The 51,169-nt window shown below is 46.3% G+C and carries 39 protein-coding genes and 1 pseudogene (1 of these 40 running past the window's edge); 13 read left to right on the top strand and 27 right to left on the bottom strand.

Annotation, left to right across the window (positions count from 1 at the left end; translation table 11 throughout):
* Window positions 1-333 precede the first annotated feature (333 nt).
* Window positions 334-426: pseudogene (locus ELS82_RS26925) on the top strand (VOC family protein); the annotation flags it as partial.
* Here the strand turns inward: ELS82_RS26925 and lhgD are convergent.
* Window positions 421-1,638, bottom strand: coding sequence for an L-2-hydroxyglutarate dehydrogenase (gene lhgD / locus ELS82_RS12265; RefSeq protein WP_134835725.1), 1,218 nt, complete (start codon window positions 1,636-1,638; stop codon window positions 421-423). The pseudogene ELS82_RS26925 and the gene lhgD sit on opposite strands and share 6 nt — an antisense overlap.
* A 215-nt stretch (window positions 1,639-1,853) precedes the next feature.
* Between lhgD and ELS82_RS12260 the strand changes: the two genes are divergently transcribed.
* From ELS82_RS12260 to ELS82_RS12250, 3 genes are all read left to right on the top strand, one after another.
* Entirely contained in the window at window positions 1,854-2,813 is a 960-nt protein-coding gene (locus tag ELS82_RS12260; RefSeq protein WP_134835724.1) for an L-threonylcarbamoyladenylate synthase, read from the top strand.
* 253 nt (window positions 2,814-3,066) lie between these two features.
* Entirely contained in the window at window positions 3,067-3,819 is a 753-nt protein-coding gene (locus ELS82_RS12255; protein ID WP_134835723.1) for a 1-acylglycerol-3-phosphate O-acyltransferase, read from the top strand.
* Between the two features lie 187 nt (window positions 3,820-4,006).
* Window positions 4,007-5,323: an MBL fold metallo-hydrolase RNA specificity domain-containing protein gene (locus ELS82_RS12250; RefSeq protein WP_134835722.1), complete on the top strand. Its 1,317-nt coding sequence runs from the start codon at window positions 4,007-4,009 to the stop codon at window positions 5,321-5,323.
* A 67-nt stretch (window positions 5,324-5,390) separates the two neighbouring features.
* On the opposite strand, the gene ELS82_RS12245 is transcribed toward ELS82_RS12250, so the two are convergent.
* Complete coding sequence (locus ELS82_RS12245) at window positions 5,391-6,251, bottom strand: MBL fold metallo-hydrolase (RefSeq protein ID WP_134835721.1); 861 nt, start codon at window positions 6,249-6,251, stop codon at window positions 5,391-5,393.
* A 110-nt stretch (window positions 6,252-6,361) separates the two neighbouring features.
* On the opposite strand from ELS82_RS12245, the gene ELS82_RS12240 reads away from it, so the two are divergent.
* The 4 genes from ELS82_RS12240 (at window position 6,362) to ELS82_RS12225 (ending at window position 10,189) form a co-directional block, all read left to right on the top strand.
* The gene (locus tag ELS82_RS12240) at window positions 6,362-7,255 is read left to right on the top strand and encodes a LysR family transcriptional regulator (RefSeq protein ID WP_134835720.1); all 894 of its coding nucleotides are present in this window, start codon (window positions 6,362-6,364) and stop codon (window positions 7,253-7,255) included.
* A gap of 164 nt (window positions 7,256-7,419) precedes the next feature.
* Window positions 7,420-8,694, top strand: a complete 1,275-nt coding sequence (locus ELS82_RS12235) for a hemolysin family protein (RefSeq protein ID WP_134835719.1) — start codon at window positions 7,420-7,422, stop codon at window positions 8,692-8,694.
* Between the two features lie 77 nt (window positions 8,695-8,771).
* The gene (locus tag ELS82_RS12230; protein WP_134835718.1) at window positions 8,772-9,497 is read left to right on the top strand and encodes a DUF3581 domain-containing protein; all 726 of its coding nucleotides are present in this window, start codon (window positions 8,772-8,774) and stop codon (window positions 9,495-9,497) included.
* 155 nt (window positions 9,498-9,652) lie between these two features.
* Window positions 9,653-10,189 carry a hypothetical protein gene (locus ELS82_RS12225; RefSeq protein ID WP_134835717.1) on the top strand — a complete coding sequence of 179 codons (537 nt, stop codon included), beginning with the start codon at window positions 9,653-9,655 and terminating at the stop codon, window positions 10,187-10,189.
* 14 nt (window positions 10,190-10,203) lie between these two features.
* Here the strand turns inward: ELS82_RS12225 and ELS82_RS12220 are convergent, their stop codons facing one another.
* Entirely contained in the window at window positions 10,204-11,181 is a 978-nt protein-coding gene (locus ELS82_RS12220; RefSeq protein WP_134835716.1) for an ion channel, read from the bottom strand.
* Window positions 11,182-11,280: 99 nt separating this feature from the next.
* A complete protein-coding gene (locus tag ELS82_RS12215; RefSeq protein WP_134835715.1) occupies window positions 11,281-12,168 on the bottom strand; it encodes a LysR substrate-binding domain-containing protein in 888 nt (295 codons plus the stop codon).
* Between the two features lie 104 nt (window positions 12,169-12,272).
* Here ELS82_RS12215 and ELS82_RS12210 point away from each other — a divergent pair, with 104 nt between their 5' ends.
* Window positions 12,273-13,523 (top strand): D-amino acid dehydrogenase, encoded by a 1,251-nt coding sequence (locus ELS82_RS12210; RefSeq protein ID WP_134835714.1) that lies wholly within the window; start codon window positions 12,273-12,275, stop codon window positions 13,521-13,523.
* A 292-nt stretch (window positions 13,524-13,815) separates the two neighbouring features.
* Window positions 13,816-15,354 carry an alanine/glycine:cation symporter family protein gene (locus ELS82_RS12205; RefSeq protein WP_134835713.1) on the top strand — a complete coding sequence of 513 codons (1,539 nt, stop codon included), beginning with the start codon at window positions 13,816-13,818 and terminating at the stop codon, window positions 15,352-15,354.
* A gap of 130 nt (window positions 15,355-15,484) precedes the next feature.
* Here ELS82_RS12205 and ELS82_RS12200 read toward each other — a convergent pair whose 3' ends face one another.
* From ELS82_RS12200 to guaB, 5 genes are all read right to left on the bottom strand, one after another.
* Entirely contained in the window at window positions 15,485-16,078 is a 594-nt protein-coding gene (locus ELS82_RS12200) for an acetate uptake transporter (protein ID WP_053440589.1), read from the bottom strand.
* 291 nt (window positions 16,079-16,369) lie between these two features.
* Complete coding sequence (locus ELS82_RS12195) at window positions 16,370-18,073, bottom strand: glycoside hydrolase family 19 protein (RefSeq protein WP_134835712.1); 1,704 nt, start codon at window positions 18,071-18,073, stop codon at window positions 16,370-16,372.
* Between the two features lie 211 nt (window positions 18,074-18,284).
* Complete coding sequence (locus tag ELS82_RS12190; protein ID WP_134835711.1) at window positions 18,285-19,811, bottom strand: Na+/H+ antiporter NhaC family protein; 1,527 nt, start codon at window positions 19,809-19,811, stop codon at window positions 18,285-18,287.
* A 154-nt stretch (window positions 19,812-19,965) separates the two neighbouring features.
* The gene (gene guaA, locus ELS82_RS12185) at window positions 19,966-21,519 is read right to left on the bottom strand and encodes a glutamine-hydrolyzing GMP synthase (RefSeq protein ID WP_134835710.1); all 1,554 of its coding nucleotides are present in this window, start codon (window positions 21,517-21,519) and stop codon (window positions 19,966-19,968) included.
* Window positions 21,520-21,634: 115 nt separating this feature from the next.
* Window positions 21,635-23,098, bottom strand: coding sequence for an IMP dehydrogenase (guaB, locus tag ELS82_RS12180; protein ID WP_053440592.1), 1,464 nt, complete (start codon window positions 23,096-23,098; stop codon window positions 21,635-21,637).
* A gap of 232 nt (window positions 23,099-23,330) precedes the next feature.
* On the opposite strand from guaB, the gene xseA reads away from it, so the two are divergent.
* Window positions 23,331-24,662, top strand: a complete 1,332-nt coding sequence (xseA, locus tag ELS82_RS12175; RefSeq protein ID WP_134835709.1) for an exodeoxyribonuclease VII large subunit — start codon at window positions 23,331-23,333, stop codon at window positions 24,660-24,662.
* Here the strand turns inward: xseA and ELS82_RS12170 are convergent.
* The 14 genes from ELS82_RS12170 to ELS82_RS12105 all read right to left on the bottom strand — a co-directional run bounded on the left by ELS82_RS12170 (window position 24,655) and on the right by ELS82_RS12105 (window position 38,641).
* Entirely contained in the window at window positions 24,655-24,876 is a 222-nt protein-coding gene (locus ELS82_RS12170; RefSeq protein WP_053440594.1) for a zinc ribbon domain-containing protein, read from the bottom strand. The genes xseA and ELS82_RS12170 overlap by 8 nt on opposite strands.
* Window positions 24,877-24,911: 35 nt before the next feature.
* On the bottom strand, window positions 24,912-25,940 hold the full coding sequence (locus ELS82_RS12165; RefSeq protein WP_134835708.1) for a sensor domain-containing diguanylate cyclase: 1,029 nt from the start codon (window positions 25,938-25,940) through the stop codon (window positions 24,912-24,914).
* A 311-nt stretch (window positions 25,941-26,251) separates the two neighbouring features.
* Window positions 26,252-27,121, bottom strand: a complete 870-nt coding sequence (locus ELS82_RS12160; protein ID WP_134835707.1) for an alanyl-tRNA editing protein — start codon at window positions 27,119-27,121, stop codon at window positions 26,252-26,254.
* Window positions 27,122-27,204: 83 nt separating this feature from the next.
* Window positions 27,205-28,692, bottom strand: coding sequence for a ribosome biogenesis GTPase Der (gene der, locus ELS82_RS12155; RefSeq protein WP_004413108.1), 1,488 nt, complete (start codon window positions 28,690-28,692; stop codon window positions 27,205-27,207).
* Window positions 28,693-28,860: 168 nt separating this feature from the next.
* Window positions 28,861-30,021: an outer membrane protein assembly factor BamB gene (gene bamB / locus ELS82_RS12150; protein ID WP_134835706.1), complete on the bottom strand. Its 1,161-nt coding sequence runs from the start codon at window positions 30,019-30,021 to the stop codon at window positions 28,861-28,863.
* A gap of 9 nt (window positions 30,022-30,030) precedes the next feature.
* The gene (locus tag ELS82_RS12145; RefSeq protein WP_053440598.1) at window positions 30,031-30,645 is read right to left on the bottom strand and encodes a YfgM family protein; all 615 of its coding nucleotides are present in this window, start codon (window positions 30,643-30,645) and stop codon (window positions 30,031-30,033) included.
* A gap of 66 nt (window positions 30,646-30,711) precedes the next feature.
* The gene (gene hisS, locus ELS82_RS12140) at window positions 30,712-31,980 is read right to left on the bottom strand and encodes a histidine--tRNA ligase (RefSeq protein WP_053440697.1); all 1,269 of its coding nucleotides are present in this window, start codon (window positions 31,978-31,980) and stop codon (window positions 30,712-30,714) included.
* Between the two features lie 46 nt (window positions 31,981-32,026).
* On the bottom strand, window positions 32,027-33,145 hold the full coding sequence (gene ispG, locus ELS82_RS12135; protein ID WP_134835705.1) for a flavodoxin-dependent (E)-4-hydroxy-3-methylbut-2-enyl-diphosphate synthase: 1,119 nt from the start codon (window positions 33,143-33,145) through the stop codon (window positions 32,027-32,029).
* An 8-nt stretch (window positions 33,146-33,153) separates the two neighbouring features.
* The gene (rodZ, locus tag ELS82_RS12130) at window positions 33,154-34,125 is read right to left on the bottom strand and encodes a cytoskeleton protein RodZ (RefSeq protein WP_134835704.1); all 972 of its coding nucleotides are present in this window, start codon (window positions 34,123-34,125) and stop codon (window positions 33,154-33,156) included.
* Window positions 34,126-34,444: 319 nt separating this feature from the next.
* Complete coding sequence (rlmN, locus tag ELS82_RS12125; protein ID WP_134835703.1) at window positions 34,445-35,569, bottom strand: dual-specificity RNA methyltransferase RlmN; 1,125 nt, start codon at window positions 35,567-35,569, stop codon at window positions 34,445-34,447.
* Window positions 35,570-35,738: 169 nt separating this feature from the next.
* On the bottom strand, window positions 35,739-36,170 hold the full coding sequence (gene csdE / locus ELS82_RS12120) for a cysteine desulfurase sulfur acceptor subunit CsdE (protein WP_134835702.1): 432 nt from the start codon (window positions 36,168-36,170) through the stop codon (window positions 35,739-35,741).
* A gap of 20 nt (window positions 36,171-36,190) precedes the next feature.
* Entirely contained in the window at window positions 36,191-37,000 is an 810-nt protein-coding gene (gene tcdA, locus ELS82_RS12115) for a tRNA cyclic N6-threonylcarbamoyladenosine(37) synthase TcdA (protein WP_134835701.1), read from the bottom strand.
* Window positions 37,001-37,077: 77 nt separating this feature from the next.
* Entirely contained in the window at window positions 37,078-38,181 is a 1,104-nt protein-coding gene (gene mltA / locus ELS82_RS12110) for a murein transglycosylase A (RefSeq protein WP_134835700.1), read from the bottom strand.
* A gap of 79 nt (window positions 38,182-38,260) precedes the next feature.
* A complete protein-coding gene (locus ELS82_RS12105; protein WP_134835699.1) occupies window positions 38,261-38,641 on the bottom strand; it encodes a DUF2850 domain-containing protein in 381 nt (126 codons plus the stop codon).
* Window positions 38,642-38,881: 240 nt separating this feature from the next.
* Here ELS82_RS12105 and argA point away from each other — a divergent pair, with 240 nt between their 5' ends.
* Complete coding sequence (gene argA, locus ELS82_RS12100; protein ID WP_134835698.1) at window positions 38,882-40,219, top strand: amino-acid N-acetyltransferase; 1,338 nt, start codon at window positions 38,882-38,884, stop codon at window positions 40,217-40,219.
* Window positions 40,220-40,448: 229 nt separating this feature from the next.
* Window positions 40,449-40,625 (top strand): hypothetical protein, encoded by a 177-nt coding sequence (locus ELS82_RS26300; protein WP_053440607.1) that lies wholly within the window; start codon window positions 40,449-40,451, stop codon window positions 40,623-40,625.
* A 24-nt stretch (window positions 40,626-40,649) separates the two neighbouring features.
* Here ELS82_RS26300 and recD read toward each other — a convergent pair whose 3' ends face one another.
* The 4 genes from recD to ELS82_RS12080 form a co-directional block, all read right to left on the bottom strand.
* Window positions 40,650-42,773: an exodeoxyribonuclease V subunit alpha gene (gene recD, locus ELS82_RS12095; protein ID WP_134835697.1), complete on the bottom strand. Its 2,124-nt coding sequence runs from the start codon at window positions 42,771-42,773 to the stop codon at window positions 40,650-40,652.
* A complete protein-coding gene (gene recB, locus ELS82_RS12090; RefSeq protein WP_134835696.1) occupies window positions 42,773-46,408 on the bottom strand; it encodes an exodeoxyribonuclease V subunit beta in 3,636 nt (1,211 codons plus the stop codon). The genes recD and recB overlap by 1 nt, the downstream gene beginning before the upstream one ends.
* A 297-nt stretch (window positions 46,409-46,705) precedes the next feature.
* Window positions 46,706-50,170 carry an exodeoxyribonuclease V subunit gamma gene (gene recC, locus ELS82_RS12085; protein ID WP_134835695.1) on the bottom strand — a complete coding sequence of 1,155 codons (3,465 nt, stop codon included), beginning with the start codon at window positions 50,168-50,170 and terminating at the stop codon, window positions 46,706-46,708.
* A gap of 94 nt (window positions 50,171-50,264) precedes the next feature.
* On the bottom strand, window positions 50,265-51,169 hold the 3' portion of the coding sequence (locus ELS82_RS12080; RefSeq protein WP_134835694.1) for a TDT family transporter. Its footprint extends 64 nt past the window's final position; the window shows 905 of its 969 coding nt (coding positions 65-969); its start codon lies beyond the right edge, outside the window — the gene reads right to left on this strand; its stop codon occupies window positions 50,265-50,267.

The following is a 51,169-nucleotide window of genomic DNA, read 5'->3' as shown; positions in this document are numbered from 1 at the left end:
GTATTACTCGCTGCAAAACAGCGAAAACCTGAACGATGGACTGGTGATATCAGGAACTGTAAGCCAGTTGGCGAAGTCCACCTAAATCCAGAAAGAGAAGCTGCTTAATAAGCGAGCAAATGATGGCAACTATCTTGAAAAACACCGCCTTCTTATTTGTCTTTATTGGTTCGCCACTAATCAATATCCATGGACGGTACAATAAGCGCACATCGTTCTAGATTTGTCAGCCCCCTAAGCTTTGTTTTGCTGGTAGCATGTGCGGCACGAGCTTATATAGCGGTTAAACAGCTGAGTAACTACCTTGAGTAACACAATATTACGACCAATGACTTTTTCGAGCGATACGGCGCACAAGGCTTTGGCCGCTCTATCTATATTGAAGATCCTGAAGGGAATGTGGTTGAGCTAAAACCGCAGCTATAGATTTTGTTTGTCTGCGATCTTATCGCAAATATAGCCACCAATCGGGATAGCAGAAGTCGCGGCTGGCGAGGGCGCATTACAGACATGTAAAGAACGCGGGCTTTCGGCAAACAAAAAGTCATGCACTAAGCTGCCATCTTTAAGCACAGCTTGCGCCCTTATACCTGCGGGATACGGCTGCAAATCTTCAATCTCTATCTGTGGGCAGTATTTGTTAACCAGCTTGAGGTAGCCCGCTTTCGACCACGAGTTTTTAAACTCCACCAGCCCGGTTTTAAAATGCTTAGCCGTAACCTTCCAAAAACCGGTAAAGCTCAGCATCTCTAGGGTATCTTTGAGATCAAAGTTAAATCGCCCATACCCTTCTCGCTTGAAGCCTTGCACTGCGTTCGGCCCAACGGTGACGCTACCATCAATCATTCGAGTTAAATGCACACCCAAGAACGGTAAATCTGGATCAGGGATTGGGTAGATAAGGTGTTTCACCACTTGGTTATGCTTGGCAGGCAGTTGGAAGTATTCACCGCGATAAGGAATGATTTGAAAGTCGGTTTCAAGCCCCATCATCTTAGTGATTCTATCGGCCATCAAACCAGAACATGACACCAAGAAGCGTCCGCTTAAAATGGTCGATTGCGATTGACTTTGAACCTTCACTTCAACGCGATCTGCATGTTCACTAATACCAATCACTTCGCTACTTAGCTGTATCTCGCCGCCCGCTTGTTGGAACTCCTGCGCCATGGCTTGGGTCACTTTACGATAGTCGACAATACTGGTGGCAGAGACTGCAATCGCGCCGAGCCCAGTGATGTTCGGCTCCCTGCGCTTTAACTCTTGCTGAACAATCAACTCGACATCAATTTGGTTGTCTTGGCAGCGTTTGAATAGTGCATTCATACGCTCGACTTCTTGGGGTGTGGTTGCAACTAATAGCTTGCCGCAATTCTCAACCGCAATAGAATGCTTGCGGCAAAACTCGATGGTCGCCGCAACGCCCGCTTTACAAAACTCAGCTTTTAAACTGCCAGGTGCGTAATAGACTCCAGCGTGAATCACGCCACTGTTATGCCCTGTTTGGTGAGACGATAAGCTTTGCTCTTTCTCAAGCAGCAAAATCGAGCTATTTGGATGACGTTGCTGTAACTGCCAAGCCGTCGACACGCCAACAATCCCGCCGCCAACAACAATATAATCGTAAGTCTGCTTCAATTTCTTGTCCCTTTTGGCTCAATTAAGCGTATCGGCTAGCAAGCTTTCACGCGTAGAGAAACTTTCTTGGCCACTAAATAGTTGAAAGTAGTCGTTATATAGCGAAATATTATCAATCGATACAATTCATGTTCAATTAAACATCGAAACTTTGTGAAACATGGTTAAAATAGCCGGCTCAGATTTTTATCCATCGGTTCTTTGAGGAAGAGACATTGAAGACGCAACACCTTTCAGCAAGCAATAGTAAAGATATTGAACAAGCCAAAGAGATCCTCGCTTCTGGCGAACTTGTTGCGATTCCGACCGAGACCGTTTATGGCCTTGCTGCCGATGCTTCAAACCCTGAAGCAGTGAAAAAGATCTTTGCTGCCAAAGGCCGCCCAGCCAATCACCCGCTGATCGTGCACATCGGCAGTGTGGAGCAATTGACTGACTGGGCAACAGATATTCCTCAAGAAGCTTATACGATTGCCAGCGCTTACTGGCCGGGCCCTGTTACGTTACTACTCAACAAAGCAGAGCAAGCAACGCCAGTGGTAACCGGTGGTCTAGACACCATTGGTATTCGCATGCCAGCGCACGATGTGTTTGCATCGCTATTATCTTCAGGTATGGCGGTGGCGGCTCCATCAGCAAACCCATACAAAAAGCTAAGCCCCACTTCCGCCGAGCATGTGATGAACTCGCTAGGTGGCAAGATTGCTGCGGTACTTGAAGGTGGCGATTGTGTTCACGGCCTAGAGTCGACCATTATCGACCTGACTCAAAAGCCATTTCGAGTTCTTCGCACAGGCCCAGTGACGGCTACACAACTAGCTGAAACTTTAGGTGAAGAAGTTCTTGCGCCTAAAGCTCACGCGGTTGCAGTGCCTGGTAATGTCACTAGCCATTATCAACCGAACACTAAAGTTCGCTTGGTTGATCTTAGCGATATTGAATCAGCAAACGGCAATAACATCGCTTGTTTACACTATTCAGCAATTGAAGCCTCACTGGGCTTTAAATCTAAGCTAATGCCACAAGATGTTGCGCAGTACTCGCATGATCTTTACCGCGCGCTTGATGAAGCCGATAAATGGGGCTGTGATGAAATCTGGGTCGAGCGCCCACCAGTAAGCGAAGAGTGGTTTGCGGTTCATGACCGCTTGAATCGAGCTCAATCTAAGCTGTAATCATTCTAAGCCCAGTTCATGCTGGGCTTTTTATTTTATCATCACTAGCAAACTCCCCTTAGCTTTGACTCAGCGAACAAGTGTTCACCTTTTTCTTTTTAAAAGAATGAGTTAAATACGATATCTGGCTATTTTTCGATCCCACTTCACACCTTTTCATCGTCTAACTAAACCTCACGCCAAAAATGTTGCAATTTAGTTAACTAGACCTAAGACTCTAAATTCACCGATAGGTTTAATCGAGGAGTGTGTTGTGCTGACTATTATTCGTCTTATCTTGGCTGGGATCTTTGTGGTGTTTACCACCCTATTTGCTTTGCTGTACTGCCTGTTTAGCCCAAGAAATCCCAAGCACGTTTACTTCTTTTGTCGCTGGTTTAATCAACTGCATAAACTGGTCGGTATTGAACTTATCCAGCGTGGATTGGAGCATGCGCCGACGCCAAACAATAGCGTGTATATCTCTAACCATCAGAGCGTCTATGACTTTGTCACCTCACCGGGAATGTTACGACCGCGCACGGTTTCATTGGGTAAAAAAGAGCTGATTTGGGTACCGTTTTTCGGTCAACTGTATTGGATTACCGGCAACATCTTGATTGATCGCCAAGATAAGTCCAAAGCGCGCGACACGATTAAACAAGTCGCCGAAGCGATCCACCAGCGAGATCTATCAGTTTGGGCTTATCCTGAAGGAACGCGCAGTAAAGGGCGTGGGCTATTGCCATTTAAGACGGGCGCTTTTCGTATGGCGATTGAAGCGGGTGTGCCAATTACGCCAATGGTAGTCAGTACCACCCACAATAAGATCAACTTGAATCGCCGTAACAATGGCGTTGTGATTACTGAAATGCTTGAACCTATTGATGTCACGGGCTATACCATCAATGATGCGCGCGCCTTGGCCGATCATTGTCATCAATTAATGGCACAAAAGATTTCTGAGCTTGATGCAGAAGTCGCGCAACTTGAAGCGCAAAAGCAGCCAACACAAGCGCCTCAGTAGATAACTCTGCTCTCAGTAGACAACTCAGCACTCAGTAGGAAAGCAATAGCGAATCACTCGCAGATAACCTACTGAGAAATCGATAAATTACTTTGAAAACTGCTAAGCCCTCGCATTTCTCGTTCAGCGACTTGTCGTAAAATAGCTTTGTCGGCACTGTCGTAGCGAAATTTTGCGAGGGGGTTACATGGAAATCATTCATCATGGTGGCAAGCACACCATCACCGGCTCTTGCCATGAGTTAAGAGATGAACATCAAGCGATTCTCATCGACTGTGGCTTATTCCAAGGTGCCGATGCTCGCCCGCTTGAGGTTGAATTTACTACCTCACATATCAACGCCTTAGTCATTACCCACGCGCACATTGACCATATAGGTCGCCTGCCTTGGTTGCTGGCGACTGGGTTCAATCAGCCTATCTATTGCAGTGAAGCCACTGCTGAGCTTATTCCGTTAATGCTCGAAGACAGCTTAAAACTTCAACTTGGGTTAAAACCCAAACAGGCGCAGCGGGTACTCAATAAGATCCGTAAGTTGCTTAAGCCGCAGCCATATAATCAGTGGATTGAGCTAGAGCCCGTATTACCAAACTCAATGGCAATCCGTTTCCAACCTGCAGGGCACATACTAGGTTCTGCCTACATTGAAGTGCGTTTAGCCAATCAAGAGGTAGTGGTTTTTTCTGGAGATTTAGGTCCGAGTAACACGCCTTTATTGCCCGACCCATTACCTCCTGAGCGAGCGGATTACCTGCTGATTGAAACCACCTATGGTGACAAACCGCATGATGATATTGCCACTCGCTCTAAGCGGCTAAAAGCGATCATTGATCGCTCACTTGAAGATGGTGGCACTATATTAATTCCCGCCTTTAGCGTCGGGCGAACTCAAGAGCTGCTGTTTGATATTGAACAACTGATTCATGATCACCAAATCGACATTTCAATTCCGATCATTTTGGACTCACCAATGGCGCAGCGCGTGACCCGCTCTTATCGACGTTTCAAACAACTTTGGGGACAAGAAGCTAAGCAGCGCCTTAAGATGCACCGCCACCCGCTGGCTTTTGAGCAATGCATTACGGTAGAAGATTACCGCACACACCAAAGGTTGGTTAATCGGCTGCAATCCACAAGGGAGGCGGCGATAGTGGTTGCCGCATCTGGTATGTGCCAAGGTGGCCGAATCATGGATTATCTTAAAGCGTTGTTACCCGATGAGCGCACCGATGTCTTACTTGCGGGTTATCAAGCAGAAGGAACGTTAGGAAGAGCAATTCAGTCTGGCGCAATGGCGGTAGAGATTGATCAACAAGAAGTCGAAGTAAATGCGCAGATTCATACCATGTCTGGTTACTCTGCTCATGCAGACAAAGACGATTTACTTCGCTTTGTTCAAGGTATTGAACCTAAGCCAAAAACGGTGCATTTGATTCATGGTGAGCCAAATACTCAGGACACCTTCGCTAGCACGCTGAAACAGCTCGGTTACCATGTCGTTTAGTTAGGCTAATCTGCTTGCGAGTGAGCTTGGCAGATTTACCAAGCTCGCCCTATCAAGTTAGTTTCGCTCACCAAGTCGTCTCTTTTTTATGTACTTGCGCGCCAAGCTCTAAACTAAAATTGGAACCCAATTTCGGGTAGTGCTTTACCATCGAATCAATCAGCTCAGCACTGTTGGCACTGCTCTGTTTTGCCTGCTCAAAACGCTCAATCCATTTATAGGTATAACGGATAGTGCTGGCATCGAGCTTGCCTTGAACCGTCATATGGCCCGGCACGACAAATTTCGGCTTAAGCGCGAGCATCTCTTGCAGTTGCGCCATCCAAGCATCCACTTCTTGGCTTGATTGCGTATCGGCCATCCACACATGCATACCTTCGACAATACCAACATTACCTAAAATAGCTTTTTCACTCGGAACCCAAAGATAAGGTCGATGAGCAAGCACACCATCTAGACCGCGTATCTCGACCACTTCACCATCCACTTTGATCTCTTTGGCATCAATAGCCGTTGGCAGTTGCGGGTTAGTCGGTGCGTTTAAGCCCATCTTCGGCCCCCAAAAGCTCACTTTCTTTTCGAGCTTTTTGGCAATCGCCTCACGTACCGCAGGCGTAGTGACAACATTGGCTTCAGGAAAGATTTCCAGCAGTTGCTCTGCGCCAAAGTAGTAGTCTGGATCGGCTTGGCTGATAAAAATGGTTTTCAAAGGTTTGCCCGCATCCAATATTTTAGCTGCGATACGCAGTGCATCCGCTTTGGTAAAGCCGGTATCAATAAGTAATGTTTCCGTTTCACCAATTACTAAGGTCGAGGTGACGTTAAAACTGTTGTCGTCCGCGTTGTAGACCTCAAAGTTTAAATCGGCACTTGCTATTGAAGAGTATGTCGCGGCTAGCAGTAAGCTAAGGGTAGTAAAGGCTTTCATAATCGCTCCTGATTTGATGTTGTTTTGTTCAGTGGCAATCATGTTAGCGACTGGTTTTATTTCGAAATAGAGCCTATTCTTTGCATCATTATTTCTTAAACCGAGCAGATATGGATAAGTTAACCGCAGCAAAAGTGATGCTGGATGTGGCGCAAACTGAAAGCTTTACCGCGACGGCAGACAGGCTCGATATGTCTCGGCCGATGGTGACCCGATACGTTGAAGCAGCAGAAAGCTGGCTTGGTTCGCGACTACTTCAGCGCACCACACGCAAGGTGTCATTAACCAGCGCGGGGGAACAATTATTACCGAAGCTGCAATCATGGGTCGATGAGGCGCAGAAAATGGAAGAGAGCTTGATGCCCACGCATGCCATTAGTGGCCTTGTTCGGGTCTCTGTCAGTATGTCTTTTGGCTTTTCACAGTTAATGCCAGCGCTAGAGAAATTTCGTCAGCAATACCCAGCGGTTAAGTTAGATATCGATGCACAAGACAGAGCCGTTGATATGGTAGCCGAGCGTATTGATTTGGCGATTCGTACCACCAACGATCCTAATCCTGCTTTGATCGGGCGACCATTTTCCGTCTGTCACTCAAAACTGGTTGCCTCACCTGAGTATTTGTCTGCCCACCCAGAGAGCCAAGCGCCGCAAGATCTAATCCATCACCAATGCCTTGGCTACAAGAACTTTGGTCGTCATATCTGGCAGCTAACTCAGAACGGAGAAAGGCAAGATATCGAGGTAAATTGCGATATCACCGCCAATGAAGCCACCGTATTACTGCATGGCTCATTAGCCAATATGGGCATCTCAATGCAGCCTGATTACCTTGCCGACGAATGGCTCAAGCAAGGCAAATTGGTTTGGGTACTGCCAGAGTGGCAATTGATGTCGCTGCAAATGTATCTGCTTTATCCGTCGCGCAAGCATCTCTCTATGCCAGTTCGAGCCTTGATTGATTTCTTATTGGATTATTTTGATCACGCCTCTAACGGTTCATGATCAATACAACCTGCCCGCCATTTTTATGGTTGGGCAGCCAATTTTCTCCCATAACATTTGCTAATCGTCACCTTAAAAACAATTAGGTCTGGTGGTTAAATAATCGATATCTTTTCCCCTGAGCTATGGCTATGCTGAGAAGGTGTATATCACTGGAACAATTAATGGACATTTTCATACTGGTGGGGCTTATCACCCTAAACGGCATTTTTGCCATGTCAGAACTTGCGCTTGTCGCAGCTAAGTCGAGCCGTCTTAAAAAGCTCGCTGAAACTCAATCTTCCGCTCAACTCGCTCTCGAATTAAAAAATAATCCGACTCGCTTTTTATCTACTATCCAAATCGGCATCACCGCGATTGGTATCCTTAGTGGTATTTTCGGTGAAGCAACGCTATCAGGCCCATTCGCTCAGTGGCTAATCCAACAAGGCTTCGAAGCTGATCTCGCCTCTATTGTCGCAACGGCAAGTGTGGTGGTTATCATTACCTACTTTGCGATTGTGGTCGGTGAGCTAGTACCTAAGCGCTTTGCCCAACGTAACGCCGAACGTATTGCTGTGATTGTTGCCTACCCGATTCATTGGCTGGCAATCCTAACCACTCCGTTTGTGGTGCTACTGAGCGTCTCAACCGATGCGCTGTTAAAGCTGTTTCGTCAGCATGGTGATGATAACGATCAGGTTACTGAAGAAGATATCTTTGCGGTCATGACCGAGGGCTCTGAGTCAGGCGCGATAGAGCCGCAAGAACAAGAGATGATCCAAAACATCCTCTATCTTAACGACCGCTTAGTGACATCACTGATGACGCCTCGTTGCGATATGGACTTTCTGGATGTTGAACAGCCAATTGAGCAAATCCTCAAACGTATTCGTCAGACTCAGCACTCGGTTTGGCCTGTCTGTCATGGCGGTTTAGATAAGATCATCGGCACGATCTCATCGAAAGTATTGCTCGACCAATATGAAGCGTTGTCGACCACTAAAATAGTTAAACTGGTCAGAAAGCCGCGCTATTTCCCTGAATCGATGAAAGGCTTACCGCTGTTGAATCAGATGCAGAGAAACAACTGTGAGATGGCGTTTATTGTCGATGAATATGGCGATATTCAAGGTATTGTTACTCACTACGATATTTTGAAATCGGTCGCAGGTGAACTTGGTCTGGCACCGCAACATGTATGGGCAAGACAGCGTCAAGATGGCAGTTGGTGGATGGATGCATTAATCCCTCTTAATGAGCTTAAACGCCGCCTAGATATTGTTTCAATTGAAGGTGAAGAGAGTGAAGGCTTCCAAACCTTAAATGGTTACATCACTTGGAAAGCGGGCAAAGTGCCGCTGTGTGGCGAAGTGATTGTCTGCGATGAGTGGCAGTTTGAAGTATTGGCTGTAACCTCGAGTCGAATCTTGCAGGTTAAAGTTTCGTCAATTCTTTAGTGATTCATCTGGATAGACCATTTAATAGCATAGCTTCATGTATACTGCGCGGCAGTTATAGCCACATGAATAAAAGTATGTTTCTTACACCTTATTTTTCACAAGATAACAATCAGTTCCAGTTCACTCGCCAACAAGCAAGTCACTTTGCTAAAAAGGTAGCGGGAGACTTTAACCCTATCCACGATGAAGATAGCAAACGCTTCTGTGTGCCAGGTGATCTACTTTTTGCTGTTCTACTAAGCAAAGAAGGCATCAGCCAAAAAATGCGTTTTGATTTCTCGGGTATGGTGAGCGATAGCGTATCTCTATCAGTTGAAAATAAGTGTGCTAAAGAAAGTGCGTTAGTCGATGCTAATGCGAAAGAGTACTTACACATGTCGCGTGAAGGCGAAGTCAGCAACAACCCAGCGTTCATTGAACACGTCGTAACAAGCTACGTTCAGTTCTCTGGTATGAACTTCCCACACATCATGGTTCCGCTAATGGAAGAGCAGCAGATGATGATCAACTGCCAGCGCCCATTAGTGATCTACGAAAGCATGGAAGTGGAGTTCTCTCGTTTAGACCTAACCCATCCTGAAGTCGTGTTTGCTGGAGCAACATTCGACGTAGAAGGTAAGCGTGGTCTTGTAACGCTAAACTTCGACTTCAAAGAGAATGGCGAGATCGTCGGTAAAGGCTTAAAGCGCATGGTAGCAAGCGGTCTAAAACCTTACGACCAAGCGGCTGTTGATGATTTAGTCGAGCGCTTCAACGCTCGTAAAGATGCTTTCTTAGCGGAATTTGCTACTGCAGCATAATAAAATTTAGGTTACCAGATCGCTGATTTGGTAACCTTTTTCTTATCTAATCCTTGATACTGCGCCAACTGGTTCAAACTATTTAGCGTAACTTCTAGCTCCACTGCCTCTTCTCCGCTAGCCTCTGTGATATCTCCATCTTCCAATAAAGTATCATGACCGCGAGCACTCTCTACGCTGCACCTATTTTGCAGTTTACCCAAACCGACACATCATCCATATTGACGCCATTCCCATCAGAGCAAAACAGCCAATGGTCAGCGACAATTGAGTTATTGAAGCAGCAAATCGAGCAACTGCCGCACTTAGCTGGTGACGTTATTCTTGAGTTTACTAATCAGGCCACCACTTCGGTCAGCTCAGTGATTATTTTGTACCGTGGGTTGGTGTTTGTTGTCGCGGTTGGCTGTAAAGCGAGTGACTATCAGCCTGAGGTGTTGGCTGCGCTACACCAACAGGCAAACGAGTTAAAACAACATCACTTAGCCAGTGAGCGTAAGTTTATTATTCCGGTCAGTATTGAGACTCACGCCTCCCCGCAAGGCGACGCGATTGTTGTCTCGGAAGATTTAGTCGCACAAACCATGTGTGACAATGGCCAGCACTTGGCGGCGCTGATTGAGCACTTTTCTAACCAATACAAAGACGATCAAATCATTCTCTCTGATTGGTTGGCCAGCGGCTTTAAATAACCCGCAACCTTAACTCAGCGGGTCATTTTCTTAACAAAGACCACCACAAACAGCGCCATGGTAAAGCTGCCTAAGAACGCTTCGCAGGCAGCGATAAACCTCGCTAACCCTACGGGGGATATATCTCCGTAGCCCAAGGTGGTGAAAGTCACGACACTGAAATAGAGCGAGTTAAGAAACTCTAACGCGTAAAACTTCCAACCACTCACTCCCTCATAAATCGGGTGTGCGCCAGTGGTGTCTAAAAAGAAGTAAGCCAGCGCGCAGACCAAAATTAAAAAAATCGAAAAGCCGACCACACGAATTGGGTCTTCCCCATAGCCACAAAATACGTCCACCAGCTTTGAGATCCCGCGCTTAATACTAAACAGCGGCATTTGATAACGGCGGAAACGCATTTCTCGTTTAAAGAAATCGCCGGCCATTTCAAACAAACCTTGCTTCTCGCATTGTTTGCGGATGTTTCGACACACCTCTTCCGCTTCTTGGCAATACATCACCGATTCTTTGCATTTATGACCCCGAATCGCACGTCTCGCTGCCCTTTCTTGCTTGAGGTCACCTCCCCACTCAATGTTCTCCAACTTAGCGCGAGAGAGCGAAGCGCCAAGCAAATTGCAATTATCTAACTTGGCGCAATGTAAGTTCGCACCAATTAGCTTGGCTTTCATTAAAGATGAGCCACGTAAATCTAAGCCAAAAAAATGAGCATCGGTTAAATTTGCTCGATAGAAGTCTACGTCTCGACATAGATAACCTTTTTTACTGCCGCGGTTTACTAAATTGAGATCTTCTAGATTTGTTCTTGCCAACTGAAATCCGTCTAAAGGTTTACCTGCTGCGGCCCATTGCTCAACCTTGTCTTTTATATCATCTTTGCTTTTATCGACTTTTGGATCATGCCAGTAACAGAGTCCTGACTCACCACTAGGTTGATCGCAGCACCAGCCATCAGGGTTTTGATAGCTGCATCGGCCTTGATGAGATTCCATAATGCGCTGCCCCTACATTCGCTTGATTTGATTAAGGCAGAATCAAGCTCACTACTAAGTGTAGTGGGTGCATATGGGCACGCCATTGATATTTACAAATTAATCAATAACAACTTGTTCTCTCAACCAATTTTTAAATAAGCGCGTATAAGGGTTATCGGTATGGGTTAAAACAAAGTAGCCTGCATTGGCCGAGATGGCCGCAAACGGGGCCACTAAGCGCCCTTCTTTTAGCTCATTACTCAGTAGTGCAGTTCGGGCAAGCGCAATACCCACCCCAGCCTCTGCCGCAGACATCGCCATATCGGTACGATTAAAGAAATGGCCTTGGTTAGTCTCAAAACTCAACCGTTGCTGCTTAGCCCAATAGTGCCATTCATGATCTTTCGCCGCGCTGGCCCATGGCATCACATCATGCAGCAGCACGACCTCTCTCCAACTGGCGTTGTCTAATTGCACTGGATGAGATTGTTGATAGCTGGGGCTCATTACCGGTATCAAAGACTCAGCCATCAGCAACTCTGCAGTTTGGTACTTGTAAGGTATCGGCCCATAGTCAATCGCGATATCAAAGTTGCGGTTGTCACTATCAACCAACGCCCCTTCAGCAAAGGTATGTATTTGCACATCAGGGTAGAGTTTGTGGAATTTATCCAAGCGAGGGACAAGCCATTTAAAAGCAAAAGATGGCGTCAGTTTTAATCGGATCTGCTTGCGCTCAGACACATGAGTCAGCTGGAAAACATTCTCTTCAATTGCCGCTAAGTGATGACTGGTTGATTCGACTAGCTTACTGCCCTGCTCTGTCAATCGTATGCCGCGAGCATGACGCTCAAATACCGAAAAACCAAGCTTATCTTCTATCTGTTGCAACTGCTGACTTACCGCCCCAACGGTTAAGCTCAGCTCTTTCGCGGCGCTGGTTAAGCTTTGGTGACGGGCGACGATACAGACTAGGTTCACCCCTTGCAGAATGGCTGATTTCATAACGAGCCTTTAAAAAAACTAAAACCTAACATCAATTCTTATCGATTGTTAAACGAATGTAAATTACCGATGCTAAGCAAAATTTAATAGTGTGAGAATCAAACGTGAAAGTCGTTGTTTTAGGAAGTGGTGTCGTAGGGCTAACCAGCGCATGGTATTTATCTCAAGCGGGGTTTGAAGTAACGGTTATCGACAGACAAGCCAGATCCGCCGAAGAGACAAGCTTTGCCAATGCAGGTCAAATCTCCTATGGCTACTCTTCCCCATGGGCAGCGCCCGGTATTCCGACCAAAGCAATAAAGTGGCTCTTTGAGCAACATGCTCCGCTAAAAATTAAGCCAAACCTAAGTCCAGAATTAGTCGGTTGGGCAACCAGAATGCTCGCGAATTGCCAACTTGATAAATACCGAATCAATAAGGCACGAATGCTGACCATCGCCAATCGCAGTCGAGAGTGTTTAGCAGAGTTAAATCACAAGCATCAATTGAACTACCAAGGCAAGACCCAAGGCACGCTGCAAATATTTCGCAAACAGACTCAGCTTACGGCGCTCAAAAAAGATATCGCCCTGCTAGAAGAAAGCGATACCCGCTACCAATTAATGTCGCCTGAAGAATGTTTAACTCAAGAGCCTGGGTTATCAAACATGCAAGGCAATCTTGTCGGCGGACTCTATTTGCCCGATGACGAAACGGGCGACTGCTACCTGTTTTGCCAACAATTGCAAAGTATGGCTGAACAAGCAGGCGTGCAATTTATGTTTAATACCGAGGTTGAGCAGTTACTCACTGACAATAAACGTGTTTGTGGCGTTAAAACATCACAAGGCATCATTGAAGCCGATAGCTATGTCATGGCTCTGGGAAGCTACTCTAAGCACCTTCTGCAGCCTCTTGGTATCGATATTCCCGTTTATCCGGTTAAAGGCTACTCATTAACCCTGCCGGTTGTTGACGAGGCCCATGCCCCTCACTCCACGATTATGGACGAAACGTATAAAGTCGCAGTGACTCGATTTGATCAGCGTATTCGAGTCGCAGGCACCGCCGAGCTCGCGGGGTTTGATCCTAGCTTGCCAGACAAGAGGTTAGCGACACTCAATCATGTTGTCCGTCAGCTCTTCCCTAAGGGCGTCGATTTCAGCCAAGCTGACTACTGGAGTGGCTTTCGTCCAATGACGCCAGATGGCACACCGATCATAGGACAAACCTCGTTTTCTAATCTGTATACCAATACGGGCCATGGCACGCTCGGTTGGACCATGGCTTGTGGTTCAGCCAACATTCTGACCGAGATCATTGCTACTCAAGGTCATAAGTCATTTTCTGAGCTGAGTGTCGAACGCTATCAATAGCCACTCACGATACAATTCACTCATATATCTCTCATAAACAAAATATATACAAATACGTCATTTGTGGTTTTTATGAATATAAAACACCACAAATGGCACTCAATACATCAGATACTCAGTCAACTCTCGCCTTTAAGAACTCTTACTCTAGTTTTTTAACAATTTTTTAGCACTTTGTGTTTCAGATCACGCTCAATAACATCAAAAGACAAGTAAATTAACAATTAAATTACAAGCAGGGTAATATCCTACTCAGAAAACAACCATTACAAAACAAACAGGGAAACTTCTTATGCAGTCAATTGTTGATTTTTTGAATGGAATCATCTGGAGCCCGGTATTGATTTACCTTTGCTTGGGCGCAGGTCTGTTCTACTCAGTCATGACACGATTTGTTCAAATCCGTCACTTCACTGAAATGTGGCGTCTACTTCTATCAGGTAAAAGCTCATCAAAGGGTATTTCATCGTTCCAGGCATTAGCGGTATCGCTATCTGGTCGTGTAGGTACAGGTAACATCGCAGGTGTTGCAGCGGCGATCGGTTTCGGTGGTCCAGGTGCAGTATTCTGGATGTGGGTGGTAGCCTTCTTCGGCGCGGCGACGGCATACGCAGAATCAACGCTGGCGCAGATTTACAAAGAAGAAGACAACGGCGAGTTCCGTGGCGGCCCTGCTTACTACATTGAAAAAGCAATGGGTCAAAAGTGGTACGCATGGATCTTTGCTATCGCGACTATCTTTGCTTGTGGTTTCTTACTACCGGGCGTTCAATCAAACAGTATTGGTAACGCAGTAGAAGCGGCATTCGGTTCTGGCGCAATGATTGAGACTGCAATCGGTACATTCAGCTTCGCTAAAATCCTAACAGGTACAATCATTGCTGTGATTCTTGCGTTCATCATCTTTGGTGGCGTTAAGCGTATCGCAAACTTCACTCAGATTGTTGTTCCTTTCATGGCGCTTGCTTACATCGTAACAGCGTTCATCATCGTCCTACTAAACATCGGTGAAGTGCCACGCGTATTCGCAATGATCGTTGGCGACGCATTCACTCCGATGGCGGGTGTTGGTGCTGCAATCGGTTGGGGTGTTAAACGTGGTGTTTACTCTAACGAAGCAGGTCAAGGTACAGGTCCTCACGCAGCGGCAGCAGCAAGTGTTGATCACCCAGCGCAGCAAGGTCTGGTACAGTCATTCTCTATCTACATTGATACGCTACTAGTATGTTCAGCAACCGCATTTATGATCATCATCACTGGTGCATACAACGTTCATGGCGCTGAAGGTTTCCTAGTGCAGAACGTAGCGGCTGATATCGCAGCAAATGGTCCAGTCTTTACGCAGATGGCTATCGAAAGTGCGCTACCGGGCATTGGTAAGCCGTTCATCGCTGTTGCGCTGTTCTTCTTCGCATTCACTACCATTCTTGCGTACTACTACATCGCAGAGACAAATATTGCGTATATCCGTCGTACCTTCAAAGTTAACGGCCTAATGTTCCTACTAAAAGTCGCATTAATCGCAGTTGTGTTCTACGGTACAGTTAAGACCGCAAACCTTGCATGGGCAATGGGTGATGTGGGTGTAGGCCTAATGGCGTGGCTAAACATCGTCGGCATCTTGATTATCTTCTTCATGTCTAAGCCAGCACTAAAAGCGCTGCATGATTACGAAGAGCAACAAAGAAAAGGTGTCACTGAGTACACATTTAACCCAGTGAAACTTGGTATCAAAGGCGCTGACTACTGGGAAGAGAAGTACCGTCGTAAGACAGGTAAAGAGCCAGAATCAGAACTAGATTCTAAACCGGTTGAACAACCTTCAACCTAATAGCGATAAGCTATAGATAAAAAGCAGTGGTAAGAAAAAGGGGTTAGCAAATGCTAACCCCTTTCGTATTAAGGTTCCCAATATCAGTTGTCGTACTTCAGGCGATTCGACAACTAAATTTTAAATTCAATTAAGCGGCAACTTGCTCTAGTTCAACTTGAGCTGATTTCTTCTCACCGATTGGCAGGATTGTACGGCCGTATTCGTTGTTAAGAACTTGAGCCATCGCAAAGTAGATTGCGCTTGCGCCACAGAAGATACCTTCTAGACCAGCGATTGTGCCAATCAGGTGGCTACCAGTGAAGTCACGTGCCGCAAGTAGGAAGAATAGGATCGTTAGTGAACCAAATACCACTTGTTTCGCTACTGGGTAGCATAGAGAGCCAACGAACATAAAGCCTGTGAAGATGCCCCATAGCGCAAGGTACCAACCCATGAAGCTTGCTGGGCTTGCTGGTAGACCCATGTAAGGCATCACGATCAAACCAACCAGTGTTAGCCAAAATAGACCGTATGAAGTGAACGCTGTAGTACCAAACGTATCACCACGTTTGAAACACATCATGCCAACAAGTACTTGGCTAAGACCACCATAAAAGATACCCATTGCTAGAATCATAGAATCCATTGGGAAAAAGCCTGCGTTGTGGATGTTTAGCAGGATGGTCGTCATACCGAAACCCATTAGGCCCAGTGGAGCCGGGTTTGCCAGTTTTGTTGACATTTTGCGCACCTTTAAAAAAAGTTAATAAAATTTACGCGCAGATTTTAGTGGCGTGAATGAAAAAAGATAGATCAAGGATTTGCAATCTAAGATTTCGTAAATCGCATGGTTAACTATAAAGAGTTACTTATCATTCAGACACTGAATGCACCGACCATTTGCCCCTAGCTCTACAGGCACAAAAACCCATACGGCAGAAACAAAAAAGCCGCTTAAGAACGATGAATGTCTTAAGCGGCAGATGAGTTACCGCAGGGCTACGCCGATATTAAATCAGACTTAGCTGCTGTATTACTGACAGGAGATTTCATCCCAGAACCAGTTCGATTGAACAGGTGATTCCCACACTCCTGGACCATTTTTGGCAATAAAGCACTTACCGTTATAAGTCACTTTATCACCATCTGCAGCCTGAGTTACCCCTGGCTCCCATTGAATAAAGCTATCTGGAACCGGTGTTGGGTCTGGCGTTGGTTCAGGATCCGGTGTTGGAGTTGGGTCCGGCGTCGGATCTGGTGTTGGATCAGGAGTAGGCTCAGGCGCTGGTTCAGTCGGCGTACCTGAGACTAATTCCCACGGTCCACCAAGAGCAGGGTCATCACCTTGAGTCCACCACTTCGCTTGATACGTCGCGCCTTTATATGTCACTTGATCACCCGAGTTATAGACCTTATTTGCGTCCCAATCTGTGCCTGTTCCCGGACCTGTGCCTGGGTCAACTGGATCAAGCTTGTCAACGATACGTACTTCAGGCCAGCTTGAGTGAGAACCATAGAAGTTGGTCACACACTTCTCGTAATCACCCGGAACCAAAGCTGAGTAAGCCGTTTGGAAACCCACCAGCTCACACTCAAATGAGTAACCTCCCGGACGGTCAGCATAGTACTTCCAGTTACCATCCCAGTTGGTGTAAAGCACATCTGTTGCGCCATTTAGGTTTAAACTACCGTAAGGTGTTTGCTGCCAACAGGTATTCTTCTCGTCCGCATCAAGTGGGATTTGATAGTGCGAAGATAACCCTTCCCAGTAACGAATGCGGTTGACTGGCTGACCCTTATCTTTGTTTTGCTCACCACACTCGATACCACCGTTGATAATATTGATTGTGGTACCAAAGCCGTAACCAATGCCAGCATCAATTTCACGCTGAGAAGGTGACCATGTTTTGTCGATCACATGCAACATAGCTGGTTTAGGTGCCTGCGGCGTTAAGAAGAACCAGATAGCAGACGCAAGGTTTAACCATGAGTCCGCAACTAAACCTGGGTTATTAAGCAAGACTGACGCGTCGCCATCAAACATGACCTCAGAGAATGCACCGTAGTTAAAGTGGTAAGAGAGCTGTTTTGCACCACGGCCAAAATAGCCTTGTCCCGCCGCACATGGCCACTTTTTATTCTGCCAATCATTCTGGCCACAACCTGTGGTGTAACCTTCTTGCCCTTCTGACCAGCCCATTTCACGCACGTGTACTAACGCTTGTTGCCACTCTTCCAGTCCTAGTGGGTTGTCCGAGGTATTATCTATCGCGATATGACCACCGGTCTCTTGAGCAAAGTGCGCAAACGCAGTGACAATAGAGCGCTTACAGATCGCATCAGAATCGCGGCCATCAGTATATTCAGCACAGAACGCAGGGAATTTACCAATCGCTCTTAAGAAACGTGTGTAGGTGTACTCTGGCGCCGCCATACCGGTTAGAAAATCCCACTCTGAACGAGGAAATACTCGCTCTGCTCGCTGGACGTTTTCAGGGTTTGTTGCAAGGCCAGAATCGATCGCCTCAACAACGCTGTTTGGGGCCGTACGCAGTGCTTGAGACCAGATTTGATACATAGGGTCAGCAGTTTTCTGACTTTCTACCGCCTGAACATCAGACCGAGCAATCACGTACCCTGTCGGGTTTTGTGGATCGGGTTGTATGTTCATCGTCGCCCAACTGGACGACGTGGCCGCTAACGAAAGTGCAGCGGTTAAGACGCTTACCTTTTTCATGGTACATTTCCTTGTGTTTTCAGCTGACAAAAGGTTAGGAAATACCGAAAAAATAAGCACGATGAATAACTTAAAGTTACGTCAAGATGCGACGCAATTTGAGCTTACAACAGAAGGAGTAACAAAGCTGAAAGTGCGAAATGAGGCGTGCCTCCAAAAATAAGGGCAGCGAAATCACTACCCTTATCTTGTCCAATTTTTGCTTACACGATTAGCTTTCTAGTGGCTTTAATGATTGCCCGCGACCAAAGCGAGTACGGCTAATCAGAAGATACAAAAACAGCTGCCCCGCCAATGCAAACAGCAATACCACTGGCGTTTCAATGATCCCTGCCACGACAAAGCTTGATAGTGCAATGGCTCCGTTGAGCAAAGCGTACGGCAGTTGGGTTTTAAAGTGTTCATATTGATTACACGCAGCCCCAGTAGAAGAGAGAATGGTGGTTTCAGAGATCGGTGAACAGTGGTCGCCAAACAAGCCTCCAGAGAGCACGGCACCAATACACACCAGCATTGGCGCATCAATCGCAACGCTAGTAGGAATAACAAGTGGCATCATAATCGCGAAGGTTCCCCATGAAGAGCCGGTCGCAAAAGAAATGATCGCAGCCAATAAGAACGCGACCGCTGGCAACAACCAAGTAGGGAACCCTGCTTGAGCCTGCTCTGCAATGTAAGCTGCAGCGCCTAACTCTTTACCAACTGAGCTTAACGCCCAAGCTAATACAAGGATCACCGCCACTGACATCATGCCCGACATGCCTTTTAAATAGACTTGAATACTGTCGGCCACTTTTCTCACCCCATAAAGCGCCATCAAGCTAACTAACGTGGCTGCTGCGAATAGATAAGCGGTCGACAGCGCAGCACGGAACGTGGAACCCGCCACTTTTTCAAATGGGAAACCTTGCGGAACTAACATGCTACATAACACTACTAGCATGACCAACAAAGGCGCCCAAACAAACGAAGCTTTAGCATTGTCATGTGAAAATGCTTGATGGATATCGGCTTGCTCGTGAATGGCAGTGTTTCCTTGTTGAGCGTTCCTTTCCGCCTGCGCCATTGGTCCAAAATCGCATTTTAAAATCGAGATTATTGGCACAATCGCAATCGCTAAAAATGCATAAAACTGATATGGGATAGCACCAATAAATGCATCCCAATCACTCATCGCGACATCAAGTTGCGAGAACTCTTTTTGAATCAGACCCATGATGTAAACGCCCCAACCAATAAAAGGGATAAGAATCGCAACAGGTGATGAGGTTGAGTCGATGATAAACGCTAGCTTCTGGCGTGAAAGTTTCAGCTTATCAAACAGAGGGCGAAAAACAGGACCAACGATAAGCGGTGTGCCAAGGTCTGAGAAGAAGATAACAATCCCGCCAAACCACGCAGAAAGCTGAGACTGGCATTTGCTCTTAACCCAGGTGGTAACACGCTCGGCAAAGGCTACGCCCCCACCCGACTTTTCCATTAAAGCGACGAAACCGCCGATAAATACCAGCAGTAATATCACCCCTGCATTGTAACTATCTGTCAGTTGCGGAAGTAAATAGCTTTTCATTAGCGCACCGAATGATTCGAGCGGGCCGCTATCAATAAAGGTTTTTTCGAGCATTGCGACGCCAGTCATGACACCGGCAAACAAGCCAATGACAACATTTCGAGTCGTTAGTGCGAGGGTTAAAGTGACCAGAATGGGCAATAAAGAGGTGAATTCAGCTTGTTCCATCAGCAAATACCAAACAACATAATTAGATATTAAAAATGAATATACATTCAAATTATCGCATTGTATATGCTTTATTAAATATTCGTTGCTAAATGGTAGAGATAAAAAAACCAGCCCGAAGGCTGGTCCTACTATTGGTTATTAATCGCGAAGATTATTCCCACTCGATCGTTGCTGGTGGCTTACCAGAGATGTCGTAAACAACTCGTGAAATGCCGTCAACTTCGTTGATAATGCGGTTAGATACCTTACCTAGGAAATCGTACGGTAGGTGCGCCCAATGCGCAGTCATGAAATCGATAGTTTCTACAGCACGTAGAGAAACAACCCAGTCGTACTTACGGCCATCGCCCATTACACCTACAGAGCGTACTGGTAGGAATACCGTGAACGCTTGAGATACTTTGTTGTAAAGATCCGCAGCGTGTAGCTCTTCAATGAAGATTGCGTCAGCGCGGCGTAGCAAGTCACAGTACTCTTTCTTGATTTCGCCAAGAACGCGAACACCTAAACCTGGACCCGGGAATGGGTGGCGGTAAAGCATGTTGTAAGGTAGACCTAGCTCTAGACCAATCTTACGTACTTCATCTTTGAACAGCTCACGTAGTGGCTCAACAAGACCCATCTCCATATCGTCTGGCAGACCGCCAACGTTATGGTGAGATTTAATTACGTGTGCTTTGCCTGTCTTAGATGCCGCTGATTCGATAACGTCTGGGTAGATAGTACCTTGAGCTAGCCATTTCGCATTTTTCAGCTTCTTCGACTCTTCATCAAATACGTCTACGAATACGTGACCGATAGTCTTACGCTTCTCTTCTGGATCAGATTTGCCTTCAAGTGCTTTTAGGAAGCGATCTTCAGCATCAACTTTAATGATGTTTAGGCCGAACTTGTCGCCAAACATATCCATTACTTGCTGACCTTCGTTAAGACGAAGCAGACCGTTATCAACGAATACACATGTTAGCTTGTCGCCGATTGCGCGGTGAACCAGCATAGCAACAACCGATGAATCAACACCACCAGATAGACCTAGGATAACTTCGTCGTCACCTACTTGCTCTTTAATACGAGCAACAGCATCTTCGATGATTGACTCTGAAGTCCAAAGACGTTCACAACCACATACGCCAAGAACAAAGTTCTCTAGCATTTGTAGGCCACCTTTAGTGTGTGTTACTTCTGGGTGGAACTGAACGCCGTAGTATTTCTTCTCTTCGTTCGCCATCGCAGCGTAAGGACATGTGTCTGTCTCGCCAACTTTCACGAAGTCTGCTGGAATTTCTACAACTTTGTCACCGTGGCTCATCCATACGTCTTGAGTTGCTTCAAGATCTTTAAACAGTGCAGATTCACCAGAAACTTTTACTTGTGCGTAGCCAAATTCACGTTCAGTAGAACCTGCTACTTTACCACCTAGCTGCTCTGCCATAGTTTGCATGCCGTAACATACACCTAGTACAGGAACACCTGAGTCAAATACATATTGAGGCGCACGTGGAGAGTTTTCTTCCGTTACGCTTTCTGGGCCACCAGATAGGATGATACCGTCTGGATTGAATTCACGAATATCCGCTTCTTCAACATCCCAGCTCCAAAGTTCACAGTAAACGCCGATTTCACGTACGCGGCGAGCTACTAGTTGAGTGTACTGAGAACCGAAGTCCAAGATCAGAATACGTTGGTCATGAATATTTTTAGTCATTTTGAGCAGTCTTATAAGCTAAGTGATTAAAACGGAGGCGAGTGTACTCGCCTCTTCTTAATGCTTCAAGGAAAAAAGCAAACGTTTACGTCGGGTGTATAACTCTCTAGCGAGATTAACCTAGACGGTAGTTTGGTGCTTCCTTGGTAATTTGAACGTCATGGACATGAGACTCTTTCATGCCTGCACCTGAGATACGTACGAATTCAGCTTTAGTACGCATATCTTCAACAGTTGCAGAACCTGTTAGACCCATGCTCGAACGTAGACCACCCATTTGTTGGTGAACGATCTCTTTTAGGCGACCTTTGTATGCGATACGGCCTTCGATGCCTTCTGGTACTAGCTTGTCTGCTGCGTTGTCAGACTGGAAGTAACGGTCAGAAGAACCTTGAGACATAGCGCCAAGTGAACCCATGCCACGGTAAGCTTTGTATGAACGGCCGTTGTATAGGATAACTTCACCAGGTGCTTCTTCTGTACCCGCGAACATAGAACCAACCATTACACATGATGCGCCTGCTACGATAGCTTTACAGATATCACCAGAGAAACGGATACCGCCATCTGCGATAACTGGAATACCGTGCTGGTTTGCTACTTCTGCAGCATCTGCAATCGCAGTTACTTGAGGAACACCTACACCTGTTACGATGCGAGTTGTACAGATAGAACCAGGGCCGATACCTACTTTAACTGCACTTACACCTGCGTCGATAAGTGCTTTAGCACCAGCACCTGTCGCTACATTGCCGCCGATGATGTCTAGATCTGGGTATGCAGCGCGAGTTTCGCGGATACGGTTTAGAACACCTTCCGAGTGACCGTGTGAAGAGTCGATAAGTAGAACGTCAACACCCGCTTCAACGAGAGCAGCAACACGCTCTTCGTTACCTGCGCCAGCGCCAACTGCGGCACCTACGCGTAGACGACCTTGTGCATCTTTACATGCGTTAGGCTTACGCTCTGCTTTGTGGAAATCTTTTGCGGTAATCATACCGGTTAGTTGGAACTCGTCGTTCACTACCAGTACTTTCTCTACGCGCGCTTTGTGCATTTTCTCTTGAACTTCTTCACGAGTTGCACCTTCTTTTACTGCTGCTAGGCGCTCTTTAGGCGTCATCACAACATCTACTTTCTTAGAAAGGTCAGTTACAAAGCGAACGTCACGGCCAGTGATAATACCAACAAGCTCGTTAGTATCCGTTACCACTGGGAAACCTGCAAAACCATGCTTTTCTGTTAGGGCAACAACATCAGCAATAGTTGCATCAGGGCTTACTGTTACAGGGTGAGAAACCACACCTGCTTCGTAAATCTTAACCTGGTGAACCATCTGAGCTTGCTGCTCAATAGACATGTTCTTGTGAATAAAGCCAATGCCACCCTCTTGCGCTAGCGCAATCGCTAGACGAGCTTCAGTAACGGTGTCCATAGACGCCGAAATCATTGGGATGTTTAGGGTGATGTTCTTGGTCAGCTGAGTGCGAAGATCAGCTGTGTTTGGGAGAACGGTGGAGTGTGCTGGCACAAGTAGTACGTCATCGAATGTCAGCGCTTCTTTGGCAATTCTTAGCATTTGCAATATCTCACAATTAGAGGAGTAAAAAGAACAATCCGGTCTCATCGTTTCGCATAATGAGGGCAGTAAGTTTTGCGAACTTAACTACATTTGGATTAGATATTGCGGACGGATTATACGGCCTACGTAATCGCTTGACCACAAATTTTTTAATTTTTTTCTTGCATTAACCCCCTTGATATGTATTATATTGCCGCTAATTTCCATATTCACGTCCGCGAGATTAGCCTTGTCATCTCTGACCAATCAAAACATCTTCACCGTTTCTCGTCTTAATGCAGAAGTGCGCCTATTACTTGAAAATGAAATGGGGATTGTTTGGTTAGTTGGCGAGATTTCAAACTTCTCTGCTCCTGTCTCTGGTCACTGGTACCTCACTCTTAAAGACTCTCGTGCTCAAGTTAAATGTGCCATGTTCCGTGGTAACAACCGCCGCGTTACGTTTAAGCCACAAAACGGCAATCAAGTCTTGGTTAAAGCTCGTTTATCACTGTATGAACCGCGTGGTGACTACCAGCTAATCATCGAGAGCATGCAGCCAGAAGGTGACGGCCGACTTCAGCAGCAATTTGAAGAGCTGAAGATGAAATTGGCGGGTGAAGGTCTATTTGCTCAAACCAGTAAAAAGCCACTGCCTGAACACCCAAAGCGTGTTGGTGTGATCACCTCTAAGACTGGCGCTGCACTTTACGACATTTTAGACGTATTGAAACGCCGCGATCCTTCGCTACCGGTAGTGCTTTATCCGACTATGGTTCAGGGTGAAGAAGCTGCAATCCAGATTGCTCAAGCAATTGGCTGCGCTAACAGCCGCAATGAGTGTGATGTATTGATCGTCGGCCGTGGTGGCGGCTCACTGGAAGATTTGTGGTGCTTTAATAACGAGATATTGGCCCGAACAATTGCAGCTAGTCAGATCCCGATTATCAGTGCTGTCGGTCATGAAGTGGATGTGACTATCGCTGACTTTGTCGCTGATATGCGCGCGCCGACGCCATCTGCAGCTGCCGAACTGGTTAGCCGAGATAATAGCCATAAAGATCAAGCGCTACTGAGCCGTCAAAATAAGCTCATCAGCGCAATGCGTTATTTCCTAAGCGAACAAAAGCGTCATAACGCCCTACTCCAGCATCGCTTAGAGCGTCAACACCCAAGTTACCAACTGCAACGCCAAAGCCAACAGCTCGATGAACTTGAGGTTCGCGTGCATCGTTCAATGGAACGTTACCTATCTCAGCGTAGCCAAAAGGTTGAACGCCAACAGCATCGTTTAGAGCTTAACTCACCAGTTAAACGCCTGTCAGAGCAAAAATCGAGTCTGCAACGATTGGAACAAAAACTGCTCGATGCAATGGATAGGCGCCTACTGAATACACGTCATCAATTGGCATTAGCGGCAGAGAAGTTAGATACCGTCAGTCCATTGGCAACCTTAAAGCGCGGCTACAGCATTTCGCAAACGGAACAAGGTAAAGTTCTGACTAAGACATCAGATATAAAAACAGGCGACACCTTGGTCACCCGTTTATCTGATGGAGAAATCCGCTCAACCGTTAACTAGGTTGAAATTCAAAGCGCACTTTTGACTTTGATTTAAGCTCATTGCAGGCGTTGCAAAAGTAGTTTGCCGCTCCACATGCTTGCAGCTTCTCTAACTCCGCATCGCAGTCAGGGCAAAAGCCTACCTTTTTAAAGTTTTCATCGCAAGCTTGGCAATAATATTCGCCAGTCCAGCTCAATTCATCATGACAAATTGGGCAACTATTCTCATTCATAACGGCTTCTTTACTGTGTCTGTATCACGCCCACTTTAACTTTCTTGGGCAAAGTTACTATGATCTTTATCAAGCGCGCCGAGATGCTTTACTTTATACATTGCATAATCCGCTCGCTTTATCAGTCGCTGCAATGAGGTCATTCGTGTCATTTCACACGCAGCCATGCCAACACTTACACGAATTGTCACTCCATCGACTGGAGAGATATTTTGTAATCGTTGATTGAACTCTGCCGCCAAGAGGGAAAAAGTTTCTGGATCGTCAGACCAAGAAAATGCGACAAACTCATCGCCACCATAACGGCCGCCGAGACTACTGTGCTCAAATGTCTGATTAAACACCTCACCAACAGCGGCCAGTACTTTATCCCCGACCTCATGACCATTGCGATCGTTGATCTGTTTGAACTTATCAATATCAGCAAAGAAACATGCGATGTATTTTAGTTCAGTGTTTAAACAATCATTGGCTTGCTGGAGTAGAGCCCTACGGTTCAAGCACCCCGTTAAGCTATCGTAACGAGCATGGTAGTAAAGTTGATCCTCTAACTGGTACTTCTCCCATGCAACGGCATAGAGTGACGCCAACATTTCGAGTACTTCAAGTTCATGAGGTTCAGGCAATGACGGAGCCGCACTGTATATGGCGAATGTCCCCATGACCGCTTCTTTACTGGATAAAATAGGCACAGACCAACAGGCATGTAAATCTGCCTCTTCTGTCAGTGAGGTGAATGGTGCCCAATTGGGATGGGTATTGATATTGTCGACGACAACATTTTGCTTTAGGTAGGCAGCTGCGCCACAAGACCCTATTTGGGGACCAATAGCGACGCCTTCAATTGCCTCATTATAGAACTCGGGCAAGCTTGGGGCTGACTCTAAGTAAAGTCTACAACTGTTGGCATCAAGCCTTAGTATCGAAGCTTTTCTTTCACCAAACCAGCATTCAGAGAGCTCAACCACGCGTCGATTGAGCTCTGTTCTTCCCATTCCTAATGCAAGCTTAGTGAGTAACTTGTTGACTTCTCTGTGAGCAGTAAGAAGCTTAAGGTAACTCATATGACTGATCTTTAATATATTTCGTTTTTATGGGAAAACAGTAGCATAAAAGCTCTATTTATAACCCGATCCCAACCTCATTTATAACTAATTAGAATAAAACTCTGGAAACGATCTAAGCTATAGTAAAGATCAAACTCTGATCATCGGCTAAATCCAAAGTGATCAGCGATCTGCCCCAAAAAGAACATTTATATAACCACACACCGAAAGCATAAGTTACATATTCTGCATTTGGATTTTTAAAAGCATAAAAAACCAAATGAAATTAAAAGCAAACCATTATCAGAATATTATAAAAACGATCGAACTCACAATGACGGTTTTACATGGGTGTGCATTTCAATATTACTCGCATCCACTTGAACCAGTTTCACCTCAATCACAGCATAATCGTTTAAAGAGCTCGCATGACTGCCACCGCAAGGAATAACAGCGATTGCGCCCTCTTTTAAGTCACACGACCAGTATCGAGAGTCCGTCAATGCATCGCCATGACACTCAACCAAGATGTCAGAATCTAACTTTAGCCATTCGATCAATTGTGCGTTCACTAGGGTCTCTATTTGACCTAAGTTCTCTAGCAGGTCACCACTGTTTAAACCGCGCTTACGTAGCGTCTTACCCAGTCGATAAGTATCTAGACATTTATCCTCTGTGACAAAGCTTGTTACCTGCGCATAGCTATTAAAGTCGTAGTTACCGTGCGGATCTTTTCTGTCTGCATCTTTACGCCAATAACCATGCTCAGTAAGTACCTTATTTAACGCGAGGTATGAAAGGTGTCCTGCACTATGTCCACGGCTCAATGATTGCTGGTAAGACTTATCCACCGATAAAGAGACTGTCTGACCAAGCTCTAGTTCCACAGACTCCTTGGCTAAACAATGAACGACAACAAAGCTCCAGCCCGGCTCATCACGCTTTACAGGGATTGTCTGACCGACATAAAGTTCACCGCTTGCAAGCTCAACGGCGCCCACTTGGCAATCAAGTACATTGTGGCTATCCAATGTACCTCTATCCGCAGGATGATCTGGCCAAATATGACTAATGGGATGAAAAGGCGTGGTGTCCGTCACCACATATAGATAATCGCTACCCTGCTGGGTTAGCTGAACAACAGCATCAAGCTGCCAAGTGTTGTGACAAAATTGGGTGATAGTCGGTTTAATTTGCATTTCTTGTCCTATAAAAAAAGCGCCTTAGTAAACTAGGCGCTTTTTATCAATAAACTCTTTCCTGTGTACTCCGACTCAGGTAATTAGTTCTTACGATTTTTCATCATGCTCATTAGGCGCTTACGTTTACGCTCCTGAGACATAGTCATCTTATTCGTTTTACCCTCAAACGGGTTATCGCTGCTCTGGAACTGAATACGAATAGGTGTACCCATGATCTCTAGAGACTTACGGTAGTAGTTCATCAGGTAACGTTTGTATGAATCTGGTAGTTCATTAACTTGGTTACCGTGAATAACTACGATTGGTGGGTTATAACCACCCGCGTGCGCGTACTTAAGCTTAACGCGGCGACCACGAACCAATGGTGGCTGGTGATCGTCAGTTGCCATTTTCATAATACGAGTCAGTACTGATGTACCTACACGAGTTGTCGCTGACTTGTAAGCTTCTTGCACAGATTCAAACAGGTGACCAACACCAGTGCCGTGCAGCGCAGAAATAAAGTGGATGCGCGCGAAGTCAACGAAACCTAGACGGCGGTCTAGCTCTTTCTTCACGTGCTCTTTCACGTCAGTATCAAGACCATCCCACTTGTTCACTGCAAGAACAATTGAACGACCTGCATTTAGCGCAAAACCTAGTAGGCTAAGGTCTTGGTCTGAAATGTTTTCACGTGCGTCAATCACCAATAGAACAACGTTCGCATCTTCAACCGCTTTTAGCGTTTTAACCACTGAGAACTTCTCAACAGTTTCATTGATACGCTTACGACGACGAACACCCGCCGTATCGATCAGTACGTATTCACGACCATCACGTTCCATTGGAATGTAGATAGAGTCACGTGTTGTACCCGGCATATCGTAAACAACCACGCGCTCTTCACCGAGAATACGGTTAGTTAGTGTCGATTTACCTACGTTTGGTCGGCCGATAATAGCCAGTTTGATTGGCTGATCTTGTAGGCGCTTAAACTCTTCCTCGGCTTCTTCTTCGGTGTAGTCTAGCTTCTCTTCATCAAGATCTTCAAACTCAGTTAGGTCTTCGATTTCGCCTTTCGCTTCTTCGGCCATTTTTTCTGCAAATGGGTTAAGTGCGCGGTCAATCAAAGCGCCAACACCACGGCCGTGAGCCGCAGCAATTTGGTACATATTTTCAACACCAAGTTGCCAGAAGTCAGCGGATGCTGCATCAGCATCAATACCGTCAACCTTGTTTACAACCAGCATTGAAGGCTTTTCAATCTTACGAAGGTGGTTAGAAATAGCGATGTCAGATGGTGTTAAGCCAGCACGGCCATCAACCATAAATAGCACAACATCTGCTTCATCAATCGCCGCTAGCGATTGCTCAGCCATTTTGGTTTCTACACCTTCTTCTGTGCCATCAATACCGCCGGTATCGATAACAATGAATTCATGTTCACCAAGCTTCGCTTGGCCATATTTACGGTCACGAGTTAAGCCAGGGAAATCCGCAACCAACGCGTCGCGTGTACGAGTCAATCGGTTAAATAACGTTGACTTACCAACGTTAGGACGCCCTACCAGAGCAACAACAGGTACCATAATAACCTCTACAATATTCTTTTCTTTATGTAGTTATAGGTAACAACTCAGCAGAGTCCACTTTATGAGCACTTTACCTATAACCACATGTAACTTTGGGGTTCTAAAACAAACAAACGGCTCCCAACTGTTACCAGCGAGGAGCCGAATGTGAATTGTATCACGAAACTATTCGCTGATCGTTAGTTTCTTTACATCGCCATTGCGAGTCATTAAGACGTAACCACCAGGGATTGTGATTGGTGCAACCGCAAAGCCACTGCTGTCTACTTCTTGCTGAGCAACGAACTCACCGCTGCTGCGATCAATCCAATGCAGATAACCTTCACTGTCACCCACAACCACATACTGGTTGATAATGGTCGGTGCTGTCAGTAAACGGTTCTCTAGTTGATCGTTATTCCATAGCTCAGTACCACTACGCGCATCAAATGCCACTAAGTGATCTTGCTCAGTTACGATATACAGGCGGCTACCATCACTAGCGATATCTGTCGCCGAGGAGAACGCACGTTTCCAGACTGGTTTACCTGAACGTAAGTCGATAGCCGTTAACTGACCGTTGTAGCCGATGATGTATAGGTTACTGCCTAAAATCAGCGGTGAAGCATCTACATCAACAAGGCGATCAATTTCAGTCGCGCCTTGAGGCATGCCGATAGGCTGTTGCCAAATAAGCTGGCCACGCTCAACAATCGCTGCTGCTAAACGACCATTTGCCGTGCCCCAGAAGACACCACCAGAAGCCGTTACCGGAGTACTGTTACCACGCAGCGTTAGGTTCGGCACTTCAGTGCTAATCGTCCACTTACTTTCACCAGTTACCTGATCAAGCGCAATCAGCATTCCACTGTTGGTGTGAACAATAACAAAGTTGTTGTCTGTTGCAGGAGAAGTCAGTACCTCACCATCAACTTCAGCCGTCCAGTTTTGCTCACCAGTCTCTTCGTTGAACGCTAACACTCGACCATTTTCGCTACCAATGAAGATTTGGCCATACGCAGCCACAATTCCACCTGATAAACGTGCAGAAACATCAGATTCAACATCTGTTTCCCACAGGGTCTTACCCGTTTCTGGGTCTAGCGCTTTAACCACACCATCACGGCTAGCAACAAAGACTTTGCCATAAGCGTATTCAGGCGTGAGCTTAGAGTAATATTGACCAACACCATTACCTACCGACGCTTTCCACTCTGTACTTGGTGTGAATTCACTTTGTACAACAGGAACAGGCGCCATGATAACGGTGTCTTCCTCACTCGCACAACCAGCAAGGATACCAGCGAACATCGCCGCAGTGAGCGCTTTCTTCAGCATATTCTTCATGCTATGCCCTTACTTGGCTAGATCGTCCAGTTTCATCTGTAATGCTTGGCTTGCGTCGCCAGATTGCTGCGCTTCTGTGTAAGCGGCATACGCGGCTTGCTCATCGCCTTTACGCAGTAAGATGTCACCTTTAAGCTCTGCTACTCGGCCAGCCCAGCTTTCATCAGTGATGTTTGCTAGCTCAGCAACCGCTGCATCAAACTCACCCTGCTCTGCTTTAACGCGAGCTAGGCGGTAATTAACAACTGATGATACTGCCGTATCTTTGGTTGCAGACTTTGCCCACTCTAGTTGTGCAATCGCTTCATCAAAGTTACCCGCTTCAACTTGAACTTTCGCTAGTTGAAGAGCAGCTAGAGTTGCGTATTCCGTTTCTTTGTTGCCATCAATAAAGGCTTGAATGTCACCTTCAGCAGATGCGCCTTTTTCAGCAAGAGCTTGCACTGCTTTTGTGTAGCTTTCTGACGCAGCTTCTTGAGCAGCAGTCACAGAGTCTTGGTAGTAACGCCATCCGAACAGGCCGCCAAGACCAACAACAGCACCCAAAATGACTGCTTTGCCGTTCTCTTTCCACCAATCTTTGATCGCTTCTACTTGTTGTTCTTCAGTATCGTAGAGTTCCACTTCCTGTCCTCATACATCTCAAAAAAGTAGCGATAAACATCGCTACTTCGAAAATTGATAAATTAATTAAACTAGCTCAGATAGCTTAGCGATAACGTCTGCTTGGCTGTAAGTCTCTTGCGTACCGCCAATCAGGTCTTTCAATACTACTGTGTTATCAGCCACTTCGTTCTCACCAAGAACCAGCGCTACCGCTGCCCCCACTTTATCAGCACGCTTAAACTGCTTCTTAAAGTTACCGCCACCAAAGTGGTTCATTACACGTAGACCTGAAACTTGCTCGCGTAGAGACTCAGCTAGCTTCATGCCCGCCATCATAGTGCCTTCACCAGCTGTAACCATGTAAACATCAACGCTACGACGAACTTCTGTTAGCTCAAGAGTTTCTAGCATTAGCACTAGACGCTCTAGACCCATTGCGAAGCCAACTGCTGGCGTTGCTTTACCGCCCAGCTGTTCAACTAGACCATCGTAACGGCCACCGCCACATACAGTGCCTTGAGCACCTAAGCTTTCAGTGATCCACTCGAATACAGTGCGGTTGTAGTAATCCAAACCACGAACTAAACGCTCGTTAACTGTGTATTCGATACCTGCAGCGTCAAGAAGTTCACAAAGACCAGCAAAATGTTCTTTCGACTCTTCACCTAAGTAGTCAGACAGGCGTGGTGCATCACCAAGGATTGCTTGAACATCTGGGTTCTTCGTATCCAGTACACGCAGTGGGTTAGTGTGCATACGACGCTTACAGTCGTCATCTAAAATATCGATGTGCTGCTCTAAGAATGCGATCAGTGCAGTACGGTAGTTCGCGCGATCCTCTAGAGAACCGATAGAGTTAAGCTCTAGACGAACGTGCTTATCGATGCCTAGCTCACGCCATAGACGTGCTGTCATCATAATAAGTTCTGCATCAACATCAGGGCCATCTAGACCAAACACTTCCACACCACATTGGTGGAATTGACGGTAACGACCTTTTTGTGGACGCTCGTGACGGAACATTGGACCCATGTACCATAGACGCTGCTCGTCACGGTTGATAAGGCTGTTTTCAATACAAGAACGTACACAACCTGCTGTACCTTCTGGGCGTAGCGTTAGGCTATCACCATTACGGTCTTCAAAGGTGTACATTTCTTTTTCAACCACGTCGGTCACTTCACCGATAGCGCGACTGAATAAATGTGTCATCTCAACGATTGGCATGCGCACTTCGTTGTAACCGTATGCGCTAACTACGTTCTTCACTGTGTTTTCAAGTTTTTGCCACAGTGGTGATTGAGTTGGAAGGCAGTCGTTCATGCCTCGAATTGCTTGGATTTTCTTTGCCACAGTCATTTACCGTAAAATAGGTACCGTAATTTACATTACGTTGAGATTAATCTTGTTGTTTGATATCGATGCGATTCGCTTCGTCGAGTACCGACGCCTTAGCACGAATCTTCGCTTCTAGTTGATTGACTAGATCTTCGTTATCAAATCGCTCTTTCTGACGCTTACCGTCTTCGTAGAAAGCACTCTTCTTATTACTACCCGCTAAACCTAGGTGAGACACTTCAGCTTCACCTGGGCCATTGACGACACAACCGATGATCGATACGTCCATTGGCGTAATCACATCTTCTAAGCGCTGCTCAAGTGCGTTTACCGTGCCAATCACATCAAACTCTTGACGAGAACAGCTCGGGCAGGCAATAAAGTTAATGCCGCGAGAGCGAATACGTAGTGACTTCAGAATATCGAAACCGACTTTGATCTCTTCAACAGGATCGGCTGCCAACGAAATACGTAGCGTATCACCAATGCCTTCCGCTAGAAGCATACCAAGGCCAACTGATGACTTAACTGCACCTGCGCGAGCACCACCCGCTTCGGTAATACCTAAATGCAGTGGCTGATCAATCTTCTGAGCCAGCAGACGATATGAATCGACAGCTAAGAAGACATCCGACGCTTTTACACTGACTTTGAACTGGTCAAAGTTCAGGCGGTCAAGAATGTCGACATGACGCATTGCTGATTCAACGAGTGCTGCTGGTGTTGGTTCGCCATATTTCATCTGGATATCTTTTTCCAGAGAACCGCCATTCACACCGATTCGGATCGGAATGTTTTTGTCACGAGCGCAGTCAACGACGGAACGAATACGATCTTCGTTACCAATGTTGCCAGGGTTAATACGCAGACAATCAACACCATACTCTGCGACTTTCAGCGCAATACGGTAGTCAAAATGGATATCCGCTACGAGTGGGATATTCACCTGCTGTTTAATCTGTTTGAACGCTTCTGCCGCGTCCATTGTAGGAACAGACACGCGAACGATATCTGCACCGACATTTTCCAGCGCTTTGATTTGAGCAACAGTCGCCGCAACGTCTGTTGTTCTGGTGTTTGTCATTGACTGCACCGCAATTGGGGCGCCATCACCAATAGGCACATCGCCCACGTAAATACGCGTCGATGGGCGACGTTTGATCGGAGATTCGTATTGCATAGTAATTTCTAAGGTAAGTTGAATCTTGCTACTTTGCCTGAAGTATACCCAGAAAGGTCGACAGGTTCACTCGCTAATGTCATTGAAACGTTTTCAGGCGCACCTAAAATTACGCTATATGGCATATTTCCGGTCAGATCTAAGCTTTGACCCGCTTTTTTCACACCAGTAGAGAGGGTTTTTCCGGTAGCATCTTTGACTTGAATCCAGCAATCATCACTGAATGACATCGTCAGCAGGTTTTTAACCACTTCCGCTTGTTGCTGGTTAGATTCTGGTTGTTGTTGCTCAGCCACTTGTTGTGGTTGAACTTCGTCTGTCGTCGTAGTTTGTTCAGCAGGAGCTTCTACTGGCTCAGCGATGATTTCGGTACTCGAGGTCTTATCGGCTGTTTGCTCTGCTTCTGCTTCGATAATCTGTTCAATATTGCTATCGGTCGCTTTTACCGGAGACTCTGGCGCTTCAAGCGTAGTAAAATCGAGTTCCGGTTCACTTTCTTGTAGCTGCTCAATTTTGAGTTCTTGTTCAGTGTCGCTCGTCAGATCAACTAGACTGGTTTCTTGATTTTGCCACCACCAAACCGATGAGATACCCGCGATTACCGCGAAAATGCCCCATGTCAGCGTCATGATACGACTATCGTGCTTTTCACGGTTGGTCTTACGCGAGAAGCTTTTCATTTTTTGTTCTTCTGGCTGCGTCTCTTCACAACCATCAAGTGCACACAGTACTACAGACTCTTCAATACCAACAGCACGCGCGTATGAACGTAGATAACCGCGAGTAAACGTCGCAACCTGGTCTGAGGCAAAGTTGTTCGCTTCGATATTTTCAATAATGGAAATGCGTAAACGCAGGCGATCCGCAATTTGCTTTTGGCTAAGACCAAGCTCTTCACGTTTATTTTTTAGAATCGTTCCCGCTTCTACTCTTTCTGCATTTTCTTCGTTGTTCATTGGTGCTTGTTGTTCAGCAGTCATGATTTAATCATTCTCTTCAAGTTAGAATCTGTTTCTCACGCCTTAGTTATTCATTTTTGTTGTGCGTCGAACAAACTCAAAAATTAGTGGGAGGACACAGCCTCGCAGGTCAATACTCTCGCTTCACTCAATAGACAGGGAATTACCCTAAAGCGTTAACCCTTAATTCTAATAGATATCTTAGACGAAACAACATAGACAAAGTGCATAATTTACAAGCAGCTCAAGGTTTTTCGATAATTTGACAAAGATATCGCTACAGGATGTAACGAAAAAGCCAGAGCTAGGCTCTGGCTTTAGGAAAATATTGAACGCGTTATTAAACTGCTTTCACTTCAATTGTATCGCCTTTTGCGGCTTTATTGATGGCCGTACGCTTAGTTCGGTCAATCACATCACCAACTAACTGACCACAAGCGGCATCAATATCATCACCACGAGTCTTACGAACCGTCACAGTGTGCTCATATTGCATCAGCGTCTTCTGGAAACGGTCAATACGAGAGTTACTTGGTTTCTTGTAAGGTGAACCTGGGTACGGGTTAAACGGAATCAGGTTGATCTTACACGGCGTATCTTTCATCAGCTCAGCCAGTTCGCGCGCGTGGTCCATGTCATCGTTAACATGGTCAAGTAACACGTACTCTACTGTCACTTTACCGCGGTTTGCGTTTGAAGATGCTATGTAGCGACGTACTGACGCAAGGAAATCTTGGATATCCCAACGGTCGTTGATTGGCATGATTTGGCTACGCAACTCGTCGTTTGGCGCGTGTAGAGAGATAGCCAGTGCCACGTCAATTTTGCCTGTCATCTGGTCAAGGCCAGATACAACACCTGAAGTCGATACTGTTACACGGCGCTTCGATAGGCCAAAACCTAAATCATCTAACATAAGTTCTAATGCTGGGATCAGGTTTTTCATGTTCAGCAGTGGTTCACCCATACCCATCATTACCACGTTGGTAATTGGGCGGCGACCTGTCTCTTTTTCTAAGCCGATTTCACGTGCCGCACGCCAAACCTGACCGATAATTTCAGACACTTTAAGGTTACGGTTGAAACCCTGTTGAGCCGTTGAACAGAACTTACACTCTAGAGCACAGCCAACCTGAGAAGAAACACATAGCGTCGCACGGTCATCTTCTGGGATGTATACCGTCTCAACGTCTTGATCGCCAACTTTCATCGCCCATTTAATAGTGCCGTCAGAAGAGTGCTGAGCTTCAGCAACAATTGGCGCTTTAATCTCACAACGATGAAGCAGTTTCTCACGTAGCTTCTTGTTAATGTTGGTCATGTTATCGAAGTTATCGACACCGAAATGGTAGATCCACTTCATTACCTGATCTGCACGGAATGCTTTTTCACCGAGCTCCTCAGCAAAAAACTTACGCATACCTTGACGATCAAAGTCGAGTAGATTGATTTTTTCAGTGGTCATGTGGCCTCTCAAACGACGGAACATTAATTAAGGGCGCGAATTGTACAGCCTTTACGCAGTGACAACAAGCGTTGTAAAAGCCTGTATTTAGTAAGGCGTTAATATCTTTGTGGTTAAAGTTTGTACAAAAACAAACAACCCACCAAATTGGTGGGTTGTTATAAGGAAATTATGCCTGAGCGACGTGCTGTATCTGTTCAACAATCGCTTTCAAGCCATTGCCACGCGAGGGGCTTAAATGGGCAATCAAACCGAGCTGTTCAAAGTAGCCATCGATATCAAACGCTTGAATCTCTGCTGCGGACTTACCGTCGTATGCGGCCATCACCAAAGCAATCAAACCACGTACAATGCGAGCATCAGAATCAGCGCAGAAATACCACGTGCCATCCACTTGCTGACTAACCAGCCAAACGAGGCTTTCGCAGCCAGATACGGTGACTTGCTCGGACTTCAATTCTTCAGGCATTTGAGGCAGCTTTTTACCCCATTGGATAACCTGACGATAGCGGTCTTCCCAGCCTTTGAAACCTTGCATCACGGCCACAATATCATCAGCTTTGATATCTGCGCCGAATGGAGATAACGGAAACGGTGACATAGAACTTTCCTCGCTGGTAACTATTTGGCGTGCTTAAGCAGCAGTTTTTCGACAATGCGCGACACAGCTACAAAACCAAACGTCGCAGTCACAACCGTCGCGGCGCCAAAGCCACTGGCACAATCCATACGCTTTGGTCCTTCTGCGGTAGATTTAACCCCACATACTGAACCATCAGGTTGAGGATACTTAAGTTGCTCAGTCGAAAAGACACAATCAATACCAAACTTACGTGCAGGGTTAGTTGGGAAATTGTGGTGACGTCGTAGTGTATCTTTGATTTTTTTCGCCAGTGGATCTTGGATGGTCTTCGTTAGATCCGCCACTTTGATTTGAGTCGGGTCAACTTGGCCACCAGCACCGCCAGTAGTAATAACTTTGATCTTGTTACTGCGGCAGTAAGCCAACAGTGACGCTTTTGCTTTGACACTATCAATCGCATCCAGCACGTAATCGTATTCTTTAGTGAGATACTCATGCTGGTTATCAGGCGTAATAAAGTCATCAATCAAGTTAACCTTACATTCCGGATTGATCAGCTTAACGCGCTCTGCCATCACTTCGATTTTACTTTGGCCAACCGTACCTGACATTGCATGGATTTGACGGTTAATGTTAGTCACACACACATCATCCATATCAATTAAGGTCAGCTCACCAACCCCAGTACGTGCCAGAGCTTCTACCGCCCACGAACCAACGCCACCAATACCAATCACACAAACGTGCGCCGCGCGTAATACCTCGACTTCATTGTTACCATAAAGGCGACGAGTACCACCAAAACGTTGGTTGTAGTTTTCAGAAGCTGGAGTGTCGAGTTCACGCATATTGATTGTCCGCTCGGTGCAAAAATAAAGAGTGCGATTTATACGCACTCTTTATTAAAAAGTCTAGATGTGAAGGTCTATTGTAACTTCTCTGGCGGTAATGCCCAAGGCGCTTGTGTCGCCGAGCCATCAAGCCCCAGTTTCCATACTCGGCCAAAGTGCTTGTAGTGGCCCGCTTCAGTACCTGCTCTTGGCCCCATGCCATGATAAAGGTCCAAATGGTTCTGCTTCACTGCGCCGCCAGTATCTAACACAATCAATAGACGTAATTGATGCGCGCCACTCCAAGTACCATCTGGTTTTAATAGCGGGACTTCAGCCAAGATTGGTGTGCCCATAGGGAATATTGAGCGGTCTCCCGCGACAGATGCCATTGGTAATAGTGGAATACCAGCAGAGCCTGTCACTGGCGCATCGGCACGTGGTGCAAAGAAAACAAACGATGGGTTTTGCTCGAGTAGCTCTTTAACTGTCGCTTCATCATTTGCTAGTACCCACTCTTTAATTGCCTTCATCGACATTTTTTCGCGTGGCACTAAATCACGTTCAATCAACACTCGGCCGATACTGACATAAGCTTTGTTGTTCTTACCGCCGTAAGCGAAATACTCTAAGGTGTCATCATCTTCAAAATGGACAAAGCCACTGCCCTGCACTTCCATCAAAAACGGATCAATTCGATTGGCGGCGTAACCAAGCTCTAGTCCCTGCCCTTCTAACGCGCCATCATAAATTTGCGCACGTGTTGGGCAGTCACTTTCACAATTCGGCTTTGAATAAACTGGGTACTTAAACTTTTCATTTGGCTGATGACGTAACTCCATCACTAGCGAGAAGTAGCCAGTAAACAGCACATTACCTTTTTTGTCGCCGCCACCAAGCTGCGCAGCCTGAATGTCAAAGTTGGCTAAGTCAGCAGGATCACCACTTTGTAATACCCACTCATTGAGCTTTTCATACAGAGGTTGGTAGATTTTGGCCATCGAAGGTGAGTTAGTGACCACCTGATCGGCCTGACGATGGAATTCAGTAAAATCTCTTGGTTTATCCGATTCTACGGCGACAGACTTATTTAAGATGGTGTTGAACTCTTGACCCGTATATTGCTGGGCACGTTCGGTAGGTTGAGCACAGCCAAAAAGAACAGCGGCAGCTGCAATAGGAAGATATTTTTTGAACACTGGTTTGATCCCTTTCAAGCGATGCCATGAGCATGACAAACTTAACAAAAATACGCAATCCAGCAGTGGTCAATGGAGACTATTTTTGGCTTTCTCTGACATGGAAGACTGCTTGATAGTGAGGCTGAGAGATCAAACGCATTTCAGTAGAGGCTTCATTGAGTATGATAAAACGGCGCTTTTCATCGCCAACGCTATATTCTAGGTAGGTTCCATCCCAGCTGTAACTGGTCGCGACATTGCCGCCATTGATTGTGACGCCCGTTGGCCCCAAAACAAATTCACTCGCGGCATAGGACGCGACATTTTGCTCGACCCAAGTGCCATAAAGACTTGATTTAGGATAAGTCACTGATAAGTAGTAATCATATAGCTTACTCCCTAGCATCACAGCCATGATGCTAGCGACAATCGCCCCAACAATGATAACTCGCTCTATCAGCTTCTTCTTCGTGATCACAGATCCACTCACCTTACTTCTTATTGCGGTATTCAGGATACACCCCCAAGGTATAAGTCTGCGTTATAAATAGGCAGTTGGCTAATAATTTCACTTAAAACGATTGTGACAGCAAAGCAGACTCATCAACGAGACAAAGTCGCACTGTATCTATCGCAGCCATACCCGCAAAAAACACTTGCTGCCAAACGAATAAAATTGCAGTATATTTGTATATAAATTCACTCAATGGATAGCGTTGTGAAAATTCGTAGTACCGCTCTCGTCAAAGGGTTTCGACAATCTGCCCCGTATGTCAATGCACATAGAGATAAAACCATGGTTATCATGCTAGGTGGCGAAGCCGTGGCAGATGGTAATTTTTCCAATATTATCAGCGATCTAGCTTTACTACATAGCTTAGGTGTAAAAATTGTTCTCGTTCATGGAGCGCGACCACAGATCAATCATCTTTTTGAGCAAAACAACCATTCAACGCCATACCATAAAGGGATCAGAGTTACCGACGAGACCTCGCTAAACTATGTCATGCAGGCAGCGGGGCAACTTCAACTTGCCATCACCGCGCAGTTATCGATGAGTTTGAGCAACACGCCAATGGCAGGCACTCAGCTAAACGTCGTCAGCGGTAACTTTGTAATTTCTCAGCCTCTAGGGGTTGATGACGGTGTTGACTACTGCCATAGCGGTCGAATTCGCCGCATTGATGTTGAAGGCATTAATCGCATGCTTAATCAGGGCTCGATTGTGCTACTTGGCCCTATCGCAAGCTCCGTTACTGGCGAGTCTTTCAATCTGTTGTCAGAAGAGGTCGCAACCAAGGTCGCCATCAAGCTCAAAGCAGATAAACTGATCGGCTTTTGTTCAGAACAAGGCATCATCGATGAAAAAGGTAACGCGGTCGCAGAGTTATTCCCGAAAGATGCAGAGAAGATGTTATCTAACTTAGAAAACCAATCTGAGTCAGGAGCTGGAAACTCATCGGGCACATTACGATTTTTACGCGCAGCGACAGCGGCCTGCCGTGCTGGTGTGCCGCGCAGTCACTTAATCAGTTACAAAGTCGATGGCGCACTGATCCAAGAGCTATTTTCTCTCGACGGGATCGGTACTCAGATTGTTGAAGCGAGTGCTGAACAAGTACGCGTTGCTAACATTGACGATATTGGCGGCATTTTGGATCTGATTTATCCATTAGAGGAACAAGGTATTCTTGTGCGTCGTTCTCGTGAACAGTTGGAACAAGAAATTCACCAGTTCACCATTATTGAAAAAGATGGCCTGATCATAGGTTGTGCGGCGCTTTATCCATATCACGATGAACGTATGGCGGAAATGGCGTGTGTTGCGATTCATCCAGAGTATCGAGATGGTAACCGAGGTTTGCTGCTACTCAACCACATGCGACTGCAATCCAAAGCGCAGGGCATTGAGCATATTTTCGTGCTCACTACCCACAGCCTACACTGGTTCCGAGAGCAAGGTTTCCATGAGATGGACGTAAACTTTTTGCCATCGCATAAACAAAACCTTTATAACTACCAGCGAAAGTCTAAGATTCTGGCGCTGGAACTCTAGCTCAATTGAATTCTTATTCTTGATACAAAATTGACGAAACTGCCTACATTATTATCTTTATTTCATATCTTGAATTGGTTAAAATTTCAGCTTCCAGCTCGTAGTGCTAATATTTACGACTGGAAGCTAGATAGGATCAACTTCACCACTTTGCAGGCTGATATCGCGGCTTGCTAGGTTGCAAGGATTGCTTGAGGTTACACACAACGTCACTAAGAGCAAACTATCGATGAAGAAAATCATCTGTAACTCAGTACAGAGTTTCTGGGATATGGCCGATAATGAACTTCTAGAGAACCTAGATGTTCATTGTGTCTTTCCCGTCACTGAAGGCTTAAAAGCATTCATCCTCAACTATAAAGAGAAATACCGTATTCGCAGTATCTCCTTCTCCTCGGCAATATAGTTGAAACCTGATAGCCATGGATGGTTATCCACTTACCTGCAACCTCTCGATCAACCCACTTGCTCGCTCCGTTCGCACTTTTATCCCACGTTTCATCACTCGGTCATCCGCATAAAAACTCAGACGCTTCTTCGCTCGTGTAATACCGGTATAGATTAGCTCGCGCGTTAAGATTGGCGTAAAGTCCGGTGGTAAGATCATGAGGGTATGTTCAAACTCACTTCCCTGAGATTTGTGAATCGTCATTGCATAGGCAGTTTCATGCTCAGGTACACGGCTCGGCAAAACAGACTTAACACTGCCATCTGGCAATTCGAAGTAGACCTTCAGCCTTACTTCTTGCTCAGAACTATCACGCATACAGATGCCGATATCACCGTTGTACAGACCCAAAGCATGGTCGTTACGTGTCACCATCACTGGCCTACCGTGATACCAAAGCTCATCTTGAGTTTGAATCAGCTTTCGCGCCGCCAGCGCACGTTCAATACGATGGTTTAATCCTTTAACGCCAAAGTCCCCTTCCCGTATTGCGCATAACAAGCGACAGCGCGCGAACTGGTCTAATACCGATTTAGCTCGCTGCTGCTGCGTTTCAGGCTCATTGGTATTCGGGTCTAACTGCTGCAACTCAATACGTTTAAGATAATGCGCGTATTCAGAAACCAACGTTTGAATCAGTTGATTGTAGTGCTGGCTGTCGATTGGGAATTTACTGATATCGGCAAACTCTTTCTGCCACACCCAATCCACCTTTTGCGCTGAGCCACTATTGACGGCTTGAGCAAGTTGCCCAATCCCCGAACGGGCATCAAATCGATAACTTTTCTTCAGCATACATAAGCTATCAGCAATGTTGGCTTGATTGTGCGCCCCATGAGCCAAAGTGGCAAAGCCAGTAAGCTTAGCAACTTGAGCCGCTTGGCCATGACTAAAGCCAAATTGATTAAATGAGCAGATATCGCCAAGCACCGCGCCAGCTTCTACCGATGCCAATTGGTCTTTGTCACCCAGTAAGATAAGCCTTGCGTGCTTAGGCAGTGCATCAATCAATTTGTACATCATAGGCAAATCGACCATGGAGGCTTCATCAACCACTAATATATCTAGGTGCAGTGGGTTGTCACGGTTATGCCTGAACTCAGCACTGTTAGGGATTGCGCCGAGTAGTCGGTGTAATGTACTTGCGTCGGTCGGAATACTTTCTTTCAGCTCCTGCGCAACAGGAAGCTGCGCGACCGCCTTACCAATAGATTCCGTTAAACGCGCGGCGGCCTTACCCGTTGGCGCAACCAGTTTGATGGTCGGTTCAGAGCCATAGCCTTGCGCTTGTTCAATCAATGCAGCTAGCAGTTTGGTTACAGTGGTCGTTTTACCTGTTCCCGGTCCGCCAGAGATAACCGCAAATTTTCGAGTTAAAGCAACCGCTGCAGCGACCTTCTGCCAATTGACGCACGCAGACTGAGGAACAAGCTCATCTAACACTGAAAGCTGTTCAATCGTTTTCGCCGCGGTAAGCTTTTGGTCTATGGTAGGCCAATCCAATGTTTCCTCTGCGACCACGTCCAAGTGGTCACACACCATACGTTGACGAACAACCGCTGAGCCCTCTCCTGACTGAAGAGTTTTATTCAATGAATCAAATAGATAGCGGTATGTTCTAGCAAATAAGTGATTGAGTAACTCTGTCAGCTTTTGCACTTCATCAGGCTTTAGGATCATGGGTGACCCAAAGCTATTTAAGCGCGCCGCTAACGTCACTTCATAGTGCCAGTAGCGGTGTAGATAGAGCCTAGAGCCATCAAATATCAGTGGTAGTGCTTCACCGTCTGAGCCAACTATCGCCGCACTGTTTAACTTGCTTACCCAATCTATCGTGACTAACTCTTGATTGAGCGCTAATGCAGATTCACCAAATAGACCCAACTTAGCGGCTAGATCTACGGGTTGAGCTTGCGGGTCAAACAGAGGCAGACAAATATGGCCTTTGCCAAGCTCGCTACTCACTACTCCGGCAATGAAAGCCAGAGCCTCATCTTGCGTTTGAGCTTGAATGAATCGCGCAAACTGATAATCCAATTGCCTAATGTTGCCCTTAGTGGCCAGCTGTTTTAGTGTATCTAATAGAGAAGTCGAGGTTGCGAGCATTACAGTAACTCCATTTGGCCAGCATTATTATGCTTAGTATCAATCGGCTGACCATCAATCAGTTTGTCCATATCATCAAGAAATTCGAGACTCGGTTTGGCAGAGAAAATCCCGTGGTCACTCGCGCCATCCATGCCTCTTAAAAACAGGTAATAGACGCCGCCAAAATGCTGTTCGTAGTCATAGTTGGCAATACGGCTGCGTAAGAATCGATGCAGAGCCAGAGCATAAATTTGGTACTGGAGATCGTAACGATGATCGGCCATCGCGCCACTAAGCGCCTGGCCGTGGTAGTAACTCACATCATCACCTAAGTGGTTCGATTTCCAGTCGAGTACGTAATACTTACCTTGATGTTCAAATACCAAGTCGATAAAACCTTTCAACATACCCTGCACGGTATGAAAACCGAGATCACCCGCTTTGGCTGATAAAGTATCGTGACGTTGAATAACGCGGTTTAAAGCCGGAGCTGCCAACACTTCAATCGGCAGGAGGAATTCCATTTCAACCAGTCTTTGACTTGGCCCTTTTTGATTAAGAACGAGTTGCTTTCCATCGAGAGGCGTCGCTAAAACGGTATCAATCAATTGCTGTAAAACCGGTAGCCAACTGTGATCTAATTGCTCACTTTCCAGCAGACGGATGATGACTTCGGTATTTTCATCACTGCTCGCACTTTGAGTAAATTCGACCTCTTCAAACAATGTATGTAAGAAGGTACCTGGCCGAGCACCGCGCGGGAAGGTGAAGATAGATTGTTCTGGCTCAACCAACTCTTCTTCATCTTGTTCATCAGAAGAGTCAATATCAAGGTGCATTAAGTCGGTGTAGGCCTCATCACTGTGATGCGAGCCTTGCTTGATTAGACCTGAGTAACTAGTGATACGCCAGTTGCGATCAATTTCATTAGATAGCGTCCGAGCCGTCAATGTCTGCAGCTCACCCGTAATTTGAGTAAAGACCTGTTGTTGCTCTGCTGGCAATGATGAAAGCTGGACAGCATCAAGGCCATCAACATGCTTTTGGATTGCCATGGTCAAATCGCTGATGCCCCCTTCCTGACCATCTTGGAGTAAGTAGCCGATCGCACTGTGGTGGACACCGGTAGGCTCTTTAGTCGAACGACCATTGCGCAGCGGCGCAGCACCAATAAAGCAGCCATAGACGGCACGGGTTAACGCCACATAAATTAAGCGTAAGTCTTCAGCTAAACGTTCTTTGTCTGCTTGAGCCAATGACGCATCTTGCTTAGTGATATCTAAAATAGTCCGGTCTTGCGCCGCATCGTAATACTTGGCTTCACTCGCTTCGCGGTAGCTAAGTACAAATGGCAAAAACACCAAGTCATATTCCAAACCTTTCGATTTATGAATCGTGACGATCTGCACCAGATTCCGCTCAGACTCTAGGCGTTGGATCTGATCTTCACTGCCACCGAGGCCATTTTCAGCATCGCTGATTGCTTGTGCTAACCAACGTAGCAGACCATGGTCACTATCGAGCTCTTGGCTTGCTTGCTGTAATAACTCGCCAATATGCATCAGATCGGTAAGGGTACGCTCTCCGCCCTCTTCTTCCAATAAACGTTCCGCAATATGACGTTTACTCATCACAGCGCGAAGCATGGGTAGTACACCACGTTGAGTCCAAAGCTTACGGTACTCTTTAAACTCATTGATGGCGCTTTCCCACTCATTCTCGTCGTTGTTAAGCTTGTCCAAAGCCCCTGCATCAAGCGCGAACATTTCAGAAGCTAAGCTCGCACGCAGCGCGCGATCATTTTCCGGCGTTAATACCGCTTGAAGAAGACGCTGCAAGTCTTGAGCAATCATTGAAGTAAATACGCTATCGCGGTTCGAAAGGTAGACACTGGCAATTCCCTGCTTGGCTAGAGCGTCTTTAACCATACGACCTTCATTACCCGTACGTACCAGAACGGCAATATCACCCGCTTGAATCTGATGCTTACCTTTACCATCTTCGAAAAACGCCAAATCTTGCTGCGCTGCCGTCAACACCTGTTGAATCTGATCCGCAGTCGCTTTAGCCATGGCTTGCAGATATTCGCCTTTCGGTAGGGGTTTATCTTCAGCATCTTGTAGCCAATAGGTCAGTGCGGGTTGCTTTTGGCCACCGATGGTCCAAATGCGTTTTTCAGCATTAGGGCTATGGTTAACCGAATGAAACGGAATATCCTGATCGTAGATAAATGGACTGGTTGGCAAAGCAAATACTTGATTTACCGCCGCGACCATATCCGCACTTGATCGCCAGTTCGTGCCTAACGTGAAGTGGGAAGAAACCTGATTACGCGCTTTGATATAAGTAAAGATATCGGCGCCACGGAAACCATAAATTGCCTGCTTTGGATCACCAATCATAAATAACCCGCACTCAGGGTTATTGAGATAAATACGGCTAAAAATACTGTATTGCAGTGGGTCGGTATCTTGGAACTCATCAATCATCGCGACGGGATACAGCTGGCGAATGCGAGTCGCTAGCAGTTCCGCTTCATCTTGATCGATAGCGGCAGATAAATTAGTCAGCAGGTCATCAAACGACATCCACTGCTTCTGCTGTTTCGCTTTGGCAAGCATGTCGCGGCAATGCTCAATCGCATGAGCCAAAATCGGCGCTTTCAAACTGATCGGCGCGGCTAAGAACACTTCAATCGCACTAAAGACTTGGTGTTGAGGAGGTGTACCTTTAGGCGTTTTCTCTACCAATACGTTTTGGCCGAACTTTTCCAGCTTGTCTGGGTAGTCGTAACTTGTTGTCTCCGTCGCCGCCCACAGGTTCACCGCTTCTAACCAAGTCGGTAATGACTTCTTAGTGTAGCTGCGTTTATTGACATCAGAGTCACTGATCAGGGCGAGCAAATCATCTTGATGTTCACGCCATAGCACTTTCAGCTCATCTATCTTAGCTAAGTTCTGTTGATGTAGTTCAGCCAGCGAGCCGCTCATTGCCGCAACAGATAGACTAAGAGGCGCGCCAGTTAAATAGCTTGAGACATCACTGAGTAGATTAGCAGGTGAGTTCCAAATTCGGCGAACTTCACCAGCTAGGTTAAGCGGTAACGGATAGAAGTTCCTGCGCCAGTAGTCAGCCACAATTTGCGCCTTTAGATGACTCTCATCTGTAACAAACTCATTGTTGAAGCGGCTGCCAGATTCAAAGGCATTCTGAGTCAGCATGCGCTGACAAAAACCGTGAATCGTATAGACCGCGGCTTCATCCATTTGGCGCTCAGCTTGGAGTAGAATTTCCGCGGCTTGTTTGTGGTCATCAACCTCAGAAACTAAAGCATCAATTGTTTCATCACCGGAACCGCTAGTGTTTGCTGGCTTTACACGTTTAAATGCTAAATAGGCTTTGTGGATTTTTTCACGGATTCGGTCACGCAACTCAGCCGTGGCGGCTTCGGTAAAAGTCACCACCAATATTTGATCAACCGTCAATGGCACTTGATGCTTAGTTTCAGGACTACCATGACCCAAAAGCAATCGTAGGTATAAACCTGCGATGGTAAAGGTTTTCCCCGTCCCCGCTGACGCCTCGATCAGTCGAGCGCCATGAAGAGGAAAAGTCATGGTGTTAAGCGGAGTAACCATTGACGTAGCTGTCATAAAATTCTGCCTTTTTGCTGAAAACTTATGGATCTCGTGAGACATAAGTGTGATCCAGACTTAAAAACTGTTGTTATTCATATTTATCCTACAAAAGTTAGGATGTTATGCGATCTTTCTCACGGCAGAAGCTGTGTCTAGCCGTTAGTATGCGCGCCATGTGTTGAGCAGCTTTAACGTTGCAACAAACCAAAAGAATCATGGTCCCTCTGACCTGTGGCCGTACAGCGAACGCCCTACACTATAATGATTTACTGGCGGCCACCTACTTTCCTTACTGCTTTGTTTCCAAAGGCTTTATTGCATATCTTCATTTGTCATCGCCTCTAAGCGTGCCGTTTGCAGCACTAGTGCACTCATAGTCCGCAAGTTTGCCGCCAGCTCATCATTCCAATTTGGCCAAATACGGGCAATGTACGGGCTATTTCCTTCACCCGCAGCCATAAAGCTGTCGTTGAATGTATCCGCCATCTTCTTAAGTGATTTTTCTTCATCATCCACCCAGTTGCCACGACTAAATCCTGCCTCTACGCAAGCAAGTGCCGTTTTAGGGAAATAGGCCAGTGGCTCTGTCATGCCTTGATAGAACAAGCGGACTAACTCAGACAATAACGAGCGTGCATAACTTTCATCAGCAATTGGTGGGTAGACTAAGTGCACCACACCCTCTTTTTTGTCATAACCAATCATATGAGTGCGTTTACTTTCACCCATTGCAGACATCGCGAGGTGATCGATCCACGCCGATAGATAGTCTTGTGAGCGTATTTTGCCGCTGCGGTAACGGACCAGACCTGACTGATAGTGCTGGGTTAACCAACCAGTTAGGTGGATTTGTTTATCTTCGCCTAACACATCCAGTGTCAGTTTTACTTCCAAGTCATCATTGTCAGCGCCGCAAAGGAAAGTCAGTTTCTCCACCAGCTCTTCGGCTTGCACTCGATTGGTTTCAAACTCAATATCGCCAAACGCGCCAACGGGAAGTTTGCCTTGCGCACGTTGCTCATCAACAAACGCTTTTATGATCGCTTTGCTATCCGAACCTTGCCCATTATCTAACTGACGCTTGAGTAAGCTATCCAGCAAACCGTCGCGCATTTGATAGCTTTCCAAACCATTGAGAATAAATGGCTCGTCATCTTCCATTACTGGTAAAGGCGGCTCAAACATCACCTTTAAGCGGCGGTTAAAGAAGTACTGTACTGGCAGGCGCCAAAAGCGTTGTAGCTCGACTAGGTCTAAATCTAACGGGTAAGTCACATCAAGCAGGTAATCTTGTAGGCGCTGATTAAACTCACCACTGACCTGACCTTGGCGGTTAGCGGCAGGAAGCCACTCTTTGGCATAGCTTGGCGAATCACCTAAAAAAGCACTGCTACTAAACGGCACCATTGAGTGCTGAGTCAGTAACTCATCAAGCAGCTTTTCTCCTGACTCATCGCAGGCCAATTGCTCATCCCCGAGCAAGCAGTAGTTCTGATGACAATACTCCATCAACTCAGATACCAGTACTGACGGCACTCGCTCAGTGTTATCTTGAATCGAGCGGCCAACGTAACTGATATACAAGGACTGCTGCGCCGAGAGCATTGCTTCTAAAAATAGATAGCGGTCATCATCACGGCGAGAACGATCACCGGGTTTGGTTCGGCCGTTCATCAGATCGAACCCTTCCGGTGGCACAGTTCGTGGATAGACGCCATCATTCATGCCAAGCAAACATACTGCTCTAAATGGAATCGAGCGCATTGGCATCAAGGTACAGAAGTTAACTTGTCCCGCCAGAAAACGCTGACTAACCCGAGTGCCTGAGAGCTTATTTTGTAGATACTGAGCAATGATAGCTGGTGCTAATGGCTGTTCAAACGCGGCATCGCTAAGCTGCTCTTTTAGGTTAGCTAAGGTATCGCGAATCGATTTAAGCGCCGCTTCACCTTCTAGCTCAACTTTAAAGAATCCATCAAGAAGCAGAGTTAACATTTCTCGCCACTCATCAATCGACTGAGTTTGTACGAGCTTTTGACGATACTCGCTGACGGTTTCAATGAAGTGCGCCAGTTTACCCGCAAGCTCAGCGCCCAAGCCTTGTACTTGGTTATAAGGAGCCAATGTGCCAGTTGATGACTCAAACAAGCCGGCTGATTCTGGCATCGCATAACCTAGCAGCATGCGCTCAATGCCGAACTGCCAGGTATTTTGCGCTGTTTCAGGCAGATCAAATTCATGCCCGGTGGACGGGTTCAGTCCCCAGCGGATCCCTGACTCTTCTACCCACTGCTTGGCTAATATAAATTCATCTTCGTTTAATTCAAATCGCGCCAATATTGCTGGTGTTTCCAGTAACTCCAATAGCTCTGATGCTAGGCAGCGCGTATTTGGCAGATTAACCAGTTGCATGAAAGCATTAAGGATTGGGCTCTCTTGGTCAGCAGTTCGGTCCGAAATCGAATAAGGAATAAAACGCTCACCCGGAGCATTACCAAACACCGCCTGAATCGCTGGGCTATAGGCGTTGATATCCGCGACCATCACAATGATATCGCGCGGCTTTAGGCTAGGGTCAGCATCGAACATAGCAAGCAGTTGGTCATGCAGCACTTCCACTTCCCGCATCGGGCTATGGCACGCATGCAAAGTCACTGATTTATCACCCAGCGTGACCACTTGCTTGTGTGTACTGCTCTCTAGCTGGTGGTCATCTTGGTGCTCTTCTAGATTGAGGATATCGGCTTGCAGTTGGTGCAGCAGCGAGTCTCGCTCGACATCGACGAAGGCCTCAATTTCATGTGACTCTAGTTGCGACAACAGATACATATTGTCACGGCCAAGCTTACCCATTGACGCCAATAGGCTGTTACCGACCGCGTCAGTATGCAGCTCATCGAGCAAATTATCTTCCAATGAGCCTTTGAGTTGTTCACTCTCGCCGTGCTGCTCAGAGTGGTCTTGATTCCACACCACATGTTTACGGTGTTTTGCCGCTAAACGAGCGAGGAACTTTCTATCTCGCACTTCACCCCAGTAGTAACGACATGGGTTGGTGAACATCAGGTGCACATCAATATGTTCGCCAATCGCTTTTAATGCATCCATATAGCGCGGTGGCAAAGAGGTGATACCGAATACAAATAGGCGCTTAGGTAAGTGGTCAAAGTTACCCTGATAGTTTTCGAGCGTATCGATAAAGTGTTCGTACAAATTAGCACGGTGGTATGGCGATTGGCCTAACGCTAAGGTGTGATCATAAAGCGCTTGCCATAAGATTGGCTGCCAAGGGTGCTCCTCTTCTAGCTCAGCCACGGTTTGGCCTGCTTCCCAAGCGGCTATCCACTCAGGGCGATACACTAAGTAACCATCAAAGATATCGGCGATCTTTTCTGACAACTGGTAAAGCTTAGAGCTGTCTTCATCTTGCTCTAGATAGCGTTTTAGTGGTTCAAACTCTGGTGTGTTGAGCATGCCCGGCAAGATGTGCATCAGCTTCCAAGTCATCGACTCTTTATTGAATGCACTGCGCTTCGGCACATCTGGCAGTACCTCGGTAAATATATTCCAGATGAAGGTCGCAGGGAGTGGAAAGTCAATATTCGCCGCTACCCCAAACTCTTTGGCCAACTCCATTTTTAACCATTGAGACATCCCCGGGCTTTGCACCAAGATTTGCTCTTTTTCAAATGGATTTGCTAGAGGGTTGAGCCGAACCAGCTCGACAAGTAGAGACTTTAAAACATCTACTTGGTTTGAATGGTAGACAGTAAACAAAATGCACTCACACTATTCTCGCCGTAATTAGGATTGAGATTAGCATAAGTGCACGGTTTTCTTGATAAATATAAGCTTAGAAAAGCTCAAAAGGTTACGCGTTACGCACTACATGTCGATGAGGCTGATAGAAGTGGAAGTAACGTGCTGCAACATAGCCCACCACTAAAGTTGCAACCACTAGCTCTAACCCTGCTAGCCAGTGCACTTGCTCAACATATTGCTGCGCAACGCCAACGCTTTCCATCCAAGCGGATAATTTAAATAGTGCTGTTGAGCCAATCACCATCGGGAAGGTAAAAGCCGCATAACCAGGGCTAAACGGTAGACGTAATAGCTTAAAGAATGCGAGGTAAATAATCGCTGTCATTAATACCGCGATACCAAACAATACTCCAATGATCACCGGTGAAGGTTCTGCAGTCACAGTTAAGTAGCCTGCCAAAGAAAGACTTGCCGGCGCGGCCATAATCGCCATGGTTGGTTTCGCTGCATCTGGCACTTCATGAGTAAACATAAAGCGATAAATCATCATAGGTAACATCACCGCATAAGCAGCTATACCAAACACTAGAGCAATATGTGCAACTACCGCTAACTGAGAGTTACCCGAGAAAGAGACATCCGCAACTATGATACCGACAGGTGGGACAAACCAACTTGGCACCATATGGTGAAGCTCAAAGCTCTGCGCACGGTGGTAAACGAAGCTAGCAAGAAACACCACATGCAAGCCTACGGCAACTAGCCATACTAAATCACCAACAACTGGATAGAAGTGCCCTAATGAAGCAGAGACGACCATAGTGCCCATGGCAAAGGTCGGCACAACGCTGCCCACTACAGGATGAGCTAAGTCTTCACGTAATAAGTGGTTATGAAATAGAAACTTCACCGCTAAGATTGCCAATAGTACGCTGGCAATCGCTGCCCCGCCCCATTGAGCGTAACCGTGAAATGGCGCGGCATTTTCCCAGCACCAACCTAAACTGGCAATCC

Origin of the sequence: Vibrio ouci (assembly GCF_004551525.1) — a bacterium.
Lineage (GTDB): Bacteria > Pseudomonadota > Gammaproteobacteria > Enterobacterales > Vibrionaceae > Vibrio > Vibrio ouci.
The sequence above is the reverse complement of the archived record's forward strand: the minus strand, read 5'-3'. Positions and strand labels throughout refer to the sequence as shown.

Excerpts from the sequence above, each read along its gene's own strand:
- ELS82_RS12250 (WP_134835722.1), top strand. The coding sequence starts at position 4,007 with ATGGAAATCATTCATCATGGTGGCAAGCACACCATCACCGGCTCTTGC.
- ELS82_RS12245 (WP_134835721.1), bottom strand. The coding sequence starts at position 6,251 with ATGAAAGCCTTTACTACCCTTAGCTTACTGCTAGCCGCGACATACTCT.
- ELS82_RS12240 (WP_134835720.1), top strand. The coding sequence starts at position 6,362 with ATGGATAAGTTAACCGCAGCAAAAGTGATGCTGGATGTGGCGCAAACT.
- ELS82_RS12235 (WP_134835719.1), top strand. The coding sequence starts at position 7,420 with ATGGACATTTTCATACTGGTGGGGCTTATCACCCTAAACGGCATTTTT.
- ELS82_RS12230 (WP_134835718.1), top strand. The coding sequence starts at position 8,772 with ATGTTTCTTACACCTTATTTTTCACAAGATAACAATCAGTTCCAGTTC.
- ELS82_RS12225 (WP_134835717.1), top strand. The coding sequence starts at position 9,653 with ATGACCGCGAGCACTCTCTACGCTGCACCTATTTTGCAGTTTACCCAA.
- ELS82_RS12220 (WP_134835716.1), bottom strand. The coding sequence starts at position 11,181 with ATGGAATCTCATCAAGGCCGATGCAGCTATCAAAACCCTGATGGCTGG.
- ELS82_RS12215 (WP_134835715.1), bottom strand. The coding sequence starts at position 12,168 with ATGAAATCAGCCATTCTGCAAGGGGTGAACCTAGTCTGTATCGTCGCC.
- ELS82_RS12205 (WP_134835713.1), top strand. The coding sequence starts at position 13,816 with ATGCAGTCAATTGTTGATTTTTTGAATGGAATCATCTGGAGCCCGGTA.
- ELS82_RS12200 (WP_053440589.1), bottom strand. The coding sequence starts at position 16,078 with ATGTCAACAAAACTGGCAAACCCGGCTCCACTGGGCCTAATGGGTTTC.
- ELS82_RS12195 (WP_134835712.1), bottom strand. The coding sequence starts at position 18,073 with ATGAAAAAGGTAAGCGTCTTAACCGCTGCACTTTCGTTAGCGGCCACG.
- ELS82_RS12190 (WP_134835711.1), bottom strand. The coding sequence starts at position 19,811 with ATGGAACAAGCTGAATTCACCTCTTTATTGCCCATTCTGGTCACTTTA.
- guaA (WP_134835710.1), bottom strand. The coding sequence starts at position 21,519 with ATGACTAAAAATATTCATGACCAACGTATTCTGATCTTGGACTTCGGT.
- guaB (WP_053440592.1), bottom strand. The coding sequence starts at position 23,098 with ATGCTAAGAATTGCCAAAGAAGCGCTGACATTCGATGACGTACTACTT.
- ELS82_RS12170 (WP_053440594.1), bottom strand. The coding sequence starts at position 24,876 with ATGAATGAGAATAGTTGCCCAATTTGTCATGATGAATTGAGCTGGACT.
- ELS82_RS12165 (WP_134835708.1), bottom strand. The coding sequence starts at position 25,940 with ATGAGTTACCTTAAGCTTCTTACTGCTCACAGAGAAGTCAACAAGTTA.
- ELS82_RS12160 (WP_134835707.1), bottom strand. The coding sequence starts at position 27,121 with ATGCAAATTAAACCGACTATCACCCAATTTTGTCACAACACTTGGCAG.
- der (WP_004413108.1), bottom strand. The coding sequence starts at position 28,692 with ATGGTACCTGTTGTTGCTCTGGTAGGGCGTCCTAACGTTGGTAAGTCA.
- bamB (WP_134835706.1), bottom strand. The coding sequence starts at position 30,021 with ATGAAGAATATGCTGAAGAAAGCGCTCACTGCGGCGATGTTCGCTGGT.
- ispG (WP_134835705.1), bottom strand. The coding sequence starts at position 33,145 with ATGCAATACGAATCTCCGATCAAACGTCGCCCATCGACGCGTATTTAC.
- rodZ (WP_134835704.1), bottom strand. The coding sequence starts at position 34,125 with ATGACTGCTGAACAACAAGCACCAATGAACAACGAAGAAAATGCAGAA.
- rlmN (WP_134835703.1), bottom strand. The coding sequence starts at position 35,569 with ATGACCACTGAAAAAATCAATCTACTCGACTTTGATCGTCAAGGTATG.
- csdE (WP_134835702.1), bottom strand. The coding sequence starts at position 36,170 with ATGTCACCGTTTCCGTTATCTCCATTCGGCGCAGATATCAAAGCTGAT.
- tcdA (WP_134835701.1), bottom strand. The coding sequence starts at position 37,000 with ATGCGTGAACTCGACACTCCAGCTTCTGAAAACTACAACCAACGTTTT.
- ELS82_RS26300 (WP_053440607.1), top strand. The coding sequence starts at position 40,449 with ATGAAGAAAATCATCTGTAACTCAGTACAGAGTTTCTGGGATATGGCC.
- recD (WP_134835697.1), bottom strand. The coding sequence starts at position 42,773 with ATGCTCGCAACCTCGACTTCTCTATTAGATACACTAAAACAGCTGGCC.
- recB (WP_134835696.1), bottom strand. The coding sequence starts at position 46,408 with ATGACAGCTACGTCAATGGTTACTCCGCTTAACACCATGACTTTTCCT.